Source organism: Pseudomonas asplenii, assembly GCF_001293465.1.
In the GTDB taxonomy this organism is placed as follows: domain Bacteria; phylum Pseudomonadota; class Gammaproteobacteria; order Pseudomonadales; family Pseudomonadaceae; genus Aquipseudomonas; species Aquipseudomonas fuscovaginae_B.
Genome location: NZ_JSYZ01000002.1, coordinates 197579 through 255249, shown reverse-complemented (window position 1 = coordinate 255249; position 57671 = coordinate 197579). Strand labels below are relative to the sequence as shown.

Below are 57671 nucleotides of genomic sequence, written 5' to 3'. Positions count from 1 at the left end.
GAGAAGAGAAGAAGCTGCTCGAGGAATACATCCGCGAGCGGGACGATAGTTAACAACGTATCGATGGTAGATCCGACGATTTACCTTAGGAGCACAGCATGACCAACAAAATCATTCTGCAACTCGAAGCCGAGCAGATGACCAAAGAGATCCCAGCCTTTGCCCCGGGCGACACCATTGTCGTTCAGGTGAAAGTGAAGGAAGGCGATCGTTCGCGTCTGCAGGCCTTCGAAGGCGTGGTAATTGCCAAGCGTAACCGCGGTGTGAACAGCGCGTTCACCGTACGTAAAATCTCCAACGGTGTTGGCGTAGAGCGTACCTTCCAGACCTACAGCCCGCAAATCGACAGCATGGCTGTCAAGCGTCGCGGTGACGTACGTAAAGCCAAGCTGTACTACCTGCGCGACCTGTCGGGTAAAGCAGCTCGCATCAAGGAAAAACTGGCCTGAGTCCAGCTTCCGATGCAGAAAAAAGCAGCCTACGGGCTGCTTTTTTGTTGCCTGGATTTTTATCCTTGGGCACTCTGACTTCGTTTGCCGTGTCACGCGTTTCGAGTCTTTATGCCAGCCATCGATCACCCTCTCATCGACCAGTTTCTCGACGCCCTGTGGTTGGAAAAAGGCCTCTCGGACAATACCCGCGATGCCTATCGGAGCGATCTGGCGCTGTTCAATGGCTGGCTGCAGGAAAAGGGCCTGGAACTGGCCAGTGCCGGGCGGGAACTGATCCTCGACCACCTGTCCTGGCGTGTGGAACAGGCCTACAAGCCACGCTCCACGGCGCGTTTTCTCTCCGGTGCGCGTGGCTTCTACCGCTACCTGCTGCGGGAAAAGCTGATTGCCGTCGACCCGACTCTGCAGGTCGAGATGCCGCAGTTGGGCAGGCCGCTGCCCAAATCCCTGTCGGAAGCCGACGTCGAGGCCCTGCTCAACGCCCCGGATCTGAGCGAAGCCATCGGCCAGCGCGACCGCGCCATGCTCGAGGTGCTGTACGCCTGCGGTCTGCGGGTGACCGAACTGGTCAGCCTGACGCTGGAGCAGGTCAACCTGCGCCAGGGCGTGCTGCGGGTGATGGGCAAGGGCAGCAAGGAGCGCCTGGTGCCGATGGGCGAGGAGGCGATCGTCTGGGTCGAGCGCTACCTGCGCGATGCCCGTGGCGAACTGCTCGGCGGGCGACCCAGCGACGTGCTGTTTCCCAGCCAGCGTGGCGAACAGATGACCCGCCAGACCTTCTGGCATCGGATCAAGCACCAGGCCCAGGTCGCCGGGATCAGCAAGTCGTTGTCGCCGCATACCCTGCGGCACGCCTTTGCCACCCACCTGCTCAACCATGGTGCGGACCTGCGGGTGGTACAGATGCTGCTCGGCCACAGCGACCTGTCGACGACCCAGATCTACACCCATGTCGCCCGTGCCCGCCTGCAGGACATGCATGCCAGGCATCACCCGCGCGGTTGATCCATACGGGCTTCGGCCCGGCCGGGCTTATGTGTTAGGCTCTAGCGGTTTGCTATGCGGGCGCTTGCAGTCGCTCCGTTTCAGAATGGACAGACCAGCCTGGCCCCGTGCCCGCTATCAGGAGTTCCCATGCGCTTGATCCAGATTTTCGCCGCCGCCGCCCTGGCGTTGGCCAGTACCTTCGCCCTGGCCGACGACGCGGCCGAACAGGCGATCCGCAAGAGCCTCGACAGCCTCCAACTGGAGACCCCGGTGGAGAGCATCACCGCCAGCCCGTTGAGTGGCCTCTATGAAGTCAAGCTCAAGGGCAGCCGTGTGTTGTACGCGAGTGCCGACGGCCAGTTCGTCATGCAGGGCTACCTGTTCCAGCTCAAGGATGGCAAGCCGGTCAACCTGACCGAGAAGACCGAGCGCCTGGGGATTTCGAAGCTGATCAACGGTATTCCGGTGGCGGAAACCGTGGTCTATCCAGCCATCGGCGAAACCAAGTCGCACATCACCGTGTTCACCGACACCACCTGCCCTTATTGCCACAAGCTGCACGCCGAAGTGCCGGCGTTGAACAAGATGGGCATCGAGGTCCGCTACGTGGCGTTCCCGCGCCAAGGGCTGGGTTCGCCGGGTGACCAGCAGTTGCAGGCGGTCTGGTGCTCGACCGACAAGCGCGCGGCGATGGACAAGATGGTCGAAGGCGAGGAAATCAAGGCGGCCAAATGCACCAACCCGGTTTCCCGGCAGTTCGCCCTGGGCCAGTCGATCGGTGTCAATGGTACACCGGCCATCGTTTTGGCCGACGGTCAGGTAATTCCAGGCTATCAGCCGGCCGCACAAGTCGCCAAACTGGCGCTGGCAGCCAAGTAATTCGGTCTCGTCGCAGTCCGTCTTCAGACGAGCACGACCGCGAGCCTCTGGCCCGCCGGTCTCAAACAGCAGGCCGCTGGTGGATCAGCGGCTGTTTTTCACGGCCGACCTCGTGTCGGCCGTTTCATGGGGAGTCAAGAGTGAAACCGGTCAAAGTAGGCATCTGTGGGTTAGGTACCGTCGGTGGCGGCACCTTCAACGTACTTCAGCGTAACGCCGAGGAAATTGCTCGTCGTGCCGGGCGTGGGATCGAAGTGGCACAGATTGCCATTCGCACGCCAAAGCCTCAGTTCCAAACGACCGGTATTGCGATTACCAACGATGTCTTCGAAGTGGCCACGAACCCTGAGATCGACGTCGTCGTAGAGCTGATGGGCGGCTATACCGTTGCCCGTGAGCTGGTACTCAAAGCGATCGAGAACGGCAAGCACGTGGTTACCGCGAACAAGGCGCTGATCGCCGTGCACGGTAACGAAATTTTCGCCAAGGCCCGTGAGAACGGCGTGATCGTGGCCTTCGAGGCCGCGGTGGCGGGCGGCATCCCGGTGATCAAGGCGATCCGCGAAGGCCTGTCGGCCAACCGGATCAACTGGGTGGCCGGTATCATCAACGGTACGGGCAACTTCATCCTCACCGAAATGCGCGAGAAGGGGCGTACCTTCGAGGATGTGCTGGCCGAGGCCCAGGCCCTGGGCTACGCCGAGGCCGATCCGACCTTCGACGTCGAGGGTATCGATGCCGCGCACAAGCTGACCATCCTGGCCTCCATCGCCTTCGGTATCCCGCTGCAATTCGACAAGGCCTATACCGAGGGCATCACCAAGCTGACCACCGCCGACGTGAACTACGCCGAAGCGCTGGGCTATCGCATCAAGCACCTGGGTGTGGCGCGCAGCACCGCCGCGGGTATCGAGCTGCGGGTTCACCCGACGCTGATCCCGGCCGATCGTCTGATCGCCAACGTCAACGGCGTGATGAACGCGGTCATGGTCAATGGCGATGCCGCCGGTTCGACCCTGTTCTACGGCGCCGGTGCCGGCATGGAGCCGACGGCCTCCTCGGTGATCGCCGACCTGGTCGATGTAGTGCGGGCCATGACCTCGGATCCGGAGAACCGTGTACCGCACCTGGCCTTCCAGCCGGACTCGCTGTCGGCTCACCCGATCCTGCCCATTGACGCTTGCGAGAGTGCCTACTACCTGCGTATCCAGGCCAAGGACCATCCAGGCGTACTGGCCCAGGTGGCGAGCATCCTGTCGGAACGCGGGATCAACATCGAGTCGATCATGCAGAAGGAAGTCGAGGAGCAGGACGGCCTGGTGCCGATGATCCTGCTGACCCATCGCGTGGTGGAACAACGCATCAACGACGCCATCGCAGCGCTGGAGGCCCTGCAGGGCGTGGTCGGCCCTGTCGTGCGGATCCGCGTCGAGCATTTGAACTGAGTTGGCATCGCCGACTGGAGAGGAATTTTTCATGCGTTACATCAGTACCCGCGGCCAGGCACCCGCGCTGAACTTCGAAGACGTGCTGCTGGCCGGTCTGGCCAGCGATGGCGGCCTGTACGTGCCGGAGAACCTGCCACGCTTCACCCAGGAGGAAATCGCTTCCTGGGCTGGCCTGCCCTACCACGAACTGGCCTTCCGGGTGATGCGCCCGTTCGTCACTGGCAGCATTCCGGATGCGGACTTCAAGAAGATCCTTGAGGACACCTACGGGGTGTTCGCCCATAACGCCGTGGCGCCGCTGCGCCAACTGAACGGCAACGAGTGGGTGCTCGAACTGTTCCACGGCCCGACGCTGGCCTTCAAGGATTTCGCCCTGCAATTGCTGGGGCGCCTGCTGGACTACGTGCTGGCAAAACGCGGCGAGCGCGTGGTGATCATCGGCGCGACGTCCGGCGATACCGGCTCGGCGGCGATCGAAGGCTGCAAGCACTGCGAAAACGTCGACATCTTCATCCTGCACCCGCACAACCGGGTATCGGAAGTGCAGCGCCGGCAGATGACCACCATCTTCGGTGAGAACATCCACAACATCGCCATCGAAGGCAACTTCGACGACTGCCAGGAGATGGTCAAGAACAGCTTCGCCGACCAGAGCTTCCTCAAGGGCACGCGGCTGGTGGCGGTGAACTCGATCAACTGGGCGCGGATCATGGCCCAGATCGTCTACTACTTCCACGCGGCGCTGCAACTGGGCGGCCCGGCGCGTTCGGTCTCGTTCTCGGTGCCGACCGGCAACTTCGGCGATATCTTCGCCGGCTACCTGGCGCGCAACATGGGGCTGCCGATCAACCAACTGATCGTGGCGACCAACCGCAATGACATCCTGCACCGCTTCATGAGCGGCAACCAGTACGTCAAGGAAACCCTGCATGCCACGCTGTCGCCGTCCATGGACATCATGGTGTCGTCGAACTTCGAGCGCCTGCTGTTCGACCTGCACGGTCGCAATGGTGCGGCCATCGCCGGCCTGATGGACACCTTCAAGCAGGGTGGCGGTTTCAGTGTCGAGCAGGATCGCTGGACCGAGGCGCGCAAGCTGTTCGACTCCCTGGCGGTGGACGATGCGCAAACCTGCGAGACCATTGCCGAAGTCTTTGCCCAGACTGGCGAAGTGCTCGACCCGCACACGGCCATCGGCGTCAAGGCGGCCCGCGAATGCCGCCGCAGCCTGGACACTCCGATGGTGATCCTGGGGACTGCGCATCCGGTCAAGTTCCCTGAGGCAGTTGAGAAAGCGGGTGTAGGAAAAGCGCTTGAACTACCTGCACACCTTTCGGATTTGTTTGAAAGGGAAGAGCGCTGCACGGTTCTGGCCAATGACCTTAAAGTCATGCAGGCCTTTGTCAGCCAGCATGGCAGCCGCGGCAAGCCGCTTTGACCGACTAGAAAGGTCACACTTTAGAGCCCGCCCCTTGGCGGGCTTTATCGTTTTTGCATGCCAAACTTTGCCCCCTGTTTTTCATTTCCATCGAATCAAAGGGGGCGGGTACTTCGCCATGGCGTTTCCGGGGAGATCGATCTATTCCATTCTGGCGTGGCTGTCATGGGTGATGCTGGCGAGTCTGCCGGGCGAGCTGATGGCCGCCCAGGGCTTGCCCTTCAATTTGCCCGCGTCGTTCGTCGAACTGCCCCGACTGCCCCTCGGCGCTGATGAGCGGCGCTGGCTGGGCAATGACCGGAGGCTGCGGGTGGGCATCTCGGTGGCCGATTATGAACCCATCGATATCACCAGCGACCGCAATCGCTACCAGGGCATCAGTGCCGACTATGTGGCCCTGATCCGCGATCGGCTCGGGGTGCAGGTGGAAGTGCTGGGGTTCGTCGAGCGGGACCAGGCCGTCGAGGCGCTGCTCGAGGGGCAGATCGATGTGCTGACCAGCGCCAACGGCTTCGAACGGGGCTTTCCCGAACTGGCCTTTTCCAGTGAATACATGCCGGATCGCTCGGTGATCGTCAGTCGCAGTGAAACCCCGAACCCCGACGATCTGCGAGGACGCAAGGTACTCCTGCTCGAAGGCTACGCCGATGCCGCGGTGGTGCATGCCACTTATCCCCAGAGCCGGATCATCCTCGCCCCGACCCTCTACAGTGCCCTGGAGGCACTGCTCCAGGGCGAGGTCGACGCCTTCATCGGCAATGAGGTCATCGTCAGGGCCTACAAGACCCTGCGCCCCTACATGGGCTTGCAGATCCGCGGGCAAAGCGCTTTGCCACCGATCGGTTTCGCATTCGCCACGCGCAAGTCGGAGCCTCTGCTCGGCGCCCTGATCCAGCGTGTGCTGGATAGCCTGGACGAAGCGGTACGGCGGGAGATCCTCGCGCGCTGGACCACCGGTTTCGGCTCGGACATCGCCCAGCCGCGAGTCGAGCTGACTGCGGCGGAGCAGGCCTGGATCGACAGCCATCCGCGGGTGAGCGTGGCTTCCCAGCAGTACCCGCCGTATATCTACAAGGATGTCCACAATCGTTGGGTCGGTCTCAATGCCGATCTGCTGGCGCGGATCTCGCGGATGACCGGCCTGCAGTTCGTCTTCGACGAGAGTTTCTCCACGGTCCAGACCCTGGAGATGCTCAAGGATGGTCGGGCCCTGATGAATGGCTCGCTGGCTGAAAGCCCCGAGCGCAAGGCCTTCCTGAATTTCACCTATGCGTTTGGCGGCAGTTCCTGGGTATTTGTCGTACCGGTCGATGCGCCCCCGCTGAGCTCGCTCAGCCAACTGGCCGGTCGCGTGCTGGCACTGCCCGAGGAACATGCACTGCAGGCCATGATCCGCCGCGAGTATCCCGATGTGGTGCTGCGTGGTGTCCGGACCCAGGAGGAGGCCAGGGCGCTGGTCGAAAGCGGTGCGGCGGCGGCAACCATCCAGAGCGACACCCTGGCCTATCTGCACCCTCCCGGCAGGCTGAAGGTCGGTCGTAGCGTGGAAGGGCTCTGGTCGGCGGACAGCTTCTCCGTCGCCAAGAGCTCTCCTGAGTTGCTCGGCATCCTCAACAAGTCCCTGGAGGCCTTTCCGGTCGCAGAGCTGCGGGCCTTGCGCATCAAGTGGCTGGGTGCCGTCCCGGTGGCTGCGCCGCCCTCGGTCTGGAAACGGGTGCCGCGTTGGGCCTATGGGCTGGCTGTTGCCCTGCTGGTGGTGGGCGGGGTCTCGCTCATCTGGAACCGTCGCCTGAATGTCCAGATTCGCCAGCGCCGCCAGGCCGAACGGCAGCTCAGTGACCGGCTGGCGTTCCAGCGCGCATTGCTCGACGGCATTCCCGATCCGATCTTCGTACGGGACCTGCAGGGGCGCCTGATCAGTTGCAATCGTAGCTATGAGCAACGCCTGGCGACGACGCTGGAGCAGGTGCGCGGGCGTCGAATCACCGAGGAGGGCCTGCTGCTGCCGGCGGTCGCGCAGGCGCTGCATGACGACTTCCTGTCGTTGCTGGAGAACCAGCAGCCGGTGTTCAGTGACCGGACGCTGGAGTTCCTCAATTGCAGCATCGATGTCTATCTGTGGATGGTGCCGTTCCACTCGGCGGGGGCGCAGTTGCAGGGGCTGTTGGGGGGCTGGATCGACATCACCGAGCGAAAGCAGCTCGAGGTGCAACTGACCGAGGCCCGCCGCCAGGCCGAGCGTGCCAGCCAGGCCAAGAGTGCGTTCCTGGCCACCATGAGCCATGAGATACGCACGCCCATGGCGGCGATCATCGGCCTGCTCGAGGTCGAGCGGGAGCAGGCACTGGCCCGTGGGCAGGTGTTCTCGCAGGGGTTGCAGGTAGCCTACCAGTCGGCCCGGGAATTGACCGCGCTGATCGGCGACAGCCTTGACCTGGCCAAGATCGAGGCCGGTGGCATGCGCCTGGTGCCGCAGCCGACCGACTTGAGAAACCTGCTTGAGGGAGTCGTGCAACTGTTCGAGGCATTGGCCCGGGACAAGGGCGTCGTCCTGAGCCTGGGTATCGATCCGCTGCTGGCGAGCCTGTATTGGCTCGATCCGCTGCGTTTGCGGCAGATCCTGCACAATCTGATCGGCAATGCGCTGAAGTTCACCAGCCGGGGATTCGTCCGCGTGCGGGTCCTGCGCTGTGCACAGGTGGCGGGCACTGACCGCCTGCGTATCGATATCGAGGATTCCGGCCGGGGCATCGGCCCCGAGCAGCAGGCGATGCTGTTTTCGCCCTTCGTCCAGGCCCACGGCGATGCCGATGCGGGGCATGAGGGCACCGGCCTGGGGCTGAGCATCTGCAAGCAACTGGTGGAGTTGATGGACGGCTCCATCGAACTTGAGAGCCAGCCGGGGCTGGGCACCCGCGTGCACATCGAGCTGGCGTTCAGGCGCGAAACGCAACCTGTGCTACCCGCACCGTCGAACGGCGCAAGGTGTCGCCTGCCGTGCCTGAACGTGCTGATCATCGATGACCTGTCCGCCAACCGCCTGGTGCTGCAACAGCAGCTCGGCTTTCTCGGGCAGAACGTCGAGGCCTGCCAGACCGCGCAGGCGGCGTTGCAGGCCTGGCAAGGCCGGCATTTCGACCTGGTCATCAGCGATTGCAACATGCCCGGCATGAGCGGCTATCAACTGGCACGGGCCCTGCGCCAGCTGGAGACCGAGGCGCAACGGCCACCCTGCATGATCGTCGGTTGTACGGCCAATGCCATGAGCGACGAGCGCCAACGCTGCCAGCAGGCCGGCATGAACGACCTGCTGGTCAAGCCGGTTCTTCTTGACGACCTGACTCGGCTGTTGACGCAGATCGTGCCCCGGGAAAGCTCCTTCGACATCCAGACGCTCATCGACATGACCCACGCCGATGCCGGCGTGCTCCAGCACATGCTGCTGGAATTGTGGCGAAACCTGCGCGACGAGCGTGCCGAACTGCAATCGCGGCTTGGCCTGGACGACTGGGACGGCGTGGCGGCCTGCGTGCATCGCCTCAAGGGGATCGCCTGTCTCGTCGATGCGATTGCCCTGGCGCAGGCCTGCGTCGACATGGATCACTGCGTACGCCTGAGGCAGCCCGAGCAGTTGCCCGCGACCGGGCAGGTGCTCAAGGCCGTGATCGATCGGATGATCGCCGACATCGAGCCGAACCTGCAGGAAAAACCGGCACTTTAGGACTTGTCCTATGGGGAACCCCGGGCAGCCTGGCTAAGGTGGAAGGCCGATGCGGATAACCACCGCTTCCACCTGCGGAGATCATCGATGCGTTCGCTCAGGATCCTGATTCTTGAAGACAATCCCTTTCAACTGATGGCCTTGCATCAGATGCTCAATGCCAATGGCGTCTTTGATGTGCTCACTGCCGAAAATGTCGAGAGTGCGCGCCTGTCGCTGACCAATCGCGGGCCGGTGGACATTGCCATCTGCGATCTGCAGTTGGAGGAGGGTGATGGCCTGGAACTGATCCGGCACCTGGCGGAAACCCGCGAGGCCCAGGCCCTGATCATTCTCAGCAGCCTTGACACGGAACTGCGCGAGGGCGCCGCCCACATGGCCCGGCAACAGGGGTTGCATGTGCTGGGCTGCCTGCTCAAGCCTGCCACGGCAGCCATACTCGGTGAGCTGCTGGCAACCTATCAACGCCGTTTCGGCCGCCAGCGGCCCGGTCTGCCGTTGGCCCAGGTCTGTGAACTGCTGTCGCTGGACGAGTTGCAGGCGGGGGCCGGGCCTGGCGCGATCCGCAAGTACTGCGAGGCCTTCTTTCAACCGAAGGTCAGTGGCGATGGCCGGGTGCAGGGAGTCGAGGCGCTGGCCCGCTGGCAACACCCGGAGCAGGGCACGCTGCTGCCCGATACCTTCATCCCGGTGCTCGAGTATGCCGGGCTTTCCCAGGCCCTGACCTGGCACATGCTCGAGCAGGCCATCGGGCTGTCGATGGAGGTGTATCTGGGAACCGACCAGTATCTGCCGGTGACGGTGAATATCCCGGGGTTGATGGTGGAACAGGCGGATTTCGCCGGCCAGCTTGGCGAACTGCTGGCCCGTTTCGAACTGCCCGCCGAATGCTTGACCCTGGAGGTGATCGACGGCACCGACTGCACCAGCGAGGCGGCCCAGGCCGAAGGCATGTTGCGTTTGCGGATGCTCGGCTGCCAGCTGTCGATCGGTGACTTTGGGGTCGCCGGTGCCGGGCTGCAGAGGTTGCTTGAGTTGCCTTTCTCGGAGTTGAAGATCGCCCCGCGTTTCGTCAGCGGCATGGCCGAGGATTCACGCAGACGCTCGATCGTCGCCGGGGTGTTGAGCATGGCCAAGGGCATGGGGTTGCGTGCGGTCATCACTGGGGTTGGAACCGACGAGGAATATCGGCTGACCCGGGAACTGGGCGACGTGTTGGTTCAGGGGCGATTCATTGCCGCGCCGATGAGTCGTGCCGAACTGCTGCCCTGGTTGCAATGGGCAGGGCTCGCCAACGTCCCCGAGCGAGAGCGCCAGCCTGGCTAGAGCTAGGACAACCCCTGTTCCTGCAGATACAGAAACAGCGCGGCATCGTTGGGTAGGCCCAGCTTGCGCATCGCGCTGATTTTCTGGGCACTGACGGTCTGCTTGCTGCGGCACAGGCGTGCGGCGATCTCACCCACCGTACGGCCCGCCGCCAGCAGACGGGTGACTTCCAGTTCCCGCGGTGAAAGCAGTTCCGGGTCACCCAACCGGTGCGTACCGACCTCCCCGGCCAGGGCCAGGGTCTGGCGCACGGAGTCGGCCACGAACACCTTGCCCTGGCGCACATGCTGGATGGCCATGGGCAATTCATTCGCCAGGCTGGCCTTGCTCAGCAGCCCCATGACCCCCTGATCGAGGATGTAGCGGAACAGTCCGGCATTGTTGAGCATGGTGACGACCACGAGCGGCAGGGCCGGGTAGTTGCGCAGCAGGGCCTCGATCATCCGCAGGCCGTCGTTCTGGTCCGCCGTCGGCATCATGAAGTCAGTCACGAGCGCATCGCAGGGGGTGCTGTCGAGCCGATCGAAGAGTTCCCCCGGCGTACTCGCTTCGCCAACGACACGTAGTGCGGGTGTTCGTTCGAGGACGGCCCGCAGGCCGATCAGGAATATCGGATGATCATCCGCCAGGACGATCCGTAGTGGCATCTGTGACGACGAGCTCAAGACAACTCTCCGGTGGCGCAGTGGCGATGTGGCTGAAAACTAAGCAAAAAAGAACAGATGTTCTGGCCTGTGTCTGTGAGTAAAGCCGACGCGGCTTGTAGTAAAAGTCTAAAAACCATTGATCTGATTTTAGCCGCGCTTTCCCCGCTGTTTTTTCCTTGTCATCTTTCTGGTTCATGTTCGGTAGATGTCGATCAGTTCGCAGGACCTGGGAGGTCCCGGCGAACTTTCTTCTCCGACTGGCGGTCACTGACTCCAGGCACCTTTGTTTTCGACCTTTAGGCTTTTGACTATTGAGTGGTGATCGAGATGGAAAGTATCAGCCTGTTGCTCAATGAAGCGCTGAGTCCGTATGCCGTAACCCTGACGCCTTCGGGCGGGCACGGCGAGTGCGTGCTGAGCGTGAGTGGTGTTGCCGGACCGGTTCTGGTGGAGCGTGAGGTCAATCAGGCGCAATTGACCGACAAACGCCTGCTGACGGACGTGGTCGATGGCCTGCATCGTGATCTGCGCATTGCTGAAGGGCGCCTGGAGCCCTGCGTGATTGCGGCCCTGCGTCATGCCGCCGAACATCGAGGCGCGCGCAGCGCCAGCCGGTAGATTTTTTTGGAACCTTCCTTCCGTAGTCGCTGTCAGAATTTATAACGGCAAGAGCAGGCATTGTGCTCCGGTGTTTGTGGCTTGTCGTACTGGTCTTTGTAGGCCACGTTTAGCCCCGAGTCGTCTCCCCACTTCTCGGGGTTTCTTTTGCCCGAAATTCGTCACTGGTCATCGGGAACCAGGAAAAATCCCTTGGCATCTTCCCGGTATTTTTCCCGCTCGGCCGGCGCCAGCCAGCGCGCATAGAGTTCCACCAGCCTGTCCTGGCGCAGTTCGCGCAGGATCTCGTTGATATGGGGAATCGCCGCGCGACCTTGCGGCGTGTTGGAGCAGGCGATCCGGATGAACTGATAAGTGGCTGTATCCCTGATCGGATAGAACGCCAGGTCGTCTTCGGCGATCTGTTGCTGGCGGGCCTGATAGCGAACCTCCACACCGTAGCCGAGCAGCGCCTTCAGGCGTCCCATGCGCTGCATCTGCAGCAGGCTGCCAAGGGCGTCGTTGCCGTAGTGACGTACCAGGTACTGTTCGTTGGTGTGGGACAGCACATCATCGATCGGATGGCCGTAGCTGCGTTCGGCGATGATCCCCAGTTGCAGGCTGTGGCTGTTCAACAGTGCGGCGAGATCGACCTGGCCCTCGACCAGAAAGGGTTCGACCAGCCCGCGGTCCTTCTGTCGAACCACCAGCCCGTTGCTGGTGGTACCCATGCTGCGAATGGAAAACAGCATTTTCTGCGCCCGTGCCGGTGTCCACAGCAGCGCCGGGTCGCAGGTGAAGGCTGGGCTGTCGAGCATTTGCATGCCCCGTGCCCGGTTGACCCGCAGTATGGTGTGGTCGTACTCCGGCAACCGCTCCATCAGCAGCGGCAGCATCTGGTCCACGGCCCCCTGGCCCTGTTGCGGCCCATCGAAAATGCTCAGGGGCGGCAGGTCCCGCAGCAGCCAGATCAGGGTCTCCCTGGCCTGCGCGCCAGGTGACAGCACTCCGATCAATATCGCCAACAGCGTGGGAACGAGGCGTCGCCACAAGGCACTGGGAGTCATGAGGTGAATACCTTCCTCGGCTTGAAACCAGTCGTTGGTTAGCGTCACACGTCAAATGGCGCCACTTTCACGCAGTCGGGCAATGCCTGCCGCATCGTAGCCAAGGCTGCCCAGCACCTCGGCGTTGTGTTCGCCCAACCGCGGCCCGACCCATTCGCTGGAGCCAGGTGTTTCCGAGAGTTTCGGCACGATGCCGGGCATCTTGAAGTCCTTGCCGTCCGGCAGCTTGGCCTGCAGGAACATTTCCCGGGCGAGGAATTGCGGATCGCCGAACATGTCCTCGGCACTGTAGATGCGGCTGGCGGGGACTTCGGCCGCCGCCAGTACGGCGAGCACCGTGTCCAGCGGCTGGGCGTTGGCCCAGCGGTCGATCACGCCATAGAGTTCGTCACGTCGGCTGTCGCGCCCGTCGTTGCTGGCCAGTTGCGGGTCGTTCGCCAGGTCCTCGCGGCCGATGGCCAGCATGAAGCGCCTGAAGATCGCGTCGCCGTTGGCGCCGATCTGCACATGCCGGCCATCGGCGGTGGTGTGGATCGACGACGGGGTGATACCGGGCATGATATTGCCGGTGCGTTCGCGGATGAAACCGAACACGTCGAATTCCGGCACCATGCTTTCCATCATCGCGAAGATGGCTTCGTACAGGGCGACATCCACCATTTGTCCCTGGCCGCCGTTCACTTCGCGATGACGCAGGGCCATCAGCGCCCCGATCACGCCCCACAGTGCGGCGATCGAGTCGCCGATGGAAATGCCGGTGCGTACCGGCGGGCGGTCCTCGAAACCGGTGATGTAGCGCAGCCCGCCCATGGATTCGCCGACCGCCCCAAAGCCCGGCTGGTCCTTCATCGGCCCGGTCTGGCCGAACCCGGACAGGCGCACCATGACCAGCCTGGGGTTCAGCGCATGCAGGGTCTCCCAGCCCAGGCCGAGTTTTTCCAGGACGCCGGGACGGAAGTTTTCGATCAGGATGTCGGCTTCGCTCAGCAGTTGCTTGAGAATCGCCAGTGCGTCCGGATTTTTCAGGTTCAGTGTCAGGGATTTCTTGTTACGCGCCTGGACGAACCACCACAGCGACGTGCCCTCGTAGAGCTTGCGCCACTTGCGCAACGGATCGCCGCCGTCCGGCGACTCGACCTTGATCACCTGTGCGCCGAATTCGGCGCAGATCCGCGAGGCGAAAGGGCCGGCGATCAGGGTTCCGAGTTCGATGACTTTCAGGCCCGAGAGAGGTTTGGCGGCGACTGACATGGACGATCCTGTAGGACAAGATAGGGGTTGTAGAGCCTTTTAACATGGCGCGCGTCATCTTCCTAACCATCGACAGTCGTTGATTGACCCGGGTATCGGTTAGACTGGCCACCTTTCCCGTCTTTAGAAGCCCTGTTCATGGCCCAGCCGTCCACGACCTACAAGTTCGAACTCAACCTCACCGACCTGGATCGCAACGTCTACGAGAGCGTCAAGCAGACCATCGCCCGCCACCCTTCGGAAACCGAGGAACGCATGGCGGTACGGCTGCTGGCCTACGCCCTGTGGTACAACGAACTGCTGGCATTTGGTCGCGGTCTGTCAGAGGTAGACGAACCAGCGCTGTGGGAAAAAAGCCTGGATGATCGGGTATTGCACTGGATCGAAGTCGGCCAGCCGGACGCCGAACGCCTGACCTGGTGCTCGCGTCGCACCGAGCGCACCAGCCTGCTGGCCTATGGCAGCCTGCGGGTCTGGGAAGGCAAGGTGGTGCCGGCGGTGAAGAACCTGAAGAACGTCAATATCGCCGCGATCCCCCAGGATGTGCTGGAAACCCTGGCCCAGGACATGCCGCGGGTGATCAAGTGGGACGTGATGATCAGCGACGGCACCGTCTTCGTCACCGACGACCGTGGCCAGCACGAAGTCCAGCTCCAGTGGCTGCTGGGCGAGCGCGGCTGAGTCCGGCCGCCGTTTCAACTCCCGCGTACTGAAAAGAGAAATTCCGCCAGCGTTATGCGTATCGAACCCCGCCCCCTGCCCGCCACCCTGCCGTTTCTCGGTGACCTGCCGCCCCTGCTGACCCGCCTGTACGCCGCGCGGGGCGTCGCTTCCCAGGCCGAACTGGACAAGAGCCTGGCACGGCTGATTCCCTTCCAGCAGCTCAAGGGCATCGAGGCGGCGGTGGACCTGCTGGTGGTGGCGTTGGAGCAGCGCCAGCGGATCCTCATCGTCGGCGACTTCGATGCCGATGGCGCCACCGCCAGCACCGTCGGGGTGCTCGGCCTGCGCCTGCTGGGCGCGGCCCATGTCGACTATCTGGTGCCGAACCGCTTCGACTATGGCTATGGCCTGACCCCGGAAATCGTCGCTGTGGCCCTGCAACGCGAGCCGCAATTGCTGATTACCGTCGACAACGGCATCTCCAGCATCGATGGCGTGCAGGCGGCCAAGGCCGCGGGGCTGAGCGTGCTGGTCACCGACCACCACCTGCCGGGGAGCGAACTGCCGGCGGCCGATGCCATCGTCAACCCGAACCAGCCCGGCTGCGAGTTCCCGAGCAAGGCCCTGGCCGGGGTCGGGGTGATCTTCTACGTGCTGATGGCCCTGCGCGCGCGCCTGCGCAGCCTGGGCTGGTACGACAGCCGGCCGCAGCCGAACATCGGCGAACTGCTCGACCTGGTGGCCCTGGGCAGCGTCGCCGACGTGGTACCGCTGGACGCCAACAACCGCATCCTGGTGCATCAGGGCCTCGAGCGGATTCGTGCCGGCCGCGCCCGGCCGGGGCTCAAGGCGATCCTGCAGGTGGCCAAGCGCGACCCGGCGCGGCTGACCTCCACCGACCTGGGGTTCATCCTCGGCCCGCGCCTGAACGCGGCCGGGCGCCTGGACGACATGAGCCTGGGGATCGAGTGTCTGCTCTGTGAAGATCCGGCCCTGGCCCTGGAAATGGCGACGCAACTCGACGAGATGAACAAGGACCGCAAGTCCATCGAGCAGGGCATGCAGCGCGAGGCCCTGGCCCAGCTCAAGGAACTGCCGGAAGACTCGATGCCATTCGGCCTGTGCCTGTTCGACCCGGACTGGCACCAGGGGGTGATCGGCATTCTCGCCTCGCGGATGAAGGAGCGTTATCACCGCCCGACCATCGCTTTCGCCGATGCCGGTGATGGCATGCTCAAGGGCTCCGGTCGTTCGGTGGCGGGTTTTCATATCCGCGATGCGCTGAGCGTGGTGGCGGCGCAGCATCCGGAGCTGATGAGCAAGTACGGCGGTCACGCCATGGCCGCCGGCCTGAGCCTGCCGCAGGAGAATTTCCCGCTGTTCGCCGAGGCCTTCGATGCCGAGGTGCGTCGTCAACTCAGCGAGGATGACCTCACCGGACGCCTGCAGACCGACGGTACGCTGGCCCTGGAGGAATTCAACCTGGAACTGGCCCGGGCGCTGCGCAATGCCGGCCCGTGGGGCCAGCACTTCCCCGAGCCGCTGTTCCATGGCGTCTTCCAACTGGTGGAAAAACGCATCGTCGGCGAGCGGCATCTGAAGGTGGTGCTGAGAAGCGAATGCGGTTCGCTGAAGCTCGATGGCATCGCCTTCGGTATCGACCCTGAGGTCTGGGCCAATGCCCGGGTCGACTGGGTCGAACTGGCCTACAAGCTCGATCTCAACGAATTCCGCGGCAAGGAAAGCGTGCAGCTGATGATCGCCCATATCGAGCCGCGCTGAGATTTGCCGCGGCTGAACCCTCCGGTGTCCGTCATTGTCGACTAGGCTCTAAGCACTGTCTGAATGGTCTTGTGACGTTGTCTTCCTTTCTACCCGCCGGGGGGCGGTCATCTACTTCGTTCATGTCACTCGCCGACGTTCTCACAGAACCCTGGAGCCAGCCCACTTGATTTGAGAGGTGCCCCATGAGTCTGCTGCTTGAACCCTATACCCTTCGTCAACTGACCCTGGCGAACCGCATCGCGGTCTCGCCGATGTGCCAATACTCCAGCGTCGATGGCCTGGCCAACGACTGGCATCTGGTTCACCTCGGCAGCCGCGCGGTAGGCGGTGCCGGGCTGGTTTTCACCGAAGCCACGGCGGTGACCGCCGATGGCCGCATCACCGCCCAGGACCTGGGCCTGTGGAACGACGAACAGATCGAACCGTTGCAACGCATCACCCGCTTCATCGCCGCCCAGGGTTCTGTCGCCGGTATCCAGCTGGCCCATGCCGGACGCAAGGCCAGCACCCACCGGCCATGGCTGGGCAAGCATGGCAGCGTCAAGCCGGAAGAGGGCGGCTGGACACCGGTCGGACCGTCGCCGATCGCCTTCGACCCGCAGCACACTCAGCCCGTGCAACTCGATGAGGGGCAGATCGCCGAAGTGATCCAGGCGTTCGTCGCGGCGGCCCGGCGTGCCCTGGTCGCCGGTTTCAAGGTGGTCGAGGTGCATGCGGCCCATGGCTACCTGCTGCATCAGTTTCTTTCGCCACTGAGCAATCAGCGTCGTGACCAGTATGGCGGTTCGTTCGACAACCGCATCCGCCTGGTCCTGCAGGTAAGCGAGGCGGTGCGGGCGGTCTGGCCCGAGGAACTGCCGTTGTTCGTCCGCGTATCGGCCACCGACTGGGTGGAGGATGGCTGGAACCCGGATGAAACCGTGGAGCTGGCACGACGCCTGAAGGCGCTGGGTGTCGACCTGATCGACGTGTCCTCGGGAGGCACCGCCGCCAATGCCGAGATTCCCACCGGGCCCGGCTACCAGACCCGCTTCGCCGAGCGTGTACGCAAGGAATCCGGTATCGCCACCGGCACGGTCGGCCTGATCACCGAACCGGCCCAGGCCGAACACATCCTGCGGACCTGCCAGGCTGATATCATCCTATTGGCCCGCGAACTGCTGCGCGACCCCTACTGGCCGCTGCACGCCGACGACGACCTGGGCGGACGCAAGGCGGTCTGGCCGGCGCAGTACCAGCGTGCGACCCATCGCGACCAACCCATCCACGAATCGGATCTGCGTGAATAGAAAGGCCATAAGGTGTTGATTGAGCGAGACCTGCAGTTGAGCGACCTGGGCCAGTTGGCACTGATCGATCGCAAGGAACTGATCGAACAGTTCTACCGCGTCCAGGCCGGGAGCCTTGAACTGTACGATGAATACTGCGCCATGACCGGATGGCCGGAGGGCGAGGCGGAGCAGGATGCCGTGATCCTGCGCCGCTGCTTCGACCAGGGCGCCTGGTTCCACGGCGTGTTCGCCGGCCCGACGCTGGTGGCGGCGGCGGTGCTGGACGGCAAGCTCATCGGCAACGACGGGCGGCGCCTGCTGCAACTCAAGTTCCTGCACGTCAGCCACGACTATCGTGGCACCGGCCTGGCGACCCGGCTGTTCGCCAAGGCCGCCGCCCAGGCCCGCAGCCAGGGCGTCGATGGCCTGTATGTCTCGGCCACCCCTTCGCGCAATACCGTGGAGTTTTACCTGCGGCGTGGCTGCCGGCTGCTGGAGCGGCCCGATCCTGGCCTATACGCATTGGAACCCGACGATATCTACCTGTATTTCGACGTGCGTTGACGCCGCGCTCCACGTGGTGGTGCAAGCAATTTGCGTGATTTTCCTACTTCAAATTCCGAAAAGATCTTAGCCAAAGGCCGATACTTCCTACCCTTAGGCTAAGTCTGAGGCGCTCGGCCCAGGCGGTTCCTGTCCCGTCACAGAAGGAAGGCGTCCATGGCAAAGGAGCGGAGCATCTTCGGTTTCATGCTGTTTCTCTGGCGTTTCAGGGCACCGCCCGCGCCCCGGGTGCACCGGCTCAGCCCGCAGGAGCGGGAGCTGGTGGAACGTTATCGGACGCTTTCTGAATCAGACCGCGACGCGCTGTTCTGCCTGCTGAACCAGATGGGCAGCGTGTCGCGGTTCTGATCGCCGATGAATGATCGTACCCACGCTCGGCGTGGGCACGCAGCCGGTGACGCTCTGCGTCACAAGAGCGGACACCGGCTTCAGCCTATTTCCCCCACCGCCCGCCAGGCCTCGTCGATCGCCGCATGGGCATACGCACTCCACGCCGCATCGGAGTTGGCGATGCTCACCCGGCCGACCGGCTGGCGCGCCAGGTTCATCAGCTTTTCGCTTTCGGCGGCGTCGTCGAACAGGCTGTTGGAGAAGTAGGCGTAGCCGTGGGACCAGCGGTTGACGGTGATCGCCAGGATGTCGGTTTCATGGTTGAAACCACCGGGGCCGAGCATACGCTGCAACTGGTCGCGCAGTTGCGTTTCCAGTTGCTCGAAGGTCTGCCCGTAGAGCTTGCCGCGGCCGGCGCGGGCCTGGTCGCGGGCGTTCATGCCGCTGTTGGGGCTGGTGGGCACATAGACCATGTGCAGGCCGATCGGTTGGCTCGGGTCCCTCGGGTGCTCGTAGCCGCCCAGGCTCACCGGATAGTCGAGCTTGATCCGGCTGTAGGGCTGGGTGGCGGCGTAGATCTCGTGCACGCCGAGTTTCTGGAACGCCTGCCAGTTGCGGATCACCACCTTGGTGTAAACCAGCGGGAACTTCACGTTCTGGCTCAGGGCATGGGCCTGGGGCTGGGGCAGGTCGCGCAGCAGGTAGGGGATCATCATGTTGTAGCAGGCGAGGATGCAGTGCCTGCCACGTACCTGGCTCAACTGGCCGCCCCGGCTGTAGCCGACATTCACGCCCTTGCCGACGTTGCGCACGCTGACCACGGTGCTGTTCAGGCGCAGTTGGACCGGCGAGCGGGGCTGGTCGAGCCTGGTGTAGTCGAAGGACGCCAGGACGATGTCCTCCATGCCGTGGCCGGGGGCGACGGCCGGAATCAGGCTGCGCACCAGCAGGCGGGCGAGGGAGGCGTTGCCGTCCGGGAAGTGGTAGATGTACGGCTCTTCCATCTCCGCCTTGGCTTCCTCGCTGATGGGCTCCAGGTTCATGGCGCCGAAGCCGGGGAAACCGACGTTGTAGGCGTCGAGCGCCGCCACGGCGTCGATGCTCAGGGCCGAGAAGTCGTTGGTGCGGCTCTGGAAGTACTTCACCGCGGTTTCCGACAGGCCGACATCCTTGAGCAGGAAATCGCGGTAGCTGGTGGCGGCCAGGTGCGCGGCCTTCTCCTTGGCACTCTTGCCCCCCAGGTAGTCGCGGGGCGCCTGGTGCAGCTCGATCAGTGCCTGGCGGTCGGCGGGCGGCAGTGGGAAATCGTTGATGAACGCGTCGATGGGGCGGGCGTTCAACTGCTGCGGGGCGATGTCGTCGGCGACCATCGGTGTCGGGTCGCCGCTCACCAGTTTGTCCTCGCCGAAGTTCTCCCGGTCGAAGAACACCCCGCGTGACAGCCCCAGGCCCGGATAGAACGAACGGTCGAAGGCGGTTTCGAAACGCCTGATATCGACCCCGAGTTTTTTCAGCAGGCCGTTGACCTGCTGGCTGTACAGGTGGTTCGGCGACTGGAAGGCTTCGCTGCCGCCGTAGCCGAGGATCATGCGGCCGCCGGCGGAGAATTCGTTGCGCTTGGCGTGGCCGCCGAAGTCGTCGTGGTTGTCGAGGATCAGGATGCGCGCCTTCGGGTGTTTCTCCCGATAGAACCACGCCGCCGCCAGGCCGCTGAGGCCGCCGCCCACTACCACCAGGTCGTACTCGCCGGTCATTGGCAGGTGGTCGGTGTCGAAGACCTTCTTCTCCCAGCCCATCTGGTGGGCCACCTCGAACGCGCCGACATGGCTGCCGCGCAGGCCGGTCAGCGCCGGCGGGTAGTAGCGCCCCTCCGGTGCGGCCTGGAGCAGTTGCAGCGGGGTCATGCCGGCGGCGAGGGTGATGGCGACGCCATTGAGGAAGTCGCGGCGGGTGATGTCCATGTTGAATCCTTGTCTTGTTGTTGTCATGGCCCGGGCAGCGGTCGCCTGCCCGGGCAGTTGCCGTTACCGGCTGATTTTCCAGGCGTCGCCTGCCGGCGCGGTGCCGCGGTCATGGGGCTTGCCCAGCCACAGGTAGAGCAGGCCGAGGCCGATGACGATCGCGGTGGTCAGGACCATGGCGTAGTTGGTGTACCAGGGCGCATCCGGGGTCCGCGGCCAGGCCATGTTGACGATGGCACTGACACCATAGAGCAGGGCGCCGATGTTCACTGGCATGCCCCAGGCCCCCAGGTTGAACTGGCCACTGGGTTTCCAGCCGCGCGCCCGGGCGAACAGGGCGGCGAGCACGATCATCTGGAAGGCCAGGTAGATGCCGATGGCGGCGAAGCTGACGATGGTCGCCACCGCATCCTGCAGGAAGAAGCCCAGGGCGATGATCAGTGCCGGCAGCACGCCGGAGACGAACAGCGCCGGGACCGGCACCTGGGTGGTCGGCGAGAGGCGCTTGAGCAACGGGCTGCCGATCACCATCTCGTCGCGGGCGTAGGCGTATAACAGGCGGCTGGCGGCGGCCTGCAGGCTGATCACACAGGAGATGAACGAGATCATCACCACGCCCATCACCACTTTCGATCCGACGCTGCCGAAGGCGTTGTCGAGGATGGTCGTTACCGGGTCCTTGTCGGTGCCGTTGATCACCGCCTGCATGTCCGGTACGGCGAGGATCAGCGCCAGGCAGGCGAACATCGCCGCGACACCGCCGATGTAGATGGTCATGCGCATGGCCACCGGAATGCGTTTGCTCGGGTTCGGGGTTTCCTCGGCCACGTCGCCGCAGGCTTCGAAGCCGTAATAGAGGAACATGCCGGCCAGGGACGCGGTGAGGAACGCCGGCAGGTAGGAGCCATCGACGCGGATGTCGAAGGTGTTGAACAGCACGCTCAGGGGCTGGTGGCGTTCGAAGACCAGCAGGTAGACGCCGACGACCACCGCGCCGACCAGTTCGCAGAGAAAGCCGAACAGGGCGATGCGCGCCAGGGTCTTGGTGCCGCTGAGGTTGATCAGGGTGGCGAACAGCGTCAGCACCAGGGCGATGACGATGTTGGTGTTGTTGCTCGGCTCGAAACCGAGCATGGCCGCCAGGTACGGGCCGGCACCGACGGCGACGGCGGCGATGGTTACGCACAGGGCGATGGAGTAGATCCAGCCGACCATCCACGCCCAGCGCTTGCCGACCAGGCGCCGGGCCCACGGATAGACGCCGCCGGAGATCGGGAACTGCGAGACCACCTCGCCGAAGATCAGGCACACCAGCAGTTGTCCGCAGCCCACCAGCAGGTAGGCCCAGAACATCGGCGGGCCACCGGCGGCCAGGCACAGGCCGAACAGGGTGTAGACGCCGACCACCGGCGACAGGTAGGTGAAGCCCAGGGCGAAGTTTTCCCACAGGCTCATGCTGCGATTGAAGTTCGAGGTGTAGCCCAGTTGCCTCAGTTGCTCGGCATCGCTGTCGGCGCTGGCGCCGAGATGGGGTTGTGCACTCATGGCGGTATCGCTCCGGAAAAACGGCAAATTCTGGCCGTCCGAAACCGTGGCCGGGCCATGGGGCCCGTCCCGGTTCGATGTTGTCGTGTCGGTTCTGGTTTTCGGGTGGAGCATCCATGGGACCGCTGGGCGGTCCGGCGCCGACAGGCCGGCAGGAAAGCGGCCTGTCGGCGAATCCTTCAGTGCTTGAACATCACATGGCGTACGGTGGTGTAGTCCTCCAGGCCGTACATCGACATATCCTTGCCGTAGCCGGACAGTTTCTGCCCGCCATGGGGCATTTCGCTGACCAGCATGAAGTGGGTGTTGACCCAGGTACAGCCGTACTGCAGGCGTGCCGACAGGCGATGGGCGCGGCCGACATCGGCGGTCCATACCGATGACGCCAGGCCGTAGTCCGAATCGTTGGCCCATTGCAGCACCTGCGCCTCGTCGGTGAAGCGGGTCACCGAGACCACCGGGCCGAACACCTCGCGGCGCACGATCTCGTCGTCCTGCTGGGCGTCCGCCAGCACGGTCGGTTCGAAGAAGAAGCCATTGCCTTCCACCGCCTTGCCACCGGTCACCAGGCGGATGTGCGGCTGGGCGATCGCGCGCTCGACGAAACCGGCGACGCGGTCGCGGTGCTGGGCGGTGATCAGCGGGCCGAGTTCGGTCGACGGATCGTCCTGCAGGCCGTACTGGATGGTGCTCACGGCCGCGCCGAGCTTCTCGACGAACTTCTCGTAGATGCCGGCCTGGGCATACACCCGGCAGGCGGCGGTGCAGTCCTGCCCGGCGTTGTAGAAGCCGAAGGTGCGGATGCCCTCGACGGCGGCATCGATATCGGCGTCATCGAAAATGATCACCGGTGCCTTGCCACCCAGTTCCATGTGCATGCGCTTGACGCTGTCGGCGGTGCTGGAAATGATGTTCGAACCGGTGGCGATCGAGCCGGTCAGCGATACCATGCGCACTTTCGAATGGGTCACCAGCGGGCTGCCGACGCTCGGGCCGCGGCCGAATACCAGGTTCAGCACGCCCGCCGGAAAAATCCCGGCGGCCAGTTCGGCCAGGCGCAGGGCGGTCAGCGGGGTCTGCTCCGACGGCTTGAGCACCACGGTATTGCCGGCGGCCAGGGCCGGGGCGATTTTCCAGGCGACCATCATCAGCGGGTAGTTCCACGGCGCGATGGAGGCGATCACGCCCACCGGGTCGCGACGGATCATCGAGGTGTGACCCGGCAGGTATTCACCGGCGGCCGAACCGTTCAGGCAGCGGCTGGCGCCGGCGAAGAAGCGGAACACATCGGCAATCGCCGGGATCTCGTCGTTGAGCGCCGCGCTCAGTGGCTTGCCGCAGTTGTCCGACTCCAGCTTCGCCAGTTCCGCGCCGTGGGCCTCGATGGCGTCGGCAAGCTTGAGCAGCAGCAGCGAGCGGTCTTTCGGCGCGGTTTGCGACCAGCTGTCGAAGGCGGCATCGGCGGCGCGTACGGCGGCATCCACCTGGGCCTCGCTGGCCTCCTGGATCTCCGCCAGCACACGGCCCAGGGCCGGGTTGAACACGGGTTGGGCCGGGCCTTCGCCGGTGACGAGTTTGCCGTTGATCAGCAGTTTGGTTTGCATATCGATGTCCTCATGACGCATTCACAGGTTCCGATAAACACCGTGTTGTTGACGCGGGTTCCCTGTAGGAGCGGGGCTTGCCCGCGAAGCTTTTAGCGATCTTGCGGATGCATTCGCGGGCAAGCCCTGCTCCTACAGGTTGGGTGTTCATCCTGGTAAAGGGGTTATTTGCCGCTGCCGGCCACGCTTTCACCACCACGGGTCAGGTAGTAGGCGCCGAGGATCGGCAGCATGGTGACCAGCATCACCAGCATCGCCACCACGTTGGTGACCGGTACGTCCCGCGGCCTGCTCAACTGGTTGAGCAGCCAGATCGGCAGGGTGCGTTCGTGCCCGGCGGTGAAGGTGGTGACGATGATCTCGTCGAACGACAGGGCGAAGGCCAGCATGCCGCCGGCCAACAGCGCCGAGCCGAGGTTGGGCAGGATGATGTAGCGGAAGGTCTGCCAGCCGTCGGCACCGAGATCCATCGACGCCTCGATCAGGCTGTGGGAGGTGCGCCGCAGCCGGGCGATGACGTTGTTGTAGACGATCACCACGCAGAAGGTCGCGTGACCGACGACGATGGTGAACATCCCCGGCTCGATCCCCAGCGACTTGAAGGTCGCCAGCAGGGCGATGCCGGTGATGATCCCCGGCAGGGCGATCGGCAGGATCAGCATCAGCGAGATACCCTGCTTGCCGAAGAACTCGCGGCGATACAGGGCTGCCGAGGCCAGAGTGCCGAGGACCATGGCGATCAGCGTGGCGATCGCCGCAACCTGCAGCGACAGCTTGATCGCCTCCAGCACGTCCGGCCGCGAGAAGGCCACGCTGAACCACTTCAGGGTCAAGCCCTGGGGCGGGAAGCTGAACGCCGCGTCCTCGGTGTTGAAGGCGTACAGGAAGATGATCAGGATCGGGAAGTGCAGGAACACCAGCCCGCCCCAGGCCGCGAGGCGCAGGCCCAGGGAAGCCCGCTCCCCGTGCTTTTCTGACTTAGAGTGCATCGAAGGCCCCCAGGCGTTTGACGATGGACAGGTAGACGGCGATCAGCACGATCGGCACCAGGGTGAAGGCGGCCGCCATGGGCATGTTGCCGATGGCCCCCTGCTGGGCGTAGACCATGCTGCCGACGAAGTAGCCGGGCGGGCCCACCAGTTGCGGCACGATGAAGTCGCCCAGGGTCAGCGAGAAGGTGAAGATCGAGCCGGCGGCGATGCCGGGAATCGACAGCGGCAGGATCACCTGCATGAAGGTCTGGCGCGGCTTCGCCCCGAGGTCGGCGGAAGCCTGCAGCAGCGATGGCGGCAGGCGTTCCAGCGAGGCCTGGATCGGCAGGATCATGAACGGCAGCCAGATGTAGACGAACACCAGGAACCGGCCCAGGTGCGAGGTCGACAGGGTGCTGCCGCCCACCCCGGGAATGCCCAGCACGAACTGCAGCAGCGGCTCCAGGCCCAGGTGCTGGACGAACCACTGGGCGACGCCGCCCTTGGCCAGCAGCAGGGTCCAGGCGTAGGCCTTGACGATGTAGCTGGCCCACATCGGCATCATCACCGCGATGTAGAAGAACGCCTTGGTCTTGCCGCTGGTGTAGCGCGCCATGTAGTAGGCGATCGGGAAGGCGACGATGCCGGCGGCGATCGACACCACCACCGCCATGCACAGGGTGCGCACGATGATGTCGAAGTTCGCCGGATTGAACAGCGCGGCGAAGTTCGCCAGGGTCAGGTCCGGGGTCACCGCCATGGTGAAGTCGTCGAAGGTGTAGAAGCCCTGCCAGAGCAGGGTCAACAGCGAGCCGAGGTAGATCGCGCCGAACCAGATCAGCGGCGGCACCAGCAACAGGGCCAGGTAGACGTTGGGGCGGCGGTAGAGCAGGTTGGAAAACCTGCGCAGGGGGGACGGACCGGCCGTCGTCGGGTTCAGGGTCAGGCTGCTCATGTCACACCTCGCTCGCCAGCTGGATCATGGCTTCGCGCGCCCAGCGGGCGGTGATGCGCTGGCCGGTCTGGTGACGGGCACTGGTGTCCAGCCACTGGGTGTTGGGCTGGCTGATATTGAGGCTCTGGCCGTTGTCCAGTTTCAGTTCGAAGCGCGTGGCGCTGCCCTGGTACTGGATGTCGTGGAGCACGCCGCTGACCTCGACCTCGTTGCCCTGGGCCGGCCCTTCGGCGAAACGCACGTGCTCGGGACGGATCGAGAAGGGCAGGTCGCTGCCACCCAACTGCCGCGCCAGCTCGCCCCGGATCACGTTGGAGGTGCCGACGAACTCGGCGACGAAGGCGGTGGCCGGTTTCATGTAGAGGTTGCGCGGGCTGTCGACCTGCTCGATGCGACCCTTGTTGAACACCGCCACGCGGTCGGACATCGACAGCGCCTCGGTCTGGTCGTGGGTGACGAAGATGAAGGTGATGCCCAGTTGGCGCTGCAGTTTTTTCAATTCGCTCTGCATCTGTTCGCGCAGCTTGAGGTCCAGTGCGCCGAGGGGCTCGTCGAGCAGCAGCACCCGTGGGCGATTGACCAGGGCCCGGGCCAGGGCCACGCGCTGGCGCTGGCCGCCGGACAGTTGCACCGGCTTGCGCTCGCCGTAGCCGCCCAGGGCGACCATGGCCAGGGCCTCTTCGGCGCGCGCCAGGCGTTCACTCTTGCCGACGCCCTTGACCTTGAGGCCGTAGGCGACGTTGTCGCGCACGTTCATGTGGGGGAACAGCGCGTAGTCCTGGAACACGGTGTTCACGTCGCGCTGGTACGGCGGCAGCCCGGCGGCTTCCTCGCCGTGGATGCGGATCGAACCGGCGCTGGGTTGTTCGAAGCCGGCGATCAGGCGCAGGCAGGTGGTTTTGCCCGAGCCGGAGGGGCCGAGCATGGAGAAGAACTCGCCGTCCTGGATATCGATGGAAACCCGGTCAACGGCCTTCACTTCGCCAAATTGACGGGAAACGTGGGTGAACTGGACTGCAAGCGTCATGATGCGGTGCTCCAAGAAGGCACGGGACGCCGCAGCGGCCCGGCCTGGACTTCTGAAAAAGCTCAATCGAATACGAATGCGACAGGAGAGTCTGGCCCCGTCCCTTGTAGGCGCAGGGCTTGCCCGCGAATGGGCCCTCAAGAACGCTAAAAGCTTCGCGGGCAAGCCCGGCTCCTACAGGAGCGCGGGGCACTTGGGGCTGGTCGGTCAGCGGCCGCCCATGATCGCGATGTAGTCCTGGGTCCAGCGGCTGTACGGCACGAACTTGCCGCCCTCGGCCTGCGGGGTCTTCCAGAAGGCGATCTTGTCGAAGGTCTCGAAACCGTTGGTCTTGCAGCCTTCGGCGCCGAGCAGTTCGCTTTCCTTGCACGCCGCGGGCACGGCCGGCAGGGAGCCGAACCAGGCGGCCACGTCACCCTGGACCTTCGGTTGCAGCGACCAGTTCATCCACTTGTAGGCGCAGTTGGGGTGCTTGGCCTCGGCGTGCAGCATGGTGGTATCGGCCCAGCCGGTCACGCCCTCCTTCGGAATGGTCGAGGCCACTGGCTGCTTGTCGGCCTGCAGGCCGTTGACCATGTAGCCCCAGGAGCTGGAAGCGGCGACGCCCTCGTTCTTGAAGTCACTCATCTGCACGGTCGCGTCGTGCCAGTAGCGGTGAATCAGTGGCTGCTGGGCGCGCAGCAGGTCGAGCACGGCCTTGTACTGGGCTTCTGTCAGTTCGTAGGGGTTCTGGATGCCCAGCTCCGGCTTGGCCGACTTGAGGTACAGCGCCGCATCGGCGATGTAGATCGGGCCGTCATAGGCCTGCACGCGCCCCTTGTTCGGCTTGCCGTCCGGCAGGTTCTGCGCTTCGAAGACCACGCCCCAGCTGGTCGGGGCCTGCTTGAACACGTTGGTGTTGTACATCAGCACGTTCGGGCCCCACTGGTAGGGAGTGCCGTAGGTCTGCTTGTTGACCACGTACCACGGGGCATCCTTCAGGCGCGGGTCGAGGTTCTTCCAGTTCGGGATCAGTTCCGGGTTGATCGGCTGCACGCGCTTGCCGACGATCAGGCGCAGCGAGGCATCGCCCGAGGCGGTGACCAGGTCGTAGCCGCCCTTGGCCATCAGGCTGACCATTTCGTCGGAGGTGGCGGCGGTCTTCACACTGACCTTGCAGCCGGTTTCCTTCTCGAAGCCGGTGACCCAGTCGTAGGCTTTGTCGCTTTCGCCCCGTTCGATGTAGCCCGGCCAGGCGACGATATCGAGTTGCCCTTCACCGGCGCCGACGGCTTTCAGGGGTTCGGCGGCCTGGAGGCTGGCGCTGGCCAGCAGGGCGGTGGTCAGTGCACTGAGCAGTGCGGTCTTGTGCGCGAACATCGGTTTTCCCTCTTCTTTAATTATGGTCGGGGCAGTCGAACGAATGATGCATGCCGCTGGCGGCTTGTTATTAAAGTCGTGCGTATTACAGAGTCTGGCCGTGACGCGCCATGATGTGGCGCACCACGCTGTAGTCCTGCAACGAATCGCTGGACAGGTCCTTGCCGTAGCCGGAGCGCTTGAGGCCGCCGTGGGGCATCTCGCTGACCAGCAGGAAGTGGCTGTTGATCCAGGTGCAGCCGTATTGCAGGCGCGAGGCGACCTGCAGCGCCTTGTCCAGGTTCTGGGTCCATACCGATGACGCCAGGGCGTATTCCGAATCGTTGGCCCAGTCCACCGCCTGGCTCAGTTCATCGAAGCGGGTCACCGTGACCACCGGGCCGAAGACTTCGCGCTGGACGATCTCGTCACTCTGCCGGCAGCCGGCCAGCAGCGTCGGCTGATAGTAGAAGCCGGGGCCGGAATGCACCGCCGCACCGGTCACCCGTTCGATATGCGGCTGGCCGAGGGCGCGTTCGACGAAGCTGGCGACGCGGTCGCGCTGGCGGGTGCTGATCAGCGGGCCGATCTCGTTGTCGGTATCGCGTTTGCCGGCAAAGCGCAGGCTGGCCACCGCCGCGCCGAGTTCGGCCACCAGGCGGTCGTGAATCCCGGCCTGGGCGTAGATCCGGCAGGCGGCGGTGCAATCCTGGCCGGCGTTGTAGTAGCCGTAGCTGCGCACGCCCTCGACCACCGCCTGGAGGTCGGCATCATTGCAGACGATCACCGGCGCCTTGCCGCCGAGTTCCAGGTGGGTGCGTTTCACGCTTTTCGCCGCGGCCTGGAGGATTTTCTGCCCGGTGACGATATCGCCGGTCAGCGACACCATGCGCACCTTCGGGTGGCTGACCAGGTGGCTGCCGACGCCTTCGCCGCCGCCGCAGACGATGTTGATCACGCCGGCCGGCAGCAGCTCGGCCAGGGTCGGGGCCAGGGCCAGGATCGACAGCGGCGTGTGCTCGGACGGCTTGAACACCAGGGTATTGCCGGCGGCCAGTGCCGGGGCGATCTTCCACGCGGCCATCATGATCGGGTAGTTCCACGGCGCGATGGAGGCGACCACGCCGATCGGGTCGCGGCGAACCATGCTGGTATAGCCCGGCAGGTATTCGCCGGACAGTTGCCCGGTCTGGCAGCGCACCGCGCCGGCGAAGAAACGGAACACGTCGACGGTCGCGCTGAGGTCGTCCTGGCGCGCCAGGTGCAGCGGCTTGCCGCAGTTCAGCGATTCGAGGCGGGCCAGCAGCTCGGCGTTTTTCTCCACCGCGTCGGCGATCGCCAGGAGGATGTTCGAGCGTTGCTGCGGGGTGGTCCGCGACCAGCCGGCGAACGCCCGGTGGGCGGCGAGGATCGCGCTTTCGACCTGTTCGCTGCTGGCTTCGGCGATCTGCGTGATGACCTCGCCCGTGGCCGGGTTGAGGATCGGTTCGACGAAACCTTGGCCTGCGACGAGCTCACCATCGATCAGCAATGAGGTGAACAGCGGGGTCGGGTGCGCGCCAGCCATTTTGCGAGTTCTCTTTTCTTTTGTGGCCATGGAGCTTCCCTTGCAGCTGGAGTCCGGCCTTTCTCTATATGGATGGAAAGAGACTAGTGGCCGAACGAGAGGTCGACAAATACTAAATATTGAAAGCGGCGTTCGATTAAATCGATGGCTTGCGTCCACCATGGGGTTGTTCGCGAGCCACGGTGAGGAACGGGTCGACCAGCGTCGGCCTGGCCGTGCCACGGCGCCAGGCCAGGCCGACGTCGAGGGTGTGGCTCAGGTCGGCGATCGGCCGGGCCTCGATGATGTCGCCTTCCAGGGACCAGGGCCGGTAGGTCATGTCCGGCTGGATCGACAGGCCGAGCCCGGCCGCCACCAGGCTGCGCACCGCTTCGGTGGAGGCCGTGCGCAGACTGATCCGCGGCTGCAGGCCGGCACCCCGCCACATGCGCTGGGCGTTGCGGTCCATTTCGTCGACGTTGAGCTGGATCAGCGGCTCGCGGGCCACGTCGGCGAGGTTGATGCTGTCGTGCTCCAGCAACGGATGCTGGGCCGGCAGCCACAGGCGATGCGGCGAGTGGGTCAGGACTTCGGTCTGCAGGGCGTGGCGGTCTTCGAGGTTGGAGAGGATCAGCACGCCGACATCGATCTCGCCACTGACCAGCAGATGCTCGATGTACGGCCGCTCGTCCTCGGTCACGCGGATCTCCACGTTGGGATAGGCGCGCTGGAAGCGGGTGAGCAGGTCGGCCAGGTAGTAGCCGGCCACCAGGCTGGTCACGCCGACCGTCAATTGCCCGCTGACCTGGTCGGTGCTCTGTTGCAGGCTGCGCTTGGCGTTGTCGACGGTAGCCAGGATCAGGTGCGCCTGGCGCAGGAACTGGTGGCCCTGGTGGGTCAGGGTCATGCCCTTGGCGTGGCGGTTGAACAGGCTGACGCCGATTTCCTGTTCCAGTTGCTGGATCGCCAGGGTCAGGGTCGACTGCGAAATGAACACGGCCTGGGCGGCGGCCGAGATCGAGCCGGTTTCGGCCACGGCGATGAAGTGGCGGATCTGACGCAGGGTCATCATGGGGGCGTTACCCTTGCCGGTTTTTCGGTGAGTTGTTTTTATGGAGATGGGCCAGTGTATATCTTTTTAATCGAATGCCTGATCACCCAGTCAGGATTTGCGCAAAAGGACGTGCAACATCTGGAAGCACACTGATCAACCGCTGTCTGAAAGCTCGTTTTACCCTGTGGGTCTATTCGTCGTTTGCGGAGCGTGTCGATGAACACTCGCGGATTGCTCGATCAGTTGCTCAAGTCCGGTCAGGAACTGTTGCAGAACCAGGGGCGAGGCAAGCCGGACGGCGCCTCGGACAAGGGCGCGCTGGGCAGCCTGCTCGGCAGTGGCAAAGGCGGTTCGGCGGGGCTGGGCAGCCTGCTTTCCGGGGCGGGTGGTGGCGCATTGGCGGCTGGGGCCATGGGCCTGCTGCTGGGCAGCAAGAAGGCCCGCAAGGTCGGTGGCACGGTCCTGACCTACGGCGGGCTGGCAGCGCTGGGCGTCCTGGCCTACAAGGCCTATGGCAACTGGCAGGCCCAGCAGGCCAATGCATCGCCGGCAGAGCCGCAGACCCTCGATCGCCTGCCGGCGGTGCAGGTCGAGCAGCACAGCCAGGCCATTCTCCAGGCGCTGGTGGCGGCGGCCAAGGCCGATGGGCATGTCGATGCCCGTGAGCGGGAACTGATCGAAGGTGAGTTCGTCAAGCTGGGCAGCGACCGGGAGTTGCAGCAATGGCTGCATGCCGAACTGAACAAGCCGCTGGACCCGGCGCAGGTCGCCCGGGCGGCGAGCACGCCGGAGATGGCCGCGGAAATGTACATCGCCAGTGTGCTGATGGTGGACGAAGAGAACTTCATGGAGAAGGCCTACCTGGACGAACTGGCGCGCCAGTTGCGGCTGGATCCGGGGCTACGCCAGGAACTGGAACGGCAGGTCCGCCAGGCCGTCCCGGCGTGATCGCAGGCGTCACTGGAGGCCGGGCAGCGGTTCCTCGGCCTGATGGAAGCAGGCCTGCCCCTTGCCCGCATGCTTGGCCCGGTAAAGGGCCTTGTCCGCCAGCCCCAGGACGTCGCTGAGGTCCGGGTCATCGAGCGGCCAGACTGCGCCGCCGATGCTGCAACCGATTTGCGCCGCCACCTGGTGCAGCATGATGGAGTGCGCGAGGCTGGCGAGCACCCGATTGGCGATCGCCCTGGCCTGGTTCAGGGCATCGTTGCGCGGCACCTGCAGCACCATCAGGAATTCATCGCCGCCGAGTCGGGCGACCATGTCGCCCTCGCGCAGGCAGGTGCGCAGCCGCCTGGCCACCTCCCTCAGCAGTTCATCGCCGCCGGCATGGCCGAACTGGTCGTTGATCGGCTTGAATCCATCCAGGTCCAGATACAGCAGTGCCAGGCAATTGTTCTGCGACTGGCTGCGCTGCTGCGCCCGTGGCAGGTATTTCTCCAGCGCCGCCCGGTTGGGCAGGCCGGTCAGTGCATCATGGTGCGCCAGGCTTTCCATGACCCCGAGGGCCGTCTGGTGATTGCTCAGGCTGTCCACCAGGTGACGGATCGACTGGCTCAACTGGGCGATTTCCCGCGTGCCCTTGAGCTCGGGAATCTCCATCGTCTCACCGATGCTCAGGCGATCGGCGGCATTGGCGATGGCTTTCAGCGGCCGGGTGAACCAGGTGGCCAGCAACCAGCCGATCAGGGCGACGATCGCCGCCAGGGCAACGCCCCAGACCAGGATATCGCGCTGCAGCTCCTTGGCCGGGGCGTACGCCTCGTCGAGGGTCTGGCGGGTGACCACGGTCCAGCCCAGGCCGGCATAGGCTTCATGGCCGATACTGGACGCCAGGCCGGTCAGGTACTCCTGGCCATCCGGCCAGCGCTGGACCGCCCAGCGCGGTGGCTTGTTCGAGCCGTCGAGCAGCGGCAGGCGCAACGGCCGGCCGATGTCATCGCGGGGGCCGAGCAGTATCCGCTGATCGGCGGCGACGACAAAGAACTCGATCTTGCGCCGTGCCTGTAATGGCCCCTTCAACGACTGGCGCAGGTTTTCGGCCCAGTTCCAGGACAGGTGCGCGGCCAGTACCCCGACCTTTTCCCGGGCTTCGCCGCTGGCACCGTTGAACACCGGCAGGCTGATGTCGACGAACTTCAGGGGTTCGCCGCTGGGGTTGGGCAAGAGCCTGGAGAGCAGCACGGCCTCGTGGACATCGCCGATGAACACCCCCTCGAGGCCTCGGCGGAACACCGGGCGCTGGCTGATGCTGGTGCCTTGCAGGATGCCCCCGGTCGAGGCCCGCACCCGACCCGCGGTGTCGGTCAGGCCGAGCCAGGCGATGTCGGGGAATTCGCCCTGCAACTGATCGAGCAACTGGCGGATCTCTCCCAGGTCGGAAGCCTGCTGCAAGACCTTCAGGTGGCTGATCACACTCAACAGATGCAGGCGGTTGGCCATGGCCCGGTCCAGGCGGTCGGACATCTGGTAGGCGGCTTCCGCCAGGTCCTGGCCGATTTCACCGCGCATCCGCACACTGGAATCGTGCCCGATGAGCGAACCCAGCAACCAGCTCAGCAGGCTCACCAACAGGGCGATGGCAAGTGCAAGGCGGCTACGCAGGCTGGGCAGTACGGGCATCAAGCAGTTCTCATGATCGATACGGCCAATTGACGGAACTCATGAACGGCAACACTGCGCTTTCAACCACACAGGAGGTATTTTGTAGGGATGTCGGCAAGTTGCCGGTAAGGATGAGAAATCTCCTGTAAGTTATATTCCCTACATTTGTAGTCCCAGTTATAGCTTGTGCATAAATGATGGCACACGCTCGGCTATACTGCCCTCCATTTGAATGCTTTCCGAGGACTGATTGTGAAGAACTGGACTCTGCGCCAACGAATACTCGCGAGTTTTGCCGTCATCATCGCGATCATGTTGTTGATGGTCGTTGCCGCTTATTCCCGGTTGCTGTCGATCGAGTCCAGTGAGGAGAGTGTGCGCAGCGATGCCATCCCCGGCGTCTACTACAGCACCATGATTCGCAGCTCCTGGGTCGAGAGCTACGTGCTCACCCAGCAATTGCTCGGTTTCAACGGCGACGGGGTGATCAGCGCCGCCGACCAGGAGCAGTACAAGGCCTTTACCAGTCGCCTGCTCGAACAGATGGAGAATTACCAGAGGACCATCTTCGACGGCGACGACCGGGCGCGTTTCGAACTCTTCAAGCGCGAGCACGAGAACTACACCAAGGCCCTGGCCAATGTGCTCGACCTCTACCAGCGCAAGCAGAACGATGAGGCGATCCGTCAGTTCAAGCTGCAACTGACCCCGGCCTGGATGAACGGGCGCAAGGAACTCAACGACATCATCGTGCAGAACAAGGACGTTGCCGACCGGGCCACCGATGCCATCAGTTCCTCGGTGTCGTCCGCGAAGATCAGTATGGTCATTTCCCTGTTGCTCGCGGTGTTCGCCGCAGGCCTGTGCGGCTGGTTGCTGATGCGCGCGATCACCTCGCCGATGCAGCGTATCGTCGAGATTCTCGAGATCATGCGTACCGGCGACATGAGCAAGCGCCTGAACCTGGAGCGCAAGGACGAGTTCGGCTCGGTGGAGACCGGTTTCAACGACATGATGACCGAGCTGACGGCCCTGGTGTCCCAGGCACAGCGCTCGGCGGTGCAGGTGACCACTTCGGTCACCGAGATTGCCGCCACTTCCAAGCAGCAGCAGGCCACTGCCACCGAGACGGCCGCCACCACCACTGAAATCGGTGCGACCTCGCGGGAAATTGCGGCGACCTCCCGTGATCTGGTGCGCACCATGACCGAGGTGTCGTCCGCCGCCGACCAGGCCTCGGTGCTCGCCGGTTCCGGCCAGCAGGGCCTGGCCCGGATGGAGGACACCATGCATTCGGTGATGGGGGCCGCCGAGCTGGTGAACTCCAAGCTGGCGATCCTCAACGAGAAGGCCGGCAACATCAACCAGGTGGTGGTGACCATCGTCAAGGTCGCCGACCAGACCAACCTGCTCTCGCTCAACGCCGCCATCGAGGCGGAGAAGGCCGGGGAGTACGGCCGCGGTTTCGCCGTGGTCGCCACCGAGGTGCGTCGCCTGGCCGACCAGACCGCCGTGGCCACCTACGACATCGAACAGATGGTGCGCGAGATCCAGTCGGCGGTGTCCGCCGGGGTCATGGGCATGGACAAGTTCTCCGAGGAGGTGCGCCGCGGCATGTTCGAAGTGCAGCAGGTCGGCGAGCAGCTTTCGCAGATCATTCACCAGGTACAGGCCCTGGCGCCGCGGGTGCTGATGGTCAACGAGGGCATGCAGGCGCAGGCCACCGGCGCCGAGCAGATCAACCTCGCGCTGGTGCAGTTGGGTGATGCCAGCAGCCAGACCGTCGAGTCCCTGCGCCAGGCCAGTTTTGCCATCGACGAGCTGAGCCAGGTCGCAGTCGGCCTGCGCAGCGGCGTCTCGCGTTTCAAAGTCTGATGAGCGAACTGCTGGCCAAGCGCGTCGCCAGCGCGCAGTCCTGGGACAGCCTGTTCCTGGTCTTTCGCATCGGCAGCGAGCGTTATGCCCTGCAAGCCGTGGAGATCGCAGAGGTGCTGCCGCGCCTGCAGCTCAAGGCCATCGCCCATGCGCCGGACTGGGTCGCGGGCGTGTTCGCCCATCGTGGCTCGATGGTGCCGGTGATCGACGTCAGTGCCATGACCTTCGGCCAGCCCGCCGTGGCCCGCACCAGCACGCGCCTGGTGCTGGTGCATTACCGGCCTGAGCCGGATGCCGCCAGTGCTCTGCTCGGGCTGATTCTCGAACAGGCCACCGATACCCTGCGTTGCAACCCGAACGACTTCCAGCCCTACGGCCTGGACAACCGCCAGGCGCCTTACCTGGGACCGGTACGGGAGGACGGGCAGGGGCTGGTGCAACGTATCCGCGTCAACGAACTGCTCAGGCCAGAGGTGCATGCCCTGCTGTTTCCCGAATCCGCCGAGGGCCTGTGATGAGCACCGACCAGCGATTCTTCGATTTTCTCAAGGAGCGGATCGGCCTGGACGTTGCTTCGGTCGGACCGCTGATCATTCAGCGTGCCGTACGCCAGCGCTGCACCCAGTTGCAGATGGACACGCCCGAGCAGTACTGGGCCCGGCTGCAAGGCTGCGCCGACGAACAGCAGGCGCTGATCGAGGCGGTGATCGTCCCGGAAACCTGGTTTTTCCGCTATCCCGAATCCTTCGCGACGCTGGCCCGCCTGGCCACCGAGCGCCAGGAGCAACTGCGTGGCATGCGCGCGCTGAAGATCCTCAGCCTGCCGTGTTCCACCGGCGAGGAGCCCTATTCGATCGCCATGGCACTGCTCGATGCCGGGCTGGCACCCCACCAGTTCAAGGTCGACGGGATCGACGTCAGCCCGGCGTCGATCGAGCGCGCCAGGCGCGCCATTTATGGCAGGAACTCGTTTCGCGGCGAGGACATCGGCTTTCGCGAGCGGCATTTCACCGCGCTCGAGGAGGGCTACCAGGTCAGTGAGCGGGTTCGCGAGCAGGTCCGGCTGCGCGCGGGCAACCTGCTGGAACCCGGGCTGCTGGCCGGCGAGGTCTATGACTTCGTGTTCTGCCGCAACCTGCTGATCTATTTCGACCTGCCGACCCAGCAGCAGGTCTTCGAGATTCTCAAGCGCCTGACCCATGTCGACGGCGTGCTGTTCATCGGCCCGGCCGAGGGCAACCTGCTGGGGCGGCTGGGCATGCGCTCCATCGGCGTACCGCAGTCGTTCGCGTTTCGTCGCCATTTGCCGACCGAAGCGGAACCGGTGTTGGCTTTTGTGGCACCGGTCATGCCGCCACCGCTGCCCGTCCGTACCCCACCCAAAAACGTTGTGCCCCCGCGGCTGCCCCCGCGTCCGGCGCTGGCTGGCGTACCGCCGCCGGCCCCCCCCGCGAGGCCGCCTGCGCTGGCGGGCGACGCCGCGAGCCTGCTGGCGCGGATTGCCGAGCTGGCCAACGAGGGGCGCAGCGACGAGGCCCGCCAGGCCTGCGACAGTTTTCTGCGGCAACACGAGCCGGTGCCCCAGGTGTTCTACTGGCAGGGCTTGCTGAGCGAGGTGGCAGGTAATGCGCAACAGGCCCAGGGCTTCTACCGCAAGGCGCTGTACCTCGACCCGCAACACCCTGAGACCCTGGCGCAACTGGCCGCGCTGCTGGCCGCCCAGGGCGACGCGGCCGGAGCCCGACGATTGCAGGACCGCGCCGCCCGCAGCGGGCGGGCCGCTGACAGTGAGCGTAAACGATGAGCGGTTTGACAGCCTTGAACCTTACCCATGAAGACGCCGAGGCCATCGACGATTGCTGGAACCGTATCGGTATTCACGGCGACAAGTCCTGCCCGCTGTTGGCGGACCATATCCATTGTCGCAACTGCGCGGTGTATTCCGCCGCCGCCACCCGTCTGCTGGACCGCTATGCCCTGAGGCAGGAAAGCCGCGAGCAGGTTGCGGTGCAGGAGGGCGAGGCGGTTGCCACCCGCTCCCTGCTGATGTTCCGTCTCGGCGAGGAGTGGCTGGGCCTGGCCACCCGCTGCCTGGTGGAGATCGCGCCGTTGTGTTCGATTCATTCGCTGCCGCACCAGCGCTCGCGGGCGCTGCTGGGCGTCGCCAATGTGCGGGGGGCGCTGGTGGCCTGCCTGTCGTTGGTGGAACTGCTGGGGCTGGACGCGACGGTCACGGCCGCACCGGCTGGCCGGGTCATGCCGCGCATGCTGATCATTGCCGCCCAGGGCGGCCCGGTGGTGGTACCGGTGGATGAAGTGGACGGGATCCACGCCATCGACCAGCGCCTGCTCGATGGCGCCTGCGCTGCCGGCCCCCAGGCCAGCTCCAAATATACCCGGGGCGTATTGCCGTTCAGGGGCCGCAGTCTGCGCTGGCTGGATGAAGAGCAATTGCTGTCGGCCGTGGCCCGGAGCCTGACATGACCCCAGATCAAATGCGCGACTCGTCGTTGCTCGAGCTGTTCAGCCTGGAGGCCGAGGCCCAGACCCAGGTGCTCAGCGCCGGCCTGCTGGCGCTGGAGCGCAACCCGACCCAGGCCGATCAGCTCGAAGCCTGCATGCGTGCCGCCCACTCTCTCAAGGGCGCGGCGCGGATTGTCGGCGTCGATGCCGGAGTGAGCGTGGCCCATGTGATGGAGGACTGCCTGGTCAGCGCCCAGGAGGGGCGGCTGTATCTGCTGCCCGAACACATCGATGCCTTGCTGCAGGGCACCGACATGCTCATGCGTATCGCCACGCCGGGCAGCGCCAACGTCGGGCCGGTCGACGTCGAGGCCTACCTGCTGCTGATGAAGACGCTGCTCGATCCCTCGGCCCCGGGCGCCCGGGTCGCGCCTGCCGTGGCGCCGACAGTGCCTACAGCGCCGGCGGTCGCCGAGCCGGTGGTGGTTGCCGAGCCCGAGCCGTTGCCTGCTCCCGCCCCGGTCGAGGCGGAACCCGTCGCGCAGCCGAACAGGCGCGCCGTCACCGAGGGTGGCGAGCGGGTGTTGCGGGTCACGGCCGAGCGGCTGAACAGCCTGCTCGACCTGTCGAGCAAGTCCCTGGTCGAAACCCAGCGGCTCAAGCCCTACCTGGCCAGCCTGCAGCGCCTGCGGCGCATGCAGGGCAACAGCCAGCGGGCGCTGGACAGTCTCGGCGATCAGTTGAAGGGCGTCGGCCTGGGCCTGGAGGCCGAGCAAGCGCTGGCGGACGCCCGGCGCCAGTTGGCCGAGGCGCAGCAGATGCTGATCACCCAGATTGCCGAACTCGACGAATTCGGCTGGCAGGCCGGCCAGCGGGCCCAGGTGCTCTATGACACGGCCCTGGCCTGCCGCATGCGGCCCTTTGCCGATGTCCTGGGCGGGCAGGCGCGGATGGTCCGCGATCTCGGCCGCAGCCTGGGCAAGCAGGTGCGACTGGAGATCGAAGGGGAGAAGACCCAGGTCGATCGCGATGTCCTGGAAAAACTCGAGGCACCGCTGACCCACCTGCTGCGCAATGCCGTCGACCACGGTATCGAGAGCCCGGAGCAGCGTGTGCTGGCCGGCAAGCCCGCCGAGGGCCTGATTCGCCTGCGTGCCTCGCACCAGGCCGGCCTGCTGGTGCTGCAACTGCAGGACGACGGCGGTGGCGTCGACCTCGAACGGCTGCGCCGCAGTATCGTCGAGCGCAAGTTGTCGCCTGCCGAAACCGCCGCGCAGCTCAGCGAGGAGGAGTTGCTGACCTTCCTGTTCCTGCCCGGCTTCAGCCTGCGCGACAAGGTCACCGAGGTCTCCGGGCGTGGTGTCGGGCTGGACGCCGTGCAGCACATGGTTCGGCAACTGCACGGTGCGGTGGTGCTGGAGCAGGCGACCGGGCAGGGCAGCCGCTTCCATCTGGAAGTGCCACTGACCCTGTCGGTGGTGCGCAGCCTGGTGGTCGAGGTGGGCGGTGAGGCCTATGCCTTCCCGCTGGCGCATATCGAGCGGATGCTCGACCTGCCGACCGAAGAGATCGTGCAACTGGAGGGGCGCCAGCATTTCTGGCACGAAGGCCGCCATGCCGGCCTGGTTGCGGCCAGTCAGTTGCTGCAGCGGCCGGCCAGCGAGCATGTCGGCGATACCCTCAAGGTCGTGGTGATCCGCGAGCGTGATACGGTCTACGGGCTGGCGGTCGAACGTTTCATCGGCGAGCGCACCCTGGTGGTGCTGCCGCTCGATCCACGCCTGGGCAAGGTCCAGGACATTTCCGCCGGGGCCTTGCTCGATGATGGCTCGGTGGCGCTGATCGTCGATGTCGAGGACATGCTGCGTTCGGTGGACAAGCTGCTCAACACCGGTCGGCTGGAACGTATCGACCGGCGCAATCGCCAGTCCAGCGAAGTGGCGCGCAAGCGCATCCTGGTGGTCGACGATTCCTTGACCGTGCGCGAACTGCAACGCAAGCTGCTGATCAACCGCGGTTACGAGGTGGCGGTGGCGGTGGATGGCATGGACGGCTGGAACGTCCTGCGCGCGGAGGATTTCGACCTGCTGATCACCGACATCGACATGCCGCGCATGGACGGCATCGAACTGGTCACGCTGTTGCGTCGCGACAGCCGCCTGCAGTCGTTGCCGGTGATGGTGGTGTCCTACAAGGACCGCGAAGAGGACCGTCGACGTGGACTGGACGCCGGAGCCGACTATTATCTGGCCAAGGCCAGTTTCCATGACGACGCCTTGCTCGATGCGGTGGTGGAACTGATAGGAGGCGCCCAGGGATGAGGATCGCGATCGTCAACGACATGCCCATGGCCGTCGAGGCCTTGCGCCGTGCCCTGGCGTTCGAGCCGGCACACCAGGTGATCTGGGTGGCGAACAATGGTGCCGATGCGGTGAGGCTGTGCGCCGAGGACACTCCTGACCTGATCCTGATGGACCTGATCATGCCGGTGATGGATGGCGTGGAGGCCACGCGCCGGATCATGGCCGAGTCGCCCTGCGCGATCGTCATCGTCACCGTCGACCGCCAGCAGAATGTGCACCGGGTGTTCGAAGCCATGGGCCATGGGGCGCTCGATGTGGTCGATACGCCGGCCATTGGCGGCGCCAACCCGCGGGACGCCGCGGCGCCGCTGCTGCGCAAGATCCTCAATATCAGTTGGCTGATCGGCCAGCGCGGCAGTCGGGTGCGCAGCGTCCCGACTCCCGGTGAGAATGGTGGGGACCGGCAGAAACTGGTGGCCATCGGCTCCTCGGCTGGCGGCCCGGCTGCCCTGGAAAACCTGCTCAAGGGCCTGCCGAGCGATTTCCCCGCGGCGATCGTGCTGGTACAGCATGTCGACCAGGTATTCGCCGCCGGCATGGCCGAATGGCTGGGCAGTGCCTGCGGGTTGCCGGTCAGGCTGGCTCGCGATGGCGAGCCGCCGCAGAACGGTACGGTGCTGCTGGCCGGCACCAACCATCATATCCGCTTGTTGCAGAACGGTACGCTGGCCTATACCGCCGAACCGGTAAACGAGATTTATCGCCCGTCCATCGATGTGTTCTTTGAAAGCGTTGCCAATTACTGGAAGGGTGACGCGGTGGGCGTGCTGCTCACCGGCATGGGCCGCGATGGTGCCCAGGGCTTGAAGTTGATGCGTGAGCGAGGCTACCTGACGATCGCCCAGGATCAGGAAAGCAGCGCGGTGTACGGCATGCCCAAGGCGGCAGCCGCTATCGACGCCGCGGTGGAAATTCGCTCGCTGAACAGGATCGCGCCACGTTTGCTGGAGATATTTCCAACATGAGCCCTACAGGCAATCAGCACTCATGGCTTGCATGCAGTAAATCAGGTGAACGCGCATGAATGATTTAGAGCTGGAGGAATTCAAACCTACCGATGAAAACGCCGCGATGGTGCTGCTGGTCGACGACCAGGCCATGATCGGCGAGGCGGTGCGTCGGGGGTTGGCCACAGAGGCGAACATCGATTTTCACTTCTGTGCCGATCCCCACCAGGCCATCGCCCATGCGATCCGGATCAAGCCCACGGTGATCCTGCAGGATCTGGTGATGCCGGGACTCGACGGCCTGAGCCTGGTGCGCGAGTACCGCAATCACCCGGCCACCAAGGACATTCCGATCATCGTGCTGTCGACCAAGGAGGACCCGCTGATCAAGAGCGCGGCGTTTTCCGCCGGGGCCAACGATTATCTGGTCAAGCTGCCGGATACCATCGAGCTGGTGGCGCGGATCCGCTACCACTCGCGCTCCTACATGATGCTGCTGCAGCGTGACGCCGCCTATCGCGCCTTGCGCCTGAGCCAGCAGCAGTTGCTCGACACCAACCTGGTGCTGCAGCGGCTGATGAACTCGGACGGCCTGACCGGGCTGTCCAACCGCCGGCATTTCGACGAGTATCTGGAGCTGGAGTGGCGCCGGGCCCAGCGCGAGCAGACGCAACTGTCGCTGCTGATGATCGACGTCGACTACTTCAAGGCCTATAACGACAGCTTTGGCCACCTGGAGGGCGACGAGGCGCTGCGCCGGGTCGCCGGAGCCATTCGCGAAGCCAGCAGCCGCCCTTCGGACCTGCCGGCCCGCTATGGGGGCGAGGAATTCTCCCTGGTGCTGCCCAACACCTCCCAAGGGGGCGCGCGACTGGTGGCGGAGAAGCTGCGCCAGAACGTGGCGGCGCTGAAAATTGCCCACAACACGCCCAGCGAGGGCTCGGTGCTGACCATCAGCATCGGCCTGGCGACCCTGGTCCCGCAGCAGGGCGGCAACTGCCGGGAACTGATCCTGACGGCCGACAAGGGGCTCTACCTGGCCAAGCACAGTGGGCGTAACCAGGTGGGCATCGGCCAGCCGTGACAGGGAGGCGGCCGGAAAATTGCCACGCTGACGGCCGCTGCCCCGCCAAGCGGGCTGCCGGGATGGTTACAATTGCGTTATACTCGCCGGCTTTCAAAAGTTCACCGACGAGTGCTGCCCGCCATGGAAATCAACCCGATCCTTAACAGTATCAAGGACCTGTCCGAGCGCTCCGAAACTATTCGGGGGTATCTTTGACTACGATCAAAAGCATGAGCGCCTGATCGAAGTCAACCGCGAGCTCGAAGACCCGAGTGTCTGGAGCAACCCCGAATACGCCCAGAACCTGGGCCGCGAGCGTGCCACCCTGGCCCAGATCGTCGAGACCCTGGATGAAATGTCCAGCGGCCTGAGCGATGCCAGCGACCTGCTGGAAATGGCCGCAGCCGAAGAAGACCAGGGCGCTGTCGACGATGTCGCCGCCGAGGTCGAGCGCCTGCGCGAAATCCTCGAGAAGCTGGAATTCCGCCGGATGTTCAGCGGAGAAATGGACCAGAACCACGCCTACCTGGACATCCAGGCCGGTTCCGGCGGCACCGAAGCCCAGGACTGGGCCAACATCCTGCTGCGCATGTACCTGCGCTGGGCCGACAAGCGCGGTTTCGACGCCACCATCATGGAACTGTCCGCCGGCGAAGTCGCCGGGATCAAGGGCGCGACCGTGCATATCAAGGGCGAGTACGCCTTTGGCTGGCTGCGCACCGAAATCGGCGTGCACCGCCTGGTGCGCAAGAGCCCGTTCGACTCCGGCAACCGTCGCCACACCTCGTTCAGCGCGGTGTTCGTCTCGCCGGAAATCGATGACAACATCGAAATCGACATCAACCCGGCGGACCTGCGGATCGATACCTATCGTTCCTCCGGTGCCGGTGGTCAGCACGTCAACACCACCGACTCGGCGGTCCGTATCACCCACGTGCCGACCAACACCGTGGTCAGCTGCCAGAACGAGCGTTCCCAGCACGCGAACAAGGACACCGCGATGAAGATGTTGCGGGCGCGCCTGTACGAGCAGGAAATGCAGAAGCGCAACGCCGCTTCCCAGGCCCTGGAAGACTCCAAGTCGGACATCGGCTGGGGGCACCAGATCCGCTCCTATGTGCTCGATGCCTCGCGGATCAAGGACCTGCGCACCAACATCGAACGCAGCGACTGCGACAAGGTGCTGGACGGCGACATCGATGAATACCTGGTGGCCAGCCTCAAGCAAGGGCTGTAGGACACTACTGTGGTAGCCGGCTTGCTGGCGATCCCCGGCCGCAGGCCGGGGGCAACGAACCTGTGATGGAAAATTTAAAGACATGAGCGACCAACAACTCGACACGCAAGCCCTGCAACAGGAAGAAAACGCCCTGATCGCCCTGCGCAAGGAAAAGCTTGCCGCCGAGCGCAGCAAGGGCAATGCCTTCCCCAACGACTTCCGCCGTGACGCCTACTGTGAAGACCTGCAGAAACAGTACGCCGACAAGACCAAGGAAGAGCTGGCAGAGGCGGCGATCCCGGTCAAGGTTGCCGGTCGCATCATGCTCAACCGTGGCTCGTTCATGGTGATCCAGGACATGTCCGGGCGCATCCAGGTCTACGTCAACCGCAAGACCCTCCCGGAAGAGACCCTGGCGGCCGTGAAGACCTGGGACCTGGGTGACATCATCAGCGCCGAGGGTACCCTGGCCCGTTCCGGCAAGGGCGACCTGTACGTCGAAATGACCGACGTGCGCCTGCTGACCAAGTCGCTGCGTCCGCTGCCGGACAAGCACCACGGCCTGACCGACACCGAACAGCGCTACCGTCAGCGCTACGTCGACCTGATCGTCAACGAGGACACCCGGCAGACCTTCCGCGTGCGCTCGCAAGTCATCGCCCACATCCGCAGCTTCATGATGAAGCGCGACTTCATGGAAGTGGAAACGCCGATGCTGCAGACCATTCCCGGCGGTGCCGCGGCCAAGCCGTTCGAAACCCACCACAACGCGCTGGACATGGGCATGTACCTGCGTATCGCGCCGGAGCTGTACCTCAAGCGTCTGGTGGTCGGTGGCTTCGAGCGGGTGTTCGAGATCAACCGCAACTTCCGTAACGAAGGCGTTTCGACCCGGCACAACCCCGAGTTCACCATGCTCGAGTTCTACCAGGCCTACGCCGACTACGAAGACAACATGGACCTGACCGAAGAACTGTTCCGTGAACTGGCCCAGGCCGTTCTGGGCAGCACCGACGTGCCTTACGGCGACAAGGTGTTCCACTTCGGTGAACCGTTCGCCCGCATGTCGGTATTCGACTCGATCCTCAAGTACAACCCGGATCTGACCGAAGCCGACCTGCTGGATGTCGACAAGGCTCGCGAAATCGCGAAGAAGGCCGGCGCCAAGGTGCTCGGCCACGAAGGCCTGGGCAAACTGCAGGTGATGATTTTCGAAGAGCTGGTCGAGCACAAGCTGGAGCAGCCGCACTTCATCACCGAGTACCCGTTCGAAGTCTCGCCGCTGGCGCGTCGCAACGACAAGAACCCGAACGTCACCGACCGCTTCGAGCTGTTCATCGGCGGCCGTGAAATCGCCAACGCCTACTCGGAGCTCAACGACGCCGAGGACCAGGCCGAGCGCTTCAAGGCCCAGGTGGCGGAGAAGGATGCCGGTGACGACGAAGCCATGCACTACGACGCCGACTTCGTTCGCGCCCTGGAGTACGGCATGCCGCCGACCGCCGGTGAGGGTATCGGTATCGACCGTCTGGTGATGCTGCTGACCAACGCACCGTCGATCCGCGACGTCATCCTGTTCCCGCACATGCGGCCGCAAGCATAAGACCGTCGTTGAAAAAGCCGCCCTCGCAAGGCGGCTTTTTTATTGCGTGTTGGTACTGAAGTTTCAGATTATTACAAGAGAGGAATACCTGTAGTGGACCGTGCAATGGCTCAAGAAGGGGCTGCTGGTGTGGCCAGCGCGTTGGCTGAAAGCGTTCAGTACCAGGGACGCAAGGCCAGCCGACAGGGCAGCGAGCAACGGCGACAGGACATTCTCAACGCGGCCATGCGTATCGTCGTGCGTGACGGCGTACGTGGCGTGCGTCATCGCGCAGTGGCCGCCGAGGCGGGCGTGCCGTTGTCGGCCACCACCTACTACTTCAAGGATATCGACGACCTGCTGACCGATACCTTTGCCCAGTACGTCGAACGCAGTGCGGCCTACATGGCCAAACTGTGGGAGAACAACGAGGGGCTGCTGCGCGAAATGGTCGCCTACGGCGATGGCAGCCCGGCCTCGCGGGCGCAACTGGCCGATGAAATCGCCCGGTTGACCGCCGATTACGTCCAGCGCCAGTTGCACAACCGGCGCGAATACCTGATGGCCGAGCAGGCGTTTCGCCAGGAGGCGCTGCTCAACCCGCGCCTGGCGATGTTGGTGCGCTCGCACCAGCAGATCCTGCTGCGTGGCTCCTGCCAGTTCTTCCAGGTACTGGGGTCAAGGCAACCGGAGCAGGATGCCAAAGTGTTGACGGCGATTATCGGACGGATGGAATATCAGGGCCTTCTCGACGATGCGGAGCCCGAGACCGAGCAGGACCGGCTCGGCATTCTCACCCGTTACATGCATCTGGTGCTGGCCTCCGTCTAAGCTAGAGGGCACGGCCAGACACCGCAGCGACGATCAGGAGTTTTCCTTGGACGAATACCAGCAGACGATACGCAGCCTGTCCGACCGCATTGTGCTGGCGCAGACACCGATTCGCGTGCTCGATGCGGTGAAGTGGGACGAGAACATCCGCAAGGGCTTTCTCAAGGCCAAGGGCAAGGAAATGCCGGCGGTGGACCGTGACTACTATGCCGCGCGGCCCCTGTCGTTCGACTCCGGGGCGGTCAAGCTGGAGTTGCAGAACATCGAGCGCGACATCACCCGCCAGCTCGGCCAGTTCAGCCCCGTCGGGCAGATCATGCGGCGCATGTGCCGGGAGTACCGCATGGTCGTGCGGATGCTCGAGGCCCGCGGCACCCCGGATTTCGGGCTGATCTCCCAGGAACTGTACGGCGCCGCTTCCGATGCGTTCCATGCCGGCGACCCGACCCTGGCCGACCTCGGGCTGATGCTGTCGGACTACCTGAACAACATCGACGGCCGCGGCGACCTCAAGGACGAGCCCAAGACCCTGACCGCCAAGGACGCCGTCGACATGCTGCAACGGCGGCTGAACAAGGTGTTCGGCGAGGCCGAGGAGACCATCCGGGTGTTCGAGTCCGATGGGATCGTCGCCGATGCGGCGGCGGGTGCCGACTACATCAAGATCCGCACCGATGCGCTGTTCAATACGCGGGATGTGCGGGCGCTGGAGGTGCATGAAGGTCTGGTGCATGTCGGCACCACGCTCAACGGCCTGAACCAGCCGATCTGCACCTTCCTGTCCAAGGGCCCGCCCTCGTCGACGGTGACCCAGGAAGGCCTGGCGATCCTGATGGAAATCATCACCTTCGCTTCCTATCCGAGTCGCCTGCGCAAGCTGACCAACCGAACCCGGGCCATCGACATGGTCGAGCAGGGCGCGGACTTCCTCCAGGTGTTCGAGTTCTTCCGCGAGCAGGGCTTCGAAATGGCGGAGAGCTACGGCAATGCCAGCCGGATATTCCGCGGTTCGGTGCCGACGGGGTTGCCGTTCACCAAGGACCTGTCGTACCTCAAGGGCTTCATCATGGTCTACAACTACATCCAGTTGGCCGTGCGCAAGGGCAAGCTCGAACAGGTACCGTTGCTGTTCTGCGGCAAGACCACGCTGGAGGACATGCGTACCCTGCGCCAATTGGTGGACGAGGGGCTGGTGACGCCACCCAAATACCTGCCGGAGCAGTTCCGCGACATGAACGCGCTGTCGGCCTGGATGTGCTTCAGCAACTTCCTCAATCACCTGAGCCTGGATCGGATCGAGGCGGATTATTCCAATATCCTCTGATCCAGAATCTGACCTCGCCCCTGTAGGAGCGGGCTTGCCCGCGAAGGCACCCTTCAAGTTGACGCATTGCTTCAGGTCGTGCCTCTTCGCGGGCAAGCCCGGCTCCTGCAGGGGACGGTGTCGTTGCCACTGACTCTTGCGAGGTTTCAACCGGATGAGACTCCTCGGCATCCTCTGCCTGCTCCTGGCCCTCAATGGCTGCAGCTCGCTGCTGTTCTACCCCGAGCCCGGCCTGCCGTTCACCCCGGACCAGGCGCATCTCGCCTACCGCGACGTCACCCTCACCGCCGCCGATGGCACCCGCCTGCGGGCCTGGTGGCTGCCGGCCAAGGCTGGGGTGCCGGTCAAGGGCACGGTGCTGCACCTGCACGGCAACGGTGGCAACCTGTCCATGCACCTGGGCGGCAGTTGGTGGTTGCCGGAGCAGGGTTACCAGGTGCTGCTGGTCGACTACCGTGGTTATGGCCTGTCCGCGGGCGAACCGAGCCTGCCGGCGGTCTACCAGGATATCGAGGCCGCGTTCCACTGGCTGGAGCAGGCCCCCGAAGTCCGGGACAGGCCCCTGGTGGTCCTGGGCCAGAGCCTGGGGGGCGCGATGGCGGTGCATTACCTGGGCGAACACCCCGGCTATCAGTCACGCATCAAGGCGCTGGTGCTCGATGGCGTGCCGGCCAGCTATCGCGAGGTGGGCCGATTCGCCCTCGGCGGGTCCTGGCTGACCTGGCCGTTCCAGATACCGCTGTCGTGGCTGGTGCCGGATGGCGACAGCGCGATTCATGCCATGCCGGCACTCAAGGGGGTACCCAAGTTGATCTTCCAGAGTCTCGACGACCCGCTGGTACCCCTGAACAACGGCATTGTCCTGTATCAGGCCGCGCCCCCGCCAAGGGTGCTACAACTGACCCGCGGCGGACACGTGCAGACCTTCGCCGACCCCACCTGGCGCCAGGTGATGCTGCGCTACCTGGAGGATCCCCAGCATTTCAACGGCTTGCGCCGTCTGGGCGAGATCCCCAATTATCCCGCTGCCCCGAATTCGAAAGTCGAACCAGAGAGTCCGCAATGACCGAAGAACGCAACGCCATTCCCCTGATCATCACCGGTATCTGCAGCATCATCGGCACCGTGGGCTGCCTGTGGTACTACGGCTACCTGCATTTCGCCAAGCCGGAGGATGCGTTGGAACTCAACCAGTTCACCATGCTCAAGACCATTGCGGGCGAGGACTACAAGGTTTCGCTGACGCCGGCCAGCCAGGTCGCGCAGTGCATCGATGGCGTGCTGGTGCTGTTCGACACCGAACAGAAAGGCCTGACCGGCGTGCTGGTCAACGACAAGAAGCAGGCCGTGCGCTGCATGGGCCAGGAGACGCCCAAGCTGGAGCAGTGAACGGCTGGCTGGCCGCATGAAAAAGCCCCGCCTGATCCGATCAGGCGGGGCTTTTCATTGGCGCTTCGAATGATCAGTAGTTGCTGCTGACCGAGGAGCGTGGTGCCACTGGCTGGTTGTCGTTGGAAATGGTCACTTCCACGCGACGGTTCATCGCCCGGCCGGAGACGCTGCCGTTATCCGCGACCGGGTACTCCTTGCCATAACCCTGGGTGACGATGCGGCTCGGGTCCACGCCCAGCTTGATCAGGGCCACCTGGACCGAAGTCGCGCGGCGCTCGGACAGGCTCTGGTTGTAGGCCGCGGTACCGGTGCTGTCGGTGTAGCCCTCGACGATCACCTTGCGGTCCGGGTTCTGCTGGAGGAACTGCGCCAGCTTGCTGATGTTGGCCAGGCCATTGGGCTTGAGCTCGGCCTTGTTGGTGGCGAACAGCACGTCACCGAAGGTCACCAGGGTGCCGCGATCGGTCTGCTTGGCGTTGAGGCTTTCCTGCAACTGGCGGATCTGCGCATCGCGGGCGTCCAGGCGGGCCTGGGCCCGTTGCGCGGCGGCGTTCTTCAGGTTGGCCTCGGCAGTGCGCAGAGCGATGGTCTGCTTGGCGACTTCGACACGCTGGTTGGTCAGGTAGGCCAACTGGTCGACGACCTTTTCATCCTCGCGGTTCTGGTAGGCCTTGTCCGCCTTGTCCAGGTAGTCGCTGGCGTCCTTGGTTTCCAGGGCCGCCACCTTGCTCGCCTGCGGGTCGGCCTGCAGGCCGGAGAAGTTGGTGCGCGCCTGTTCCAGGTTGGGGTTGGGCGGTGTGGAGCAGGCTGCGAGGCCGACGCTCAGAGCCAGCAGGGCGGGGATCATCAGTTGATTGCGCATAATGTTCGTCCTTTATCTGTCCGTTGAAACTTCAGGCTGCGTGAGCGCTCATTGCGCCGGCTGCACCACGGGGCGCTGGCTTTCCTGGCGCAGTTCCTGAACACCTTTCTGGGCATCCTTCACGGCCAGTTCGGCCTTGGCGGCCTGGGCCTTGCGTTCGGCGACGCGGGCATCCCATTCGGCCTGCTCGGCCAGGCGGCGGGCGTCGTCGTATTTATTGTCATGCATGGCCAGTTCGGCCTGCTTGAGCTTGTCCTGGGCCGATTTCATTTCCACCGCGGCGTATTCGGTACCGCCGGCGCTGACGGCGCTGTTGACGGCGGACTGGGTCACCGCATATTGCTCGCTCGGCGGGTTCCCGGCACAGCCGGCCAGGATGAAGCTGGTACCCAGTGCCAGAGCGGCCAGTTTCAGCCCGCGCAGGTGGTTGAACGAGGATGTGACTGTGCTGGTTTTCATGGTCTTCAACTCCATTGGATAGCTCCTGAAAAACATCAATCCCCATCACGGGCCCGAGGGCCTTCAGCGCAGACCCCGCCGTGTCGGCCGGGTATTTTTCGCAGCAGCTGTGCCAGTGATGGCTACTGGCTGTGACCTGAGGCTTTTTTGAATAGTTCAGCGGAGATGGCCAATCGCCCGAAAAAAATACTGACTGATCGGTCAATGCAGAAAATCTGAACTTTTGCGCGGCGCAGCGGTATCCCGGCTCGGTCGGGAGCCAGGAATACCGGGGCTTGCGGGAAAGTGGCGGGGGTTCTTCAGTGCTTGGACTCGTCGGTCCCGGAAGACAGGTTGTGCAGATGGCGACGGGACAGGGTCAGGAAGCGCGGGGTGGCCCCGACATCTTCGTACAGGGGGTCACCTTCCTCGTCGGTGGCGACCACATGCGGGCCCTGGACATAGGGGAAACTCGCCTCGAGTTCCTCCAGGGCGGCGCCGATGAGTTCGCCGAGCAGCTCCTCCGGGCTGCGCTTGGGGTACATTTCGGTGATCGCGGCGAGGCGGGCGGCCGCTTCAACGTCCAGATGAACGGCGTAACCGGTATCGGTCAGGCGACCCTTGGCATTCTCTTCCCAGTGCTGGGCTAGCTCACGGATTTTCATGGTGACCTCAATTCATACCCGCCGATGACGGGGATTGATGAGTGACCGGGCCGGCAGCGACGCCGGGCCGGCCATCAGCCCCGAGGGGCTGCCCAATCATCAGACTAGCTTCTGGCGGTGAGGTTCGACGGGGAATTTTCAGCCAACGGCGATCGACCCGCCGGCTTGTAAGCACTTGTCGCAGTGGTGCACTCTTGGGCCCAGGGAAGCGTCCCAAAGTCCGCCGGAGAGCCTGCCGATGTCAGATATCGATGTGCGTTTGCGTGAAGACGTTCACCTGCTGGGTGAGCTGTTGGGCAATACCATCCGCGACCAGCATGGCGAGGAATTCCTCGACAAGATCGAGCGTATCCGCAAGAGCGCCAAGGCCGATCGCAGCGATGCGGCCAGTACCGAACTGAGTGCCAGCCTCGATGATCTCGGGGACGACGAGTTGCTGCCGGTCGCCCGGGCCTTCAACCAGTTTCTCAACCTGGCGAACATCGCCGAGCAGTACCAGCTGATTCACCGCCGCGACGAATCCCAGCCGGCGCCGTTCGAGGCGCGGGCGCTGCCGGAACTGCTGGCCCGCCTGCAGGCCGAGGGCCATGGCCCCGAGGCCCTCGCGCGGCAACTGGCGCGTCTGGACATCGAACTGGTGCTGACTGCGCACCCGACCGAAGTGACGCGGCGCACGCTGATCCAGAAGTACGATGCGATTGCCGCGCAACTGGCGCTGCAGGATCACCGTGATCTCACCGGTGCCGAGCGCGAGCAGATCCGCCAGCGGTTGCAGCGACTGATCGCCGAGGCCTGGCACACCGAAGAGATCCGCCGCACCCGGCCGACCCCGGTGGACGAGGCCAAGTGGGGCTTTGCGGTGATCGAGCATTCGCTCTGGCAGGCCATTCCGAATTATCTGCGCAAGGCCGATGAGGCCCTGCATGCCGCGACGGGCCTGCACCTGCCGCTGGAGGCGGCGCCGATCCGCTTCGCTTCCTGGATGGGTGGCGACCGCGACGGCAACCCCAACGTCACGGCCAGGGTGACCCGCGAAGTCCTGCTGCTGGCGCGCTGGATGGCGGCCGACCTGTACCTGCGGGATGTCGATCACCTGGCTGCCGAGCTGTCGATGCAGCATGCCAGCGAAGCCTTGCGGGCCAGGGCCGGCAACAGCGCGGAGCCCTATCGGGCGGTGCTCAAGCAGTTGCGCGAGCGGCTGCGCGCGACCCGGCAGTGGGCCCATGATTCGCTGGAGTCCACCCAGCCGGCCCCGGACCAGGTGCTGCGCGACAACCACGAGCTGCTGGAACCGTTGCAACTGTGCTATCGGTCCCTGCACGAATGTGGCATGGGGGTGATCGCCGACGGGCCGCTGCTCGACTGCCTGCGCCGTGCGGTGACCTTCGGGCTGTTCCTGGTGCGTCTGGACGTGCGCCAGGATTCTTCGCGGCATGCCGCGGCGATGAGCGAGATCACCGACTACCTGGGCCTGGGGCGTTACGAGGACTGGGATGAGGACGCCCGGCTGACCTTTCTGATCCGCGAGCAGGGCAACCGCCGGCCGTTGCTGCCCGCGTACTTCAAGCCCTCGGCGGACACCGCCGAGGTACTGGCAACCTGCCGGGAAATCGCCGCGGCACCGGCGGCCTCCCTCGGTTCCTATGTGATTTCCATGGCCGGTGCGGCTTCCGATGTGCTCCTGGTGCAACTGTTGCTCAAGGAGTGCGGGGTGTTGCGGCCGATGCGCGTGGTGCCGCTGTTCGAGACCCTGGCCGACCTGGACAACGCCGGGCCAGTGATGGAGCGCCTGTTGCTGCTGCCCGGCTACCGTGCACGCCTGCAGGGGCCGCAGGAAGTCATGATCGGCTATTCCGACTCGGCCAAGGATGCCGGCACCACGGCGGCGGCCTGGGCCCAGTATCGCGCCCAGGAGCGGCTGGTGGACATCTGCCGGGAACAGCAGGTCGAACTGCTGCTGTTTCATGGCCGTGGCGGCACCGTCGGCCGTGGTGGCGGCCCGGCCCATGCGGCGATCCTGTCGCAGCCGCCGGGTTCGGTGGCGGGGCGTTTCCGCACCACCGAACAGGGCGAGATGATCCGCTTCAAGTTCGGCCTGCCGGACATTGCCGAACAGAACCTCAACCTGTACCTGGCCGCCGTGCTCGAGGCCACCTTGCTGCCGCCGCCACCGCCACAACCGGCCTGGCGCAAGCTGATGGACGAACTGGCCGCGGATGGGGTGCGGGCCTATCGGGCCGAAGTCCGCGACAACCCGCAGTTCGTCGAGTACTTCCGCCAGTCGACTCCGGAACAGGAGCTCGGACGCCTGCCATTGGGAAGCCGTCCGGCCAAGCGCCGGGCCGGCGGTATAGAAAGCCTGCGGGCGATTCCCTGGATTTTCGGCTGGACCCAGACCCGGCTGATGTTGCCGGCCTGGCTCGGTTGGGAGACGGCCCTGCGCCATGCGCTGGAGCGTGGGCAAGGCAAGCTGCTGGAACAGATGCGTGAGCAGTGGCCATTCTTCCGCACCCGTATCGACATGCTGGAGATGGTGCTGGCCAAGGCCGACAGCGATATCGCCCGCTCCTATGACGAGCGTCTGGTGGAAGCGGAACTGCTGCCGCTGGGTGCGCACTTACGCGACCTATTGTCGCAGGCATGCGCGGTGGTACTGGGTCTGACCGGCCAGTCGCAACTGCTGGCCCACAGCCCCGAGACCCTGGAGTTCATTCGCCTGCGTAACACCTACCTGGACCCGCTGCATCTGTTGCAGGCCGAGTTGCTGGCCCGCACGCGGCGCCAGGAAAGTGCCCAGGACAGCCCTCTGGAACAGGCTTTGCTGGTGTCCGTGGCGGGTATCGCCGCCGGCCTGCGCAATACCGGTTGAGGGGAGCCGAGGCCTGGCTTGCAGGCTTGGACAAGGCCACGGCCGCCCGGTCAGGTGCGGTCGTGGCCGTGCGTGCGACACTTTGTTGTCACCTTGCGACCCGCGGTAGCAGGTTTGCATGGTTGCGGGGGCCCGGGTCGTTGCGACTTTGGGCGGCTTGTGTGGGGTCGGTCGGCTGTGTATCTTGATCAGCCCTTGGCCGTTTGGGCGGCTGTCACCCTATTGTTGAGATTGGCCCCACGCGGCGAATCCGAGCGTTTCTAAATAAAAAATTGAGGAGCACATCGATGCGCGTCATTCTGCTGGGAGCTCCCGGGGCCGGTAAAGGTACTCAGGCTAAGTTCATCACCGAGAAATTCGGCATCCCGCAAATCTCCACCGGCGACATGCTGCGTGCCGCGGTCAAGGCCGGCACCGAGCTGGGCGTCAAGGCCAAGGGCATCATGGATGCCGGCGGCCTGGTTTCCGATGACCTGATCATCGCGCTGGTCAAGGACCGTATTGCCCAGGCCGATTGCGCCAAGGGTTTCCTGTTCGACGGTTTCCCGCGCACCATTCCCCAGGCTGAAGCCCTGGTGCAGGCCGGTGTCGAGCTGGACCACGTGGTCGAGATCGCCGTCGACGACGAAGAGATCGTCCAGCGTATTGCCGGCCGTCGCGTTCACGAGGCTTCCGGGCGTGTCTACCACGTCGTCTACAACCCGCCGAAAGTCGAAGGCAAGGACGATGTGACCGGCGAAGAGCTGGTGCAGCGCAAGGACGACACCGAGGAAACCGTTCGCCATCGCCTGTCGGTCTATCACTCCCAGACCAAGCCGCTGGTGGACTTCTACCAGAAGCTGTCGGCGGCCCAGGGCAAGCCGAAGTACAGCCACATCGCTGGCGTCGGCTCGGTCGAGGCGATCACCGGCAAGGTGCTCGAAGCGCTGAACTGATCGTCGCCTCTGCCTCTCTACAACAGCCCGCTTGCGGGCTGTTGTTGTTTATACTGTTGCACTTTTTCATTCTGACCTGACGGAAACACCGATGAGCACCTTGCTGGCCCTGGACACCGCGACTGAAGCCTGCTCCGTCGCCTTGCTGCATGATGGCAAGGTGACGAGCCACTATGAGGTGATCCCGCGCCTGCATGCGCAGAAGCTGCTGCCGATGATCCGGCAACTGCTGGCGGATGCCGGGATCGGCCTGTCGGCGGTGGATGCGATCGCCTTTGGCCGTGGCCCGGGCGCCTTTACCGGAGTGCGGATCGCCATCGGTGTGGTTCAGGGCCTGGCCTTCGCCCTGGACCGGCCGGTGTTGCCGGTCTCCAACCTGGCGGTGCTGGCCCAGCGGGCACTGCGCGAGCATGGCGCCGGCCAGGTCGCCGCGGCCATCGATGCGCGGATGGATGAAGTGTATTGGGGCTGCTATCGCGAGGAGGCCGGGGAGATGCGCCTGGCCGGCGTCGAAGCGGTGCTGCCGCCGGAAGTCGCGGCGCTCCCGGAGGGGGCTGTTGGCGCCTGGTTCGGTGCGGGCACGGGCTGGGGCTATGGCGAGCGGATCAAGGTCGCGGTCAGCGGCCAGGATGCTGGCATGCTGCCTGACGCCCAGGACCTGCTGAGCCTGGCGCGCTTCGCCTGGGCGCGCGGCGAGGCCATCGTTGCCGACCAGGCACAGCCGGTCTACCTGCGTGACAAGGTCGCCACGCCCAAGGCGCGCTGAGGCCGGAGCAAATTCCCAAGCTACACTGAAGGTTAATCCGGGCGCTCGGGAGGTCGTGCGCAGTAGTCAAAAATGTGCCGTACGTCATGTTTTGCACACGCAGGCGGCGTTGTGTGAACACCTTTTATTGGTTATGTGGTCTGGTTATCAATTGGACAATAGCCACGTACGGCAAGTACTGCTAAATTGCCATCATCGACTCCGAGCATGCCACAATGCGTATAGACGGCGTTTCATCACAGTCCTATTCCATCAAGCGCAAGCCCCGCAAGGGCGGCGTGGTGGTGGATGCCGATGAGGAACTGCTGGGCGGCGACAGTGACGATCTGTCCGAAGTCGCTGCCCGCGCCGAGGCTGCCGGTGAACGTCTGGCCAACCTGCCAGCGCGTCCGCAGGACATGATCTTTCCCCGTTCCATGAGCCGGAGCGTCGCCACGGCCCTGGCCAGCTATCTGACCACCGCCGGTTTCGTCGAGTGGGACATGGAAGTGTTGGGACTGGACCTGCATATCTGATCTAATCGGTGGCATGACCGATTCAGTTCTTCCCTACTACCTTGGTTGTCCGTCCTGGAGTGAAAACGCCTGGCGCGAGTTCCTGTATCCGGAAAACGCCCGTCCGACGGACTTTCTCGATCTGTATTCCCAGGTCTTCAACGCCGTCGAAGGCAACACCACGTTCTATGCCCGGCCTTCGCCGGGCACGGTGGAGCGCTGGGCGCAGACCATGCCGGAGCACTTTCGCTTCACTGCCAAGTTTCCCCGCGATATCAGTCATGGCGGCGACCTGCGGGCCCAGGTGCCGGCGGCCGAGGAGTTCCTGCAACTGCTCAAGCCGCTGGGGGCGCGGGTATCGCCGTTGTGGCTGCAATTGCCGGCGAGTTTCGCCCCTCATCGGTTGAGCGAACTGGCCGGCTTCATCGACAGCCTGCAGCAGCCGCTGGCCGTCGAGGTCCGCCATCCCGAGTTCTTCGCCAAGGGCGATGCCGAGCGGATGCTCAACCGGTTGCTGCTGGACCGCGTAGTGGAGCGCATCTGCCTCGATCCGCGGGCACTGTTCAGTTGCACCTCGACCGAGCCCGCAGTGCTGCATGCCCAGTCCAAGAAGCCCAGGGTGCCGCCGCGGCCGGCGGCCTTCACCCCGTTCCCGCAGGTACGCTTCATCGGCCATCCGGAGTTGGCGGCGAACGAGCCCTTCATGACCCCCTGGGTCGAAAAGGTCGCTGTCTGGATCGAGGAGGGGCGAACGCCGTATATCTTCCTGCACACGGCTGACAATCTGCTGGCACCGAAACTGGCGCAGCGTTTTCACGAGCGCCTGAAGGAACGTTTGCCTGGCCTGCCAGCCCTGCCTGCGCTATACAGAGAGCCCGCCGCGGAGCAACTCGGCCTGCTCTGACGGCACTCGTCTCTTCTGCCAGGAGCTGGTCATATGGATGCGCAAAACCGTCGAGCCCAAGCCTTCAGGACCCTGCACGAGCGTGCCGGAGCCTTTGTGATCCCCAACCCCTGGGATGCCGGTTCGGCGAAGATGCTCGCCGCCCTGGGTTTCGAAGCCCTGGCCACCACCAGCGCCGGGCTGGCTTTTTCCCTGGGGCGTCCGGATGCGGAAGGTGCGGTCAGCCGCGCCGATGCCCTGGACAATGCCCATGTGATTGCCAAGGCCACGCCGCTGCCGGTGGCAGCGGACCTGGAAAACGGTTACGCCGACAGTCCCGAAGGGTGCGCCCAGACGATCCTGATGGCCGCTGAAGTGGGCCTGGTCGGTGGTTCGATCGAGGACGCCACGGGCAATCCCGAAGAGCCGATCTACCCCTTCAATCAGGCGGTCGAGCGGATCGAGGCGGCGGTAGCGGCGGCGCGCAGCCTGCCATTTGACTTCACCCTGACGGCCCGGGCGGAAAACTTGCTGGTCGGGCGTCGGGATCTGGATGACACCATCCGCCGTCTGCAGGCCTTTGCCGAGGCGGGCGCCGATGTCCTGTATGCCCCGGCCTTGAGCACGGCCGAGGAGATTCGCGCGATCGTCAAGGCGGTGGCGCCCAAGCCGGTGAACGTCTTGATGTCCGGTGGCGTGTCGTTGTCGGTGGCTGATTTGAGTGCGCTGGGGGTCAAGCGCATCAGTGTCGGTTCGGCGCTGGCGCGTGCGGCGTACGGGGCGTTTTACCAGGCTGCACAGGAGATCCTTGAGCAGGGCAGCTTCGGTTTCGCCGAGCAGGCGATCCCGTTCGGCAGGATCAATCAGATGTTCAAGGGCTGAGGCCGGTGCCGACGGCTCAGGCCGCCAGACGCAGGTTGTGCGCCACCAGCGGGCGTGCCCAGTTCAGGTCGTAGTCCAGGTCCTGCTGCTGCTTGACCAGGGTTTGCTCGTCGTACGGCAGCGCCGGTTTCTCCAGCAGGTCCAGCTCGAACTCGGCGATCGGCAGGTGCAGCGGACGCTTCTGTGGTGCCGGGCCCGGCTCGGGCTGTGGTTGGCCGGCGGTGAGGACGAGCGGGCGAACCCACTCGCTCTCGAAATCCTGTTGCCGCTGCTGGGCGATGATTTCGTCATCCGGGTAGGGCGGTGCCGGTTTCTTCAGCAGATCGAGTTCGAACTCGGCGATCGGCAGGAACAGCGGCTCTGGTGGCCGGACCGGATTGTCGGTGACATTGCAGTGCAGTTGCTCGACGATCTGCGCCAGGGTCTCGGCGCCGGCGGTCGGTTCGACCGGGCCATCGGCCGGCAGTTCGGCCACCGCCTGCCTTGGCGCATCCCCCACCTGTTCGGCCAGCGCACGGGCGAAGAAATCCTGCCACAGATGGCTGACGCCACTCAGTGCCTGGGAGTTTCGCAGGCCGTAATCGCCGACGGGCGATAGATAACCTATGGATGTGCGCTGAATGTCTGACATGGTTCTCGGTCGTGACCCAAGCTCTGGCAAAATGCCGGATAATTCTGTTATCGGCCGTTTTCGCCGATCATTAAATTTTTGAGCGTGTTTTTCATGAGTGAGCAGCAGACGGCCGTACGGATCCGAGTCGAAGCCTTGACCGCAGGGCTTGAACAC

52 protein-coding genes (2 of these 52 running past the window's edge) are annotated in these 57671 nt (G+C 64.4%); 35 read left to right on the top strand and 17 right to left on the bottom strand.

What is annotated here, in order from left to right; translation table 11 throughout:
• The 8 genes from trmD to PF66_RS03165 all read left to right on the top strand — a co-directional run.
• On the top strand, positions 1–53 hold the 3' end of the coding sequence (gene trmD, locus PF66_RS03200; protein ID WP_054061875.1) for a tRNA (guanosine(37)-N1)-methyltransferase TrmD. 700 nt of this gene lie to the left of the window's left edge; 53 of the gene's 753 nt are visible here — the last part of the coding sequence; its start codon lies beyond the left edge, outside the window; it ends in the stop codon at positions 51–53.
• 45 nt (positions 54–98) lie between these two features.
• Positions 99–449, top strand: coding sequence for a 50S ribosomal protein L19 (gene rplS, locus PF66_RS03195; RefSeq protein WP_017904968.1), 351 nt, complete (start codon positions 99–101; stop codon positions 447–449).
• A gap of 111 nt (positions 450–560) precedes the next feature.
• Entirely contained in the window at positions 561–1457 is an 897-nt protein-coding gene (xerD, locus tag PF66_RS03190; RefSeq protein ID WP_054059194.1) for a site-specific tyrosine recombinase XerD, read from the top strand.
• 129 nt (positions 1458–1586) lie between these two features.
• Positions 1587–2318, top strand: coding sequence for a DsbC family protein (locus PF66_RS03185; protein ID WP_054059193.1), 732 nt, complete (start codon positions 1587–1589; stop codon positions 2316–2318).
• Between the two features lie 140 nt (positions 2319–2458).
• Positions 2459–3763, top strand: a complete 1305-nt coding sequence (locus tag PF66_RS03180; RefSeq protein ID WP_054059192.1) for a homoserine dehydrogenase — start codon at positions 2459–2461, stop codon at positions 3761–3763.
• 31 nt (positions 3764–3794) lie between these two features.
• A complete protein-coding gene (gene thrC / locus PF66_RS03175; RefSeq protein ID WP_054061874.1) occupies positions 3795–5204 on the top strand; it encodes a threonine synthase in 1410 nt (469 codons plus the stop codon).
• Between the two features lie 199 nt (positions 5205–5403).
• Complete coding sequence (locus tag PF66_RS03170; protein ID WP_054061948.1) at positions 5404–8925, top strand: ATP-binding protein; 3522 nt, start codon at positions 5404–5406, stop codon at positions 8923–8925.
• 87 nt (positions 8926–9012) lie between these two features.
• Positions 9013–10251, top strand: coding sequence for an EAL domain-containing response regulator (locus PF66_RS03165; protein WP_054061873.1), 1239 nt, complete (start codon positions 9013–9015; stop codon positions 10249–10251).
• 2 nt (positions 10252–10253) lie between these two features.
• Here PF66_RS03165 and PF66_RS03160 read toward each other — a convergent pair whose 3' ends face one another.
• Positions 10254–10898, bottom strand: coding sequence for a response regulator (locus tag PF66_RS03160; RefSeq protein ID WP_081006000.1), 645 nt, complete (start codon positions 10896–10898; stop codon positions 10254–10256).
• A gap of 327 nt (positions 10899–11225) precedes the next feature.
• Between PF66_RS03160 and PF66_RS03155 the strand changes: the two genes are divergently transcribed.
• Positions 11226–11516 carry a DUF3509 domain-containing protein gene (locus tag PF66_RS03155; protein ID WP_054061872.1) on the top strand — a complete coding sequence of 97 codons (291 nt, stop codon included), beginning with the start codon at positions 11226–11228 and terminating at the stop codon, positions 11514–11516.
• Positions 11517–11677: 161 nt separating this feature from the next.
• Here PF66_RS03155 and PF66_RS03150 read toward each other — a convergent pair whose 3' ends face one another.
• Positions 11678–12562 carry a TIGR02285 family protein gene (locus tag PF66_RS03150; RefSeq protein WP_054061871.1) on the bottom strand — a complete coding sequence of 295 codons (885 nt, stop codon included), beginning with the start codon at positions 12560–12562 and terminating at the stop codon, positions 11678–11680.
• Positions 12563–12613: 51 nt separating this feature from the next.
• Entirely contained in the window at positions 12614–13813 is a 1200-nt protein-coding gene (locus tag PF66_RS03145) for a CaiB/BaiF CoA transferase family protein (protein WP_054061870.1), read from the bottom strand.
• A 138-nt stretch (positions 13814–13951) separates the two neighbouring features.
• Here PF66_RS03145 and PF66_RS03140 point away from each other — a divergent pair, with 138 nt between their 5' ends.
• From PF66_RS03140 to PF66_RS03120, 5 genes are all read left to right on the top strand, one after another.
• The gene (locus PF66_RS03140) at positions 13952–14494 is read left to right on the top strand and encodes a YaeQ family protein (RefSeq protein WP_054059185.1); all 543 of its coding nucleotides are present in this window, start codon (positions 13952–13954) and stop codon (positions 14492–14494) included.
• Between the two features lie 54 nt (positions 14495–14548).
• Complete coding sequence (gene recJ, locus PF66_RS03135) at positions 14549–16258, top strand: single-stranded-DNA-specific exonuclease RecJ (RefSeq protein WP_054061869.1); 1710 nt, start codon at positions 14549–14551, stop codon at positions 16256–16258.
• A 185-nt stretch (positions 16259–16443) separates the two neighbouring features.
• Positions 16444–17550: an NADH:flavin oxidoreductase/NADH oxidase gene (locus PF66_RS03130; protein WP_054061868.1), complete on the top strand. Its 1107-nt coding sequence runs from the start codon at positions 16444–16446 to the stop codon at positions 17548–17550.
• Positions 17551–17562: 12 nt separating this feature from the next.
• A complete protein-coding gene (locus PF66_RS03125) occupies positions 17563–18096 on the top strand; it encodes a GNAT family N-acetyltransferase (RefSeq protein WP_054061867.1) in 534 nt (177 codons plus the stop codon).
• A 156-nt stretch (positions 18097–18252) separates the two neighbouring features.
• Positions 18253–18444 (top strand): hypothetical protein, encoded by a 192-nt coding sequence (locus PF66_RS03120; protein ID WP_054061866.1) that lies wholly within the window; start codon positions 18253–18255, stop codon positions 18442–18444.
• 80 nt (positions 18445–18524) lie between these two features.
• On the opposite strand, the gene PF66_RS03115 is transcribed toward PF66_RS03120, so the two are convergent.
• The 9 genes from PF66_RS03115 to PF66_RS03070 all read right to left on the bottom strand — a co-directional run bounded on the left by PF66_RS03115 (position 18525) and on the right by PF66_RS03070 (position 30445).
• On the bottom strand, positions 18525–20387 hold the full coding sequence (locus PF66_RS03115) for an NAD(P)/FAD-dependent oxidoreductase (RefSeq protein WP_054061865.1): 1863 nt from the start codon (positions 20385–20387) through the stop codon (positions 18525–18527).
• Positions 20388–20450: 63 nt separating this feature from the next.
• On the bottom strand, positions 20451–21932 hold the full coding sequence (locus PF66_RS03110; RefSeq protein WP_054061864.1) for an APC family permease: 1482 nt from the start codon (positions 21930–21932) through the stop codon (positions 20451–20453).
• Positions 21933–22111: 179 nt separating this feature from the next.
• Positions 22112–23536: a gamma-aminobutyraldehyde dehydrogenase gene (locus PF66_RS03105; protein WP_054061863.1), complete on the bottom strand. Its 1425-nt coding sequence runs from the start codon at positions 23534–23536 to the stop codon at positions 22112–22114.
• 164 nt (positions 23537–23700) lie between these two features.
• Positions 23701–24525, bottom strand: coding sequence for an ABC transporter permease (locus PF66_RS03100; protein WP_054059762.1), 825 nt, complete (start codon positions 24523–24525; stop codon positions 23701–23703).
• Entirely contained in the window at positions 24515–25462 is a 948-nt protein-coding gene (locus PF66_RS03095) for an ABC transporter permease (RefSeq protein ID WP_054059763.1), read from the bottom strand. Before PF66_RS03095 ends, PF66_RS03100 begins: the two co-directional genes overlap by 11 nt.
• A 1-nt stretch (position 25463) precedes the next feature.
• On the bottom strand, positions 25464–26489 hold the full coding sequence (locus tag PF66_RS03090) for an ABC transporter ATP-binding protein (RefSeq protein WP_054061862.1): 1026 nt from the start codon (positions 26487–26489) through the stop codon (positions 25464–25466).
• A 207-nt stretch (positions 26490–26696) separates the two neighbouring features.
• Positions 26697–27848, bottom strand: coding sequence for a putative ABC transporter substrate-binding protein YdcS (ydcS, locus tag PF66_RS03080; RefSeq protein WP_054060604.1), 1152 nt, complete (start codon positions 27846–27848; stop codon positions 26697–26699).
• An 85-nt stretch (positions 27849–27933) separates the two neighbouring features.
• Complete coding sequence (locus PF66_RS03075) at positions 27934–29424, bottom strand: gamma-aminobutyraldehyde dehydrogenase (protein WP_081006079.1); 1491 nt, start codon at positions 29422–29424, stop codon at positions 27934–27936.
• A gap of 106 nt (positions 29425–29530) precedes the next feature.
• Positions 29531–30445, bottom strand: coding sequence for a LysR family transcriptional regulator (locus PF66_RS03070; protein ID WP_054061860.1), 915 nt, complete (start codon positions 30443–30445; stop codon positions 29531–29533).
• A gap of 198 nt (positions 30446–30643) precedes the next feature.
• On the opposite strand from PF66_RS03070, the gene PF66_RS03065 reads away from it, so the two are divergent.
• Positions 30644–31375 (top strand): tellurite resistance TerB family protein, encoded by a 732-nt coding sequence (locus PF66_RS03065; protein WP_054061090.1) that lies wholly within the window; start codon positions 30644–30646, stop codon positions 31373–31375.
• Positions 31376–31384: 9 nt separating this feature from the next.
• On the opposite strand, the gene PF66_RS03060 is transcribed toward PF66_RS03065, so the two are convergent.
• On the bottom strand, positions 31385–33046 hold the full coding sequence (locus tag PF66_RS03060) for a diguanylate cyclase domain-containing protein (protein ID WP_054061859.1): 1662 nt from the start codon (positions 33044–33046) through the stop codon (positions 31385–31387).
• Positions 33047–33280: 234 nt separating this feature from the next.
• Here PF66_RS03060 and PF66_RS03055 point away from each other — a divergent pair, with 234 nt between their 5' ends.
• The 13 genes from PF66_RS03055 to PF66_RS02995 all read left to right on the top strand — a co-directional run bounded on the left by PF66_RS03055 (position 33281) and on the right by PF66_RS02995 (position 48087).
• Positions 33281–34903, top strand: coding sequence for a methyl-accepting chemotaxis protein (locus PF66_RS03055; protein ID WP_054061088.1), 1623 nt, complete (start codon positions 33281–33283; stop codon positions 34901–34903).
• Complete coding sequence (locus tag PF66_RS03050) at positions 34903–35418, top strand: chemotaxis protein CheW (RefSeq protein ID WP_054061858.1); 516 nt, start codon at positions 34903–34905, stop codon at positions 35416–35418. Before PF66_RS03055 ends, PF66_RS03050 begins: the two co-directional genes overlap by 1 nt.
• Entirely contained in the window at positions 35418–36707 is a 1290-nt protein-coding gene (locus tag PF66_RS03045; protein ID WP_054061857.1) for a CheR family methyltransferase, read from the top strand. The genes PF66_RS03050 and PF66_RS03045 overlap by 1 nt, the downstream gene beginning before the upstream one ends.
• Positions 36704–37387: a chemotaxis protein CheW gene (locus PF66_RS03040; RefSeq protein ID WP_054061856.1), complete on the top strand. Its 684-nt coding sequence runs from the start codon at positions 36704–36706 to the stop codon at positions 37385–37387. The genes PF66_RS03045 and PF66_RS03040 overlap by 4 nt, the downstream gene beginning before the upstream one ends.
• The gene (locus PF66_RS03035; RefSeq protein WP_054061855.1) at positions 37384–39687 is read left to right on the top strand and encodes a hybrid sensor histidine kinase/response regulator; all 2304 of its coding nucleotides are present in this window, start codon (positions 37384–37386) and stop codon (positions 39685–39687) included. The genes PF66_RS03040 and PF66_RS03035 overlap by 4 nt, the downstream gene beginning before the upstream one ends.
• Entirely contained in the window at positions 39684–40694 is a 1011-nt protein-coding gene (locus PF66_RS03030) for a chemotaxis response regulator protein-glutamate methylesterase (RefSeq protein WP_054058693.1), read from the top strand. The genes PF66_RS03035 and PF66_RS03030 overlap by 4 nt, the downstream gene beginning before the upstream one ends.
• A gap of 55 nt (positions 40695–40749) precedes the next feature.
• Entirely contained in the window at positions 40750–41760 is a 1011-nt protein-coding gene (locus tag PF66_RS03025) for a response regulator (protein ID WP_054058694.1), read from the top strand.
• Positions 41761–41883: 123 nt separating this feature from the next.
• Positions 41884–42979 (top strand): peptide chain release factor 2 gene (gene prfB / locus PF66_RS03020; protein ID WP_152972956.1). Its coding sequence is split into 2 segments (ribosomal slippage): positions 41884–41955 and positions 41957–42979, totalling 1095 coding nucleotides; the frame shifts between segments, so codons are not numbered across the junction.
• 82 nt (positions 42980–43061) lie between these two features.
• A complete protein-coding gene (gene lysS, locus PF66_RS03015) occupies positions 43062–44564 on the top strand; it encodes a lysine--tRNA ligase (RefSeq protein WP_054058695.1) in 1503 nt (500 codons plus the stop codon).
• A 93-nt stretch (positions 44565–44657) separates the two neighbouring features.
• Positions 44658–45374: a TetR/AcrR family transcriptional regulator gene (locus PF66_RS03010; protein ID WP_192842720.1), complete on the top strand. Its 717-nt coding sequence runs from the start codon at positions 44658–44660 to the stop codon at positions 45372–45374.
• Positions 45375–45420: 46 nt separating this feature from the next.
• Complete coding sequence (locus tag PF66_RS03005) at positions 45421–46698, top strand: flavohemoglobin expression-modulating QEGLA motif protein (protein WP_054058697.1); 1278 nt, start codon at positions 45421–45423, stop codon at positions 46696–46698.
• 154 nt (positions 46699–46852) lie between these two features.
• A complete protein-coding gene (locus tag PF66_RS03000) occupies positions 46853–47764 on the top strand; it encodes an alpha/beta hydrolase (protein WP_054061854.1) in 912 nt (303 codons plus the stop codon).
• Positions 47761–48087, top strand: coding sequence for a hypothetical protein (locus tag PF66_RS02995; RefSeq protein WP_054061853.1), 327 nt, complete (start codon positions 47761–47763; stop codon positions 48085–48087). Before PF66_RS03000 ends, PF66_RS02995 begins: the two co-directional genes overlap by 4 nt.
• A gap of 73 nt (positions 48088–48160) precedes the next feature.
• On the opposite strand, the gene PF66_RS02990 is transcribed toward PF66_RS02995, so the two are convergent.
• From PF66_RS02990 to PF66_RS02980, 3 genes are all read right to left on the bottom strand, one after another.
• On the bottom strand, positions 48161–48952 hold the full coding sequence (locus PF66_RS02990) for an OmpA family protein (RefSeq protein WP_054058700.1): 792 nt from the start codon (positions 48950–48952) through the stop codon (positions 48161–48163).
• 48 nt (positions 48953–49000) lie between these two features.
• A complete protein-coding gene (locus PF66_RS02985; RefSeq protein WP_193394184.1) occupies positions 49001–49411 on the bottom strand; it encodes a DUF4398 domain-containing protein in 411 nt (136 codons plus the stop codon).
• A 299-nt stretch (positions 49412–49710) separates the two neighbouring features.
• Positions 49711–50055 (bottom strand): hypothetical protein, encoded by a 345-nt coding sequence (locus PF66_RS02980; RefSeq protein ID WP_054058701.1) that lies wholly within the window; start codon positions 50053–50055, stop codon positions 49711–49713.
• 238 nt (positions 50056–50293) lie between these two features.
• Here PF66_RS02980 and ppc point away from each other — a divergent pair, with 238 nt between their 5' ends.
• From ppc to PF66_RS02950, 6 genes are all read left to right on the top strand, one after another.
• Positions 50294–52924 (top strand): phosphoenolpyruvate carboxylase, encoded by a 2631-nt coding sequence (gene ppc, locus PF66_RS02975; protein ID WP_054061851.1) that lies wholly within the window; start codon positions 50294–50296, stop codon positions 52922–52924.
• A 287-nt stretch (positions 52925–53211) separates the two neighbouring features.
• Positions 53212–53859, top strand: a complete 648-nt coding sequence (gene adk, locus PF66_RS02970; RefSeq protein ID WP_017905009.1) for an adenylate kinase — start codon at positions 53212–53214, stop codon at positions 53857–53859.
• A gap of 91 nt (positions 53860–53950) precedes the next feature.
• Positions 53951–54625, top strand: coding sequence for a tRNA (adenosine(37)-N6)-threonylcarbamoyltransferase complex dimerization subunit type 1 TsaB (gene tsaB / locus PF66_RS02965; protein ID WP_054061850.1), 675 nt, complete (start codon positions 53951–53953; stop codon positions 54623–54625).
• Positions 54626–54840: 215 nt separating this feature from the next.
• Positions 54841–55140, top strand: coding sequence for a hypothetical protein (locus PF66_RS02960; protein ID WP_054058480.1), 300 nt, complete (start codon positions 54841–54843; stop codon positions 55138–55140).
• Positions 55141–55153: 13 nt separating this feature from the next.
• Entirely contained in the window at positions 55154–56023 is an 870-nt protein-coding gene (locus tag PF66_RS02955) for a DUF72 domain-containing protein (protein ID WP_054058479.1), read from the top strand.
• A 33-nt stretch (positions 56024–56056) separates the two neighbouring features.
• Positions 56057–56884: an isocitrate lyase/PEP mutase family protein gene (locus PF66_RS02950; RefSeq protein ID WP_054061849.1), complete on the top strand. Its 828-nt coding sequence runs from the start codon at positions 56057–56059 to the stop codon at positions 56882–56884.
• 16 nt (positions 56885–56900) lie between these two features.
• Here the strand turns inward: PF66_RS02950 and PF66_RS02945 are convergent, their stop codons facing one another.
• Positions 56901–57515 carry a hypothetical protein gene (locus PF66_RS02945; protein ID WP_054058477.1) on the bottom strand — a complete coding sequence of 205 codons (615 nt, stop codon included), beginning with the start codon at positions 57513–57515 and terminating at the stop codon, positions 56901–56903.
• A gap of 93 nt (positions 57516–57608) precedes the next feature.
• On the opposite strand from PF66_RS02945, the gene PF66_RS02940 reads away from it, so the two are divergent.
• Positions 57609–57671 carry the 5' portion of a class I SAM-dependent methyltransferase gene (locus tag PF66_RS02940; RefSeq protein ID WP_054058476.1) on the top strand. It continues 720 nt past the right edge of the window, so the window shows 63 of its 783 coding nt (coding positions 1–63); its start codon is at positions 57609–57611; its stop codon lies beyond the right edge, outside the window.

Coding starts and splice junctions, on each gene's coding strand:
- rplS (WP_017904968.1), top strand. CDS start 99: ATGACCAACAAAATCATTCTGCAACTCGAAGCCGAGCAGATGACCAAA.
- xerD (WP_054059194.1), top strand. CDS start 561: ATGCCAGCCATCGATCACCCTCTCATCGACCAGTTTCTCGACGCCCTG.
- PF66_RS03185 (WP_054059193.1), top strand. CDS start 1,587: ATGCGCTTGATCCAGATTTTCGCCGCCGCCGCCCTGGCGTTGGCCAGT.
- thrC (WP_054061874.1), top strand. CDS start 3,795: ATGCGTTACATCAGTACCCGCGGCCAGGCACCCGCGCTGAACTTCGAA.
- PF66_RS03170 (WP_054061948.1), top strand. CDS start 5,404: ATGGCCGCCCAGGGCTTGCCCTTCAATTTGCCCGCGTCGTTCGTCGAA.
- PF66_RS03165 (WP_054061873.1), top strand. CDS start 9,013: ATGCGTTCGCTCAGGATCCTGATTCTTGAAGACAATCCCTTTCAACTG.
- PF66_RS03160 (WP_081006000.1), bottom strand. CDS start 10,898: ATGCCACTACGGATCGTCCTGGCGGATGATCATCCGATATTCCTGATC.
- PF66_RS03155 (WP_054061872.1), top strand. CDS start 11,226: ATGGAAAGTATCAGCCTGTTGCTCAATGAAGCGCTGAGTCCGTATGCC.
- PF66_RS03150 (WP_054061871.1), bottom strand. CDS start 12,562: ATGACTCCCAGTGCCTTGTGGCGACGCCTCGTTCCCACGCTGTTGGCG.
- PF66_RS03145 (WP_054061870.1), bottom strand. CDS start 13,813: ATGTCAGTCGCCGCCAAACCTCTCTCGGGCCTGAAAGTCATCGAACTC.
- PF66_RS03140 (WP_054059185.1), top strand. CDS start 13,952: ATGGCCCAGCCGTCCACGACCTACAAGTTCGAACTCAACCTCACCGAC.
- recJ (WP_054061869.1), top strand. CDS start 14,549: ATGCGTATCGAACCCCGCCCCCTGCCCGCCACCCTGCCGTTTCTCGGT.
- PF66_RS03130 (WP_054061868.1), top strand. CDS start 16,444: ATGAGTCTGCTGCTTGAACCCTATACCCTTCGTCAACTGACCCTGGCG.
- PF66_RS03120 (WP_054061866.1), top strand. CDS start 18,253: ATGGCAAAGGAGCGGAGCATCTTCGGTTTCATGCTGTTTCTCTGGCGT.
- PF66_RS03115 (WP_054061865.1), bottom strand. CDS start 20,387: ATGGACATCACCCGCCGCGACTTCCTCAATGGCGTCGCCATCACCCTC.
- PF66_RS03110 (WP_054061864.1), bottom strand. CDS start 21,932: ATGAGTGCACAACCCCATCTCGGCGCCAGCGCCGACAGCGATGCCGAG.
- PF66_RS03105 (WP_054061863.1), bottom strand. CDS start 23,536: ATGCAAACCAAACTGCTGATCAACGGCAAACTCGTCACCGGCGAAGGC.
- PF66_RS03100 (WP_054059762.1), bottom strand. CDS start 24,525: ATGCACTCTAAGTCAGAAAAGCACGGGGAGCGGGCTTCCCTGGGCCTG.
- PF66_RS03095 (WP_054059763.1), bottom strand. CDS start 25,462: ATGAGCAGCCTGACCCTGAACCCGACGACGGCCGGTCCGTCCCCCCTG.
- PF66_RS03090 (WP_054061862.1), bottom strand. CDS start 26,489: ATGACGCTTGCAGTCCAGTTCACCCACGTTTCCCGTCAATTTGGCGAA.
- ydcS (WP_054060604.1), bottom strand. CDS start 27,848: ATGTTCGCGCACAAGACCGCACTGCTCAGTGCACTGACCACCGCCCTG.
- PF66_RS03075 (WP_081006079.1), bottom strand. CDS start 29,424: ATGGCCACAAAAGAAAAGAGAACTCGCAAAATGGCTGGCGCGCACCCG.
- PF66_RS03070 (WP_054061860.1), bottom strand. CDS start 30,445: ATGATGACCCTGCGTCAGATCCGCCACTTCATCGCCGTGGCCGAAACC.
- PF66_RS03065 (WP_054061090.1), top strand. CDS start 30,644: ATGAACACTCGCGGATTGCTCGATCAGTTGCTCAAGTCCGGTCAGGAA.
- PF66_RS03060 (WP_054061859.1), bottom strand. CDS start 33,046: ATGCCCGTACTGCCCAGCCTGCGTAGCCGCCTTGCACTTGCCATCGCC.
- PF66_RS03050 (WP_054061858.1), top strand. CDS start 34,903: ATGAGCGAACTGCTGGCCAAGCGCGTCGCCAGCGCGCAGTCCTGGGAC.
- PF66_RS03045 (WP_054061857.1), top strand. CDS start 35,418: ATGAGCACCGACCAGCGATTCTTCGATTTTCTCAAGGAGCGGATCGGC.
- PF66_RS03040 (WP_054061856.1), top strand. CDS start 36,704: ATGAGCGGTTTGACAGCCTTGAACCTTACCCATGAAGACGCCGAGGCC.
- PF66_RS03035 (WP_054061855.1), top strand. CDS start 37,384: ATGACCCCAGATCAAATGCGCGACTCGTCGTTGCTCGAGCTGTTCAGC.
- PF66_RS03030 (WP_054058693.1), top strand. CDS start 39,684: ATGAGGATCGCGATCGTCAACGACATGCCCATGGCCGTCGAGGCCTTG.
- PF66_RS03025 (WP_054058694.1), top strand. CDS start 40,750: ATGAATGATTTAGAGCTGGAGGAATTCAAACCTACCGATGAAAACGCC.
- lysS (WP_054058695.1), top strand. CDS start 43,062: ATGAGCGACCAACAACTCGACACGCAAGCCCTGCAACAGGAAGAAAAC.
- PF66_RS03000 (WP_054061854.1), top strand. CDS start 46,853: ATGAGACTCCTCGGCATCCTCTGCCTGCTCCTGGCCCTCAATGGCTGC.
- PF66_RS02995 (WP_054061853.1), top strand. CDS start 47,761: ATGACCGAAGAACGCAACGCCATTCCCCTGATCATCACCGGTATCTGC.
- PF66_RS02990 (WP_054058700.1), bottom strand. CDS start 48,952: ATGCGCAATCAACTGATGATCCCCGCCCTGCTGGCTCTGAGCGTCGGC.
- PF66_RS02985 (WP_193394184.1), bottom strand. CDS start 49,411: ATGAAAACCAGCACAGTCACATCCTCGTTCAACCACCTGCGCGGGCTG.
- PF66_RS02980 (WP_054058701.1), bottom strand. CDS start 50,055: ATGAAAATCCGTGAGCTAGCCCAGCACTGGGAAGAGAATGCCAAGGGT.
- ppc (WP_054061851.1), top strand. CDS start 50,294: ATGTCAGATATCGATGTGCGTTTGCGTGAAGACGTTCACCTGCTGGGT.
- adk (WP_017905009.1), top strand. CDS start 53,212: ATGCGCGTCATTCTGCTGGGAGCTCCCGGGGCCGGTAAAGGTACTCAG.
- tsaB (WP_054061850.1), top strand. CDS start 53,951: ATGAGCACCTTGCTGGCCCTGGACACCGCGACTGAAGCCTGCTCCGTC.
- PF66_RS02960 (WP_054058480.1), top strand. CDS start 54,841: ATGCGTATAGACGGCGTTTCATCACAGTCCTATTCCATCAAGCGCAAG.
- PF66_RS02955 (WP_054058479.1), top strand. CDS start 55,154: ATGACCGATTCAGTTCTTCCCTACTACCTTGGTTGTCCGTCCTGGAGT.
- PF66_RS02950 (WP_054061849.1), top strand. CDS start 56,057: ATGGATGCGCAAAACCGTCGAGCCCAAGCCTTCAGGACCCTGCACGAG.
- PF66_RS02945 (WP_054058477.1), bottom strand. CDS start 57,515: ATGTCAGACATTCAGCGCACATCCATAGGTTATCTATCGCCCGTCGGC.